Below are 56,005 nucleotides of genomic sequence, written 5' to 3' on the forward strand. Positions count from 1 at the left end.
TTATCCCATGATGAATAGTGGTCATGGGATTACACCAGGATGTGAATTTTTACCGAGTGGGATGAATTCGGTTATCGATCGGATGCTGGTACGTTGGATAATTACCCTACGCGCTGTAACTGGACGTACACTATCGACGTGAGGAGGTATTTTGCTTGTCGTTCGCAAGATAATATCTGAGACCGGTCAGTATGAGTGTACCAGGGACAGGAGATACGTTTAATCAAGCTGAGCTGCAAGTCGTCCACTGATCTCTCGTTGAGTGGCTTAAGCAGCGGCAGGAGATAGCGACTTTATAAAATAACACTAATAACCTAAATGAATTTATTCTGAAGGTCTGGTCAGCGAACTGTCGGTTTTCCACTGTGCGGCACTTATGAAGACAAACGACATTTTATCACCTCTTCATTTCAACTCAGTGATACATCGGCGTATAATATATTTTCACTCTTACGTCAGCGTGACGGGTACCCCACCTCCCGTATCGTATATTGGAATAACGACTGCTCCGGCTCAGGGGCCTGAAAGGGTAACGCGTCGTAAAATTGCTGGGCGGTGTAAAAAATTAATCATCCAGGAACGTGCGCCGATATCGGGGGAATTATCCAGCATTCTGAGACATCACAAGCGTGCTGCCAGCAGAGACATCCCGATGCTATTTTCGAATGTAAACAACGTACCGCCATAAGCCCACTACAGAATGCTTTTATTGAGTAATCAAAATTTTTGATGACACTGTGAACTGATCATTCTGTTAGTTCTCATATCGGTTGCTCCTGGTACGAATGGAGATCCACCATTGCCTTGCATACACCAAAGTGCACTCAGATCACCCTGTTTGCTGAAAATTGCGGATAACAGAAGAACGATAGCCGACAAAAGAGCTGTTTCTTGAGCCTGCCAGCAGTAAATCAGGATGGCAATCATACGTCTAATGAATGGAAAGATAACGTAAAAACAATGGTTGAGACATGGAGTTATCATGATAACATCACTACATAGTCACGCCGTGATTGATGTGTTGCATGGAGAATGAAATGGCATTTAATGAGAATGGTAAACGTGTTGAGGTTCCCGTAGTCACCAAACTTGAAGAACTTCTAAAGAGCAGTGAACGAGAACTTGTGTATTATGTTCATTATTTACAAAAACGAAATAAAACCAGACATTACATCTCAGGCGTGAATTATACTGATTTTAATTTAGTTAAAAAACTCATCCGAAATGCATTGTATAAATCAGATGCCAGAACTGGTGATATTGACAACACAATCAATAGAATGCTTGAAGATTATCATGAGCTTGCTATTTCAGAAGAAAACACCAACTGGTTAAAAGGGGATCGGAGAGCATGTCTCTGGCTTCTTTTTAATATACTCATCAAAGATACTCAATATGAATTCTTAAGAGACATCATTAATAACAAATCATTAAATACACACTCTGACTCAGAGTATTATTCAATTCTTGCGTGGATTGATAAAGAAATGTATTCATGGTGCCATGATGATGTTCCGAAAAAAATCATGAATTACGCAGACGACTGGCGAAAAATAAAAATAAACAAGATGCATCTCTGGTTAGAGCAAAAAAAAGAGCAAAATGAAATAGAGTATTGTTATAGCTACCTTAAAGATAAAGGGATGAATATCATACTTTCCACAATGTCGGAAAGAGAGGTTGCATTAATTATTGAATTTTGTGAAACCTCAGGATTTAGTCACAAAGACATTGTTATGGCTTTTTTTGATTATATTCATGGGTATTCAGCCAATGGTGACATTGTCGCAGAAAGCCTTAAGGGAAAAATGTCGAGCGGATTATCATCCTGGAAAAACAGGAAGAATAAAGAAGAATATTCCGATCTGCATTTTGACATCAAGAAAGAAAATATTCCAAAACTAGAGGAGCTTCAGAAAATCCTCAGGCTTTACTCAAAAAAAGAAGTGGTTAATGAACTAATTGAGAAATTTTACGAGCAGTATAATAAGACTTAATTTTTTAACCTTTTCTCAGTTATATATCACCTTACTGAATTCCCTCCCGTTTAACTCCAACAGGCCATCCCCACCGGATGGCCTTTTTTCATTCAGAGGCCGGTATGAAACATCCCTCGGGCTACGCCCTTATTCGACGCCATCTGCGACGTTACCCACATGCACTACGTCAGCATTTGCTGCAGGAGCTTAACCAGTTGGTCACGTATGAACCTGTGATTGGCATTATGGGGAAAACCGGTGTCGGCAAGTCGTCGCTCTGTAACGCCCTGTTCCGCAGTGAAGTCTGTGCCGTGAACGCTGTGGAAGCCTGTACCCGTCAGCCGCAGCGTGTCCGGTTGCGTTTCGGCAACCACTTCCTGACCCTGGTCGATTTGCCCGGCGTTGGCGAGAGTCAGGCACGTGATGACGAATATCGTGAGCTCTACCGCGAACTGATGCCACAACTTGATATGGTGCTGTGGGTGCTCAAAGCCGATGATCGTGCTTTCTCAGTCGAAGAGCAGTTTTATCAGGACGTATTCGCGCAGTTCTGCGGGCCGCTACCGCCGGTATTGTGGGTGCTCAACCAGGCGGACAAGACCGAACCAGCAGAGCAATGGAACTGGCTTTCCGCGCAGCCATCGGCATTACAGGCTGTACGCATCTCGCAGAAGCAACAGTCAGTGGCCCGACAGTTAGGTATTGCCGAAGCCGATATTCTGCCGGTCTCGGTCCGGGGTCGCTATCGTCTGTCCCGTCTGGTGGAGGCGATGATTACCCGTCTCCCAAAGCAGGCCCGCAGCCCACTGGTGCCACATCTGGAGACCGCGTATCGCACCGAAGCCGTCGTCAGCACCGCCAGCAGCAGTTTTGGCGATGCCGTGGTGGAGGTTATTGATAAGGTCATTGACCTGGCCCCGTTGCCGCTGGTGGCACGGTCGGCATTGCATGCGGTGACCCATACCGTCGCCCGGGCAGCACGTAGTGTCTGGTCGTTCTTTTTCGGTTAATACCATCAACAAGCAATTTTGCTGAATCACGATCGATTTTGTCGATCGAACCGATCGGGTTTATTCATTATCCACTATTAATATCAGGTTATAGAATCTCTCAGGGATTGCTGAGCCTGAAATTTTATTTATTAAAAATCAATGCGATGAATCGCAGGATTGATCATGTCTTAAGGACTCATATGAAAACAACTTATCCCGTCACCGCCGTCATGGCACTACTGGCAACTGTGTCTTTGCCTGCCGGAGCAGCTGAAAATGATGTTATTAAACTCGATGTTCAGAAGAGTGGTTTCGAGCTGCTTGTCACTGTTATCGCCAGGACTGACAACATCCAGATCAAGAACATTGACGTAAACCGGGGCAGGTGCCTGCTGTTGGCAAAAGGAACAGTCACCTATCAGGGCATTACGGTTGAAGGCTGGGTGCCTAAAAAGGGAGAGTTTACCCCCACTACTATGCAGTTTGCCGATGGCCTGACGTGGCATTTCGGCAACCCGCTTCAGCAGAAGGGGATTAACTGCAGCTTCGTTGAAGCCCGCGTGTTTACCAACAAGGGAACCTTCACTATCAGCGAATGAAATAAACGCCTTATCAGCAGTGTTTCCCTTCATCACTCATTTAAAGGACTAAAACTATGATACTTAAATTTTGTATCCCCTTTGCTCTCACTCTTCTTTTATCCGCCCAAGCAATGGCATTTGGTAGCCACGATGCCTGGACAAGCGGCTACGCTCAGGGCACCACTGAATATACCATCCTCGGTAAGGGACAGTCACAGTTATACCTTGCCTGCGAAAGTACTGGTTCACAGGCGGTGACCATTATATTCACTGATGTAAACGGCCACCAGGTCGGCATGGACGGTGGCCAGAAGCTGACCATGAAAATTGATAACGAAGAAGAAGCGAATATCAGCGAAAGCGAATCTCATGTGGGCTCAGACAATGTGATGTGGGCATGGAATAAATTACGTAGCGGCAAGCGCGTTATTGTCTCGGGAACCGGCGCAAAACCAGCCGCATTTACGCTCAACGGTACAGCTGCCGTTATTCCTGAATTTGGCGATAATGGCTGCGTACCGAAATTTGCCCTTCCGTAAGTCTTACCCACAACGCTTAAAACATCAGCAATACACCACCAGCGCCCTGCTCATTCGAGCAGGGCGTTTTCTTTTGTCTCTTTTAAAGGAACTAATCATGAAATTAGCCAGCCGTTTTGGCCGTATCAACCAGATACGCCGTGACCGGCCTCTGACACACGAAGAGCTGATGAGTCATGTCCCCAGTGTGTTCGGGAGTGACAAACATGAATCTCGTTCAGACCGTTATACCTACATCCCGACCATCACCATCCTTGAAAGTCTGCAGCGGGAAGGCTTTGAGCCGTTCTTTGCCTGTCAGACAAAGGTTCGGGACCAGAGCAAGCGGGAGCACACCAAACACATGCTGCGCCTGCGCCGTGCCGGTCAACTGACCGGGCATCAGGTGCCGGAAATCATTCTGCTTAATAGCCATGACGGCTCATCAAGCTACCAGATGTTGCCGGGATTATTTCGTGGTGTTTGTACCAACGGACTGGTCTGCGGTCAGTCATTTGGCGAAGTGCGGGTGCCGCATAAGGGTAATGTTGTCGAGAAGGTGATTGAGGGAGCTTACGAAGTGCTCGGGGTCTTTGATCGGGTGGATGAGAAACGTGATGCAATGCAGTCGCTGGCGCTACCAGCCCCGGCCCGTCACGCGCTGGCAAATGCCGCACTGAAGTATCGATTTGGTGAGGACCACCAGCCGGTCACGGTATCGCAGTTGCTGACCCCACGTCGCCAGGAGGACTACAGCGATGACCTGTGGACCGTCTATCAGCGGGTGCAGGAGAACCTGATGAAAGGTGGTCTGTCAGGGCGAACCGCACAGGGGAAAAACAGCCGCACCCGTGCCGTTATCGGTATTGATGGCGATGTGAAGCTCAATCGCGCCCTGTGGGTGATGGCAGAAAACATGCTTGCGTTTTTCGGTCGTTAAAAAAACAGTTACGGCATAAGGAGATAGTTTAATGGTTATACAACACCTTCAGTTATCTGAGCAGACAGCAATTACTGCCTCGGTGGTCCCTGACGAGTTACGCATCGGCTTCTGGCCACAGCACTTTGGCTCCATCCCACAATGGATAACCCTTGAGCCCCGAATATTTGGCTGGATGGATCGTCTGTACGCTGATTACAGCGGCGGCGTCTGGAGCTTTTACACACTCAGCAACGGCGGCGCATTTATGGCTCCAGAGCCCGATGGTGAGAAATGGACGTTGTTCAACCCGATGAATGGCAACGATGCGGAGATGAGCGGAGAGGCTGCCGGTATAGCGGTCTGCCTGATGGCATACAGCCACCATGCCTGTCGTATCGAATGTGACGCGATGACTGAGCACTATTATCGCTTACGCGGCTACGCGCTGAACCATCCGGAATGCAGCGCTATTATGCATCTTATCGACTGAGGAATGCCGAACATGAATGCTGCATTATCCCCGGTGCCATCGCAGCCTGAACTCTTTCCGCTGACGGTTTTGGCACAACATGGTTATCTGCTCCCTGCGACTTCCGGATTGACACCCTATGCCCAACAGACTATCCGCCGCGCTATCAACCTACTGGATAAATATTTGCGCCAGCCCGGTATAGCCTTTACCTCAAGCACTGCTGCCCGTGACTGGCTTCGGTTACTGCTGGCGGGACAAGAACGGGAAGTGTTCATGGTGCTTTATCTCGATAACCAGCACTGTTTACTGGAGAGCGAAACGCTGTTTGCCGGTTCGGTTAATCAAGTACAGGTTCATCCACGTGAGGTTGTGAAGTCAGCGCTTCGCTTCAATGCTGCAGCTGTCGTACTGGTGCATAACCATCCCTCCGGCGATCCGGAGCCCAGCAATGCCGATCGCCAGATGACTGACAAACTGAAGGAGGTGCTGGGACTGGTCGATGTGAACACGCTCGATCATCTGGTCATCGGCTCAGAGGGCATTGTGTCGTTCGCTGAGCGAGGCTGGATATGAAAATCATCAGTAAACGTCAGGCAATGACCCTGTACCGGCGACATCCTGGCTCCCGACTGTTTCGCTTCCGTACGGGCAAATATAAATGGTCAGGCAGTATCTGCCATTATGCTGGCCGCGAGTTGGAAGATATACGCGGCGTTCTGGCTGTATTTGCTGAACGTCGTCAGGACCGCAATGGTCCCTATGTCATTCTTCGAAGCGTTACTCTTAATTAATCCTTCCCTTTAATCAGGAACAATAATGAACAATCACTCAGAATCCGGTACAAAGCCGGAGAATCCCGCCTGCCAGCAGTGGGGGCTACAGAGTACGATCACACCCTGTTTTGGAGCTCGTCTGGTTCAGGAAGGCAACTGCCTGCATTTTCTCGCTGACCGGGCCGGATTCAACGGTGCTTTCAGCGACGATGAGGCGTTGCACCTGGATCAGGCCTTTCTGTTGATACTCAAACAACTGGAGCTGATGCTTACCAGCGGAGAACTCTCTCCCCGGCATCAGCACTGCGTCACGCTATATCACAATGGACTTACTTGCGAAGCAGACACACTCGGCTCCTGCGGCTATGTCTACATTGCTATCTATCCTGATCAGATTGAGTTCCAGTAACTTAACGCTTATCCCCTGAGCATCACGGAGTAAACATCATGCAAACCTTATCATCACACCTGACACGGGCGGCTAAGAGCTGTCTGTCACCCGTTGAAATCTGGCAGCGGTTACTGACTCATCTGTTGTCGCAGCACTATGGTCTGACGCTGAATGACACACCGTTCAGTAATGAAACCACCATACTGGAACACATTGATGCTGGAGTATCGCTCTGCGATGCGGTGAACTTTCTTGTCGAAAAATATGAACTGGTGAGAATTGACTGTAATGATTGCTCTGTCATGGAGAAGTCACCGTTCATCACCAGTATCGATATTCTACGTGCCCGGAAAGCCTCTGGTCTGATGAAACGCAGCGATCACAAAACTGTTACCAGGGTAACGGCAGGTCATCATCAGGAGCTATAAGCAATGGGAAGTCAATTAATGTTGATATCGACATCATTGATACAATGCTGTCCAATGTAGGGAAGCTACCAGTAAAAAGATAATGAGGAGTTCGCCAAGGCTAAAGCCTGCTCCTCATCTTTATCTGCATCATCTACTCTTAGGGGGATTTTTGTTCACTTGGCTTTGCCCCGATTCGAGTCCCAAATTCAATGAATTTACGTGTTGGTATCTATGTTGGTACACAAACAATGATTTTGTTTTTATTTATTTTAAATCAAGGGGTTAATTTTAATGTGCGAGTCCGGCCTTCGCACCATTTAGCATTAACCGTTCATCTATCCTATTTAGTGCCTAAAAAGCATGAATCCCGAACCTGCTACGCCCTCAAATAATCACGCAAAATAAGCGCATAATCTCCCCGCCCATTCACAGCAAAAACCATCACCGCGCTTTACTCTCCCTCAAAACTCCGCAAGATCCATCAGGCCCACTCTCCGCCACACGGGCATACTCATTCCCCAGAGAGGATGCTATGCCAGTAAACAAAAATGATCACCGCGAGACCTACCGCAAGCGCTTTGACAAGGTGTTCGACTACATCGAACGCCGTCTTGATGAAGCGCTGCTGCTGGAGCAACTGAGTGAAGTGGCGCACTTTTCGCCGTACCACTTTCACCGCCAGTTCAGCGCCTGGTGCGGCATGCCGCCGGGGCGTTACATCCAGCTGATGCGGCTCAAACGGGCGTCGTACCGGCTGGCATTCAATCCGCACGAGAAAATCATTGAGATTGCGCTCGATGCCGGTTTTCAGCATGCCGAATCATTCAGTCGCGCCTTTAAACAGGTATTTGACGTGACGCCGAGTGAATTTCGTCAGCAGCCGGTGTGGATGACCTGGCATCAGCGCATGCCTCAGCCACCCGTCAAACGGAGAGAGAGTATGTCAGTTGAGATTAAAATGTTTCCCACCACGCCGGTGGCGATGCTCACGCATCACGGCGATCCGCAGCGCATCAACGAAACGGCGGCGCAGTTTATTGCCTGGCGCAAAAGCAGCGGAGCATCGCCGGTGCGCAGCAGCCAGACGTTCGGCGTCGCGCCGCACGATCCGGCCAGCACGCCAGCCGGGGATTTTCAGTATCACCTTTGCGGCTCGGTGACTGCACCGATCAACGAAGACAACGCTTTTGGCGTCGTCAACAGCACCATTCCCGGCGGACGCTGCGCGGTGCTGCGTCATCACGGCTCGCACAGCGCGTTGACCGAGCTGGCGCGTTCGCTCTACAGCGAATGGTTGCCAGCCAGCGGTGAAGAGCTGCGCGATTTCCCGCTGTTCTTCCACTATCACAACTTCGTGCATGAGGTGGCGGAACATGAATTGCTGACGGATATCTATCTGCCGCTTAAGTGATAAGGGTCCCGGTAGCAATGGCTATCGGGATTTTTATGCAGGATTGCGATACGTATTCACGGCTGGCATTTTTTTCCTCCTGCCTCGCTGCAAGGCATGGCAAAATGCCCTGCGATCCTATCAGCACAGGCGAAGAGGCGACGATGACAGAGCAACTCGAACAGCGTATCTATGAACTGGTGCGGCGCTATGACGGCGTATATCTGTTCAAGCAGAAAACGCTCACGCCGCAGATTGATATCGACAGCGATCTCAACTTTGAGCGCGACGAAGCCGCCGCGCTGATGGAGGAGTTTTTCAGCGAGTTCGCGGTCGATCGCGCGAATTTCGCTATTGAAACCTACTACCCGGACGAACCGTCGCTGGCGCAAATCCTCAACCCGTTCAACAAGCGTGAAGTGCCGGTGGTACCGGATTTCACGCTGGGCATGCTGATTGCTTCGGCGCAGGCGGGGCGCTGGCTGTTTGAATAATTCGGCAGCGCCCCGCTGCGGTTTGGCGGTCAGCGGCTCAGCGTGCCACGTGAACACCAAATCCGCGCTCACCTTCCGCAAGATCCTCGCGCAGCGTCAGCGCCGGAATCGCATATTCACCGCCGTTCTGGCGACGGAAGGCAATCGGTTGATCCTGCGCTAAGCGATCCAGCCGTTGCGCCAGCGCGGTGCACCAGCCAGCATAGCGTTCCTGCGCCGACTTCTGCACGCGATACAACACCAGCGGTGGCAACACGCTGAAGCCGGGATAGAACAGCATGCCGTGCTGGATCGGGAACAGCAGATCCTCAATCGGGCCGTTGATGCCGCGCGGCGCGTAGTGCGACTCCCAGCCGCCGGTGGTCACCACCAGCATGGCGCGCTTGCCGGCGAGCGTGCCTTCGCCGTAGCGATCGCCCCAGTGGTGATCGTTGTGCTCGCCGACGCCATAGGCAAAACCGTTGGCATACACACGGTCAAACCAGCCTTTCATGATAGCCGGCATCGAAAACCACCACAGCGGAAACTGAAAAATCACCGTGTCGGCCCAGCGCAACTTCTCCTGCTCGGCGGCAATGTCCGCTGCCTGCAACTGGTTGTCGTAGGCGAAACGCGAATCCAGCGTGGCATCAAAATGTGCGCCCACCGGAGGTGCCAGCGTGTCGGCGGCATCCAGCTGTGCTTTCCACTGCATGGCGTACAGGTCTGACACCTGCACCTGATGGCCCGCCTGCTGCAGATGATTCACGGCAAAGTCTTTCAGCGATCCGTTCAGCGAGCGCGGTTCCGGATGGGCATACACAATCAAAACATTCATGGCGGTATCCTGTGAGATGAAAACCGCTGCAGGTTAAGCCAGCTCTGGCTATAGTAGAAATCAATTGCTGATATCTCAGGTATAGATGAAATGAATATGCACTTGCTGGATTTGAATCTGCTGCAAACCTTAGACGTGCTGCTGGTGGAACAGAACGTGACGCGCGCGGCGCAGCGCCTCAATCTGTCGCAGCCGTCGGTAAGTGCTCAGCTGGCGCGCCTGCGGGTGCTATTTGACGATCCGTTGCTGTTGCCCGGTCCGCGCGGCATGCTGCCCACCGCCCGCGCCGAGGCCCTGCGCGAGCCGCTGCGTCTGGCGCTGGAAGCGCTGGAGCGCGCGGTGGCACCGCCGGCAGCGTTCGATCCGGCACGCGCGGAGCTCACCTGGCGTATTGCCGCCACCGATTACATGTCATCGGCGCTGATCCTGCCGGCGCTGAAACTCATTCGTGAAGCGGCACCGCGCAGCCGCATGGCGGTATTCGCGCTCAATCCGCCACAGGTGGCGCAGCAGCTGGAGAAGGGCGAGCTGGATATGGTGTTTCACACCGGCGACAACGCGCCGCCGACGCTGCATCAGCGCCGCTTGTTCAGCGAGCGCTACGTGCTGGCCGGCCGGCAGGATCATCCGCAACTGCAGCAGCCCCTGACGCTGGACCGTTTTTGTCAGCTGGAGTTTGTGATGGTTTCGCCGGATGGCGGCGGCTTTAGTGCCGCCACCGATCGCGCGCTGGCAACGCTCGGCCGCACGCGCCGCGTCGCGCTCTCGGTGCCGCATTTCCTGTTTATGCTCGACACGCTGGCTAACAGTGACCTGGTCGCCGTATTGCCGGAGCGCCTGGTGCGAAACGCGCCGCAGCTCCGCGTGCTTGCACCGCCGCTACAGATTGAAGGGTTTGACATCCTGATGCTGTGGCACGAGCGCCTGCATCGCGATCCCGCCCAGCAGTGGCTGCGCCAGCAGATTGTGGCGGCGCTGTAAACCTGAGCGTGCTTTTAGCGTTCAAGAATAAAGCGGGCGTTGAGTTTTCGCAGAAACTCAAAGGTGGTCATGCAGGGCACATCAAACTGATGACAAATATTGGGGACTTTGACTTTGCGCGTCTGTGCGGGAAGCGGTAATTCATGAGTAATCACAGTCGCACCAATACTTTTACTTTTGGCGATAATCCAGGGATCGGCTTTAGCCAGGAACGCATCACGTGAGCCGGGATTAAAGTCCGCCCGCATGATGCTTTCCACGATTTGCTGGAAAATTATCTGCGTATCATGATCATCATTGGCAATGAAATACTGCGGTCGCGCTTTTACCCAGGCGGATAATTCGTCATTTCCGGCACGTAATTCGCGCGCGATCATGTCAACACTGCCAGCAACATGTAAGGTGAACTGTTTGTCCAGCCATTCCCAGTAGCCGGGGCAAATATCCATCGCGTAATAAAAGTTTTTCGCCGTGATATAAGTGTTCGCGTCCAGCAAATATTTCAAAGCCCCAACTCCTGTGCAAATTTAGACAATCCGGAAGGCTGGATGCCATCCAGCAAATCACTGGCTTCACGAAGCAGCATTTGCCCGCTCAGCGCCTGACTCAGCACCGCCCGGGAGAAGGAGACGCTGATTTGTGCTTTTTTAGTCCTGAAATAGCCGGGGCCACCGTTCTCGTTTTTACTACGCTGCTGGTAGGCCAGCTTTTGCGCCTGAATAAAACGCTGATAGTCTTCGTTTTCAATCAGATGCAGCGTAAGGGCGCGGCGCGCAATTACCCATCCGCTGACATGAAAATGACTCTCCAGTGGCGCAATATTTTGCCGCCAGTCTGGGGCATTGCTGTCCCAAAGCGATAAAAACTCTTCGGCTGGCACCAGAAATTCCGCTGCGACGGCATTACACAATATCTCTTCCTGGCGATGTGCGGTTGTGGCGCCATCGGAGACGCCAGACTGGCCAATCCAGATGTGGCAAAGTTCATGAATTAAGGTAAACAGTCGTGCGCCTGGTGCATCCGCATGGTTGACGAAAATAATGGGTGCGTAATCGTCGGCAATGGCAAATCCGCGGAACTCATCCACGTTAAACGGACGGGTATGGTGATACAGGTAAGGTGAGCGCATGACTAAAATTCCCAGGCTCTCAATACGTTTCACCAGATCGTTGTAATAGTTTTCCCAACTCCCGCGCACGGGATTGACGGCCATGTTAAGCCTGTGACGCATATCCGCCACGATAGATTCTGTGGAACTGGTTGCATTAAAACGGCCAGCAATGGTGAGTGGATGTGCCAGTTGCTGTTGCAGATAGTCGCGATACCACTCCTGACGCATCAACATAATTTTCAACACATCGAGCAGTTCAGCGCTCGGACGTTGCGGACGTTTGCTATCCACCGTGCGCAAATCAGGGATAGGCAGAGACTCCACGGGTGGTGTAGTCAAAAACAGATAACCAAAAGGGACATGTGCCTTTTCGGCAAAATTCATGGCCTGATGAAAGGTCAGCGGCTGTTGCCCCTCTTCCCATGCCTGCAGGCGTTCAGGCGCAATGCCGCACTTTTGTGCAAATTTTTCCATGCTGAAACCGGCCCGTTCACGGGACCAGCGAAGCATGTCTGGGTTAATCGCGGCAGTTGTCATAATCACCTAATCATATCGCTTCTGGCGCAAAGTATGTGTGCAAGCCTGCATCTGTTCAATAGCTGAGCAATTAACGCAAAAAAGCCAGTAAAACCTGAACTCTGTAACGGGTTCAATGCAGGCATGTTGCCTGCGAATCAGTATTCATGCGCTCCAGGCTGTAGCTTCACGATGAAAAATGAATGCGATTAGCGCCACCGCTCCACAGCACGCATCATATCAACACGACGAAACACTCGCGTTTTAACGTGCAGGAGAAAAGACCATGCAGATATTTGTCACCGGGGCCACTGGCTGGGTGGGTTCAGCGGTAGTGGAAGAGTTGATCGCGGCGGGCCATCAGGTTACCGGGTTAGCGCGTTCGGCGGAAAAAGCCGTGGCGCTGGCCGTCACTGGCGCACAGGTTATTCGCGGTTCGCTGGAGGATGCTGACGTGCTGCGTGACGCCGCGCGTTCTGCGGACGCCATCATTCATACCGCCTTTAACCACGATTTCTCGCGCTTCGTGCAGAACTGCGAGCAGGACCGTCAGGTGATCGAGTTGCTCGGCGAGGCGATTGCCGGATCGGATCGCATGCTGCTGGTGACGTCCGGCCTGTCCGGTATGGCGCGCGGGGCGACGGAGCTGGATCAGCCGCAGCCGGTGTCACCGCGTCAGTCGGAAGCGGCGGCGCAGGCGCTGTCGCAGCGCGGCGTGCACGTGGCGACAGTACGGCTGGCGCCGTCGGTGCATGGCCTCGGCGATCACGGTTTCGTGCCGATTCTGGTGCGGCTGGCACGTGAGAGCGGGATTTCCGCCTGGTGCGGCAGCGGTGAGAACTGCTGGTCCGGCGTGCACCGTCGCGATGCGGCGCGCGTCTATCGGCTGGCGCTGGAGCAGGGCGTCACCGAGCGCGTTTATCACGCGGTGGCCGATGAGGCGGTGCCGTTCCGCGCAATCGCGGAGACGATCGGACGCCAGCTCGGATTGCCCAGCGGGGAACGCGACCGGGCACATTTTGGCTGGTTCGCCAATATGGCGGCGGGCAACATGGCGGTCTCCAGCCAGCGCACGCGCACGCTGCTGGACTGGTCTGCAACCCGCCCGGACCTGCTGAGCGAGCTCGATACGCCGGCCTATTACACCCATCTCTGATATCACGCTGCCGCTGCGTGCGGCAGTTTTCTGGATTATATCGATGAAAAATAATGTATTTATCACCTTGCTGCCGGTGACGCTGGCGGTGTTTATCGCTTTTCTCACCATGGGGATGCAGCTGCCGGTGCTGCCGCTGCATCTGCAGCAGAATCTCGGTATGGATACGCTGGCGATCGGCACGGTCATCGGCGCGCAGTTTGTCGCGTCGCTGCTGACGCGTTCGTGGGCGGGCAACTTCGCCGATATGCGCGGCGCAAAACGCGCGGTGCTGACCGGGCTGTTAGTGGTGGCGAGTTCCGGCGTGATCTACCTGATTTCGCTGCTGTTCGTTGATCGGCCTGCCAGCTCGGTGGCCATCCTGCTGCTGGGGCGTGTGGTGCTGGCGCTGGGCGAGAGCCTGCTGGCCACCGGCGCGCTCGGCTGGGGACTCGGGCTGGTGGGACCGGCCAATGCCGGTAAAGTGATGGCGTGGATCGGTATCGCGATTTACGGCGCCTGGGCGCTGGGTGCGCCGCTGGGCGTGGCGATTTATCACGGCTGGCACTTCACCGGCATCGCCATGGCGATCATCGTGGTACCGCTGCTGCCGCTGATGTTTATCACCCAGGTGCGCGCCGTCGCACCGACCTCGACCAAACGCACGCCGTTCTACAAAGTCATGGGCGCGGTATGGCGGCCCGGGCTGGGTCTGGCGCTCGCCAGCGTCGGTTTTGGCATGATCACCGCATTTATCGCGCTGCTGTTTGCGACCAAGGCCTGGGGCAACGCGTCGCTGGCGTTCACCGCGTTTGGCGTGGCGTTTATCGCGGCGCGCCTGTTCTTTGCCCATCTGCCGGATAAGCTGGGCGGCGCGCGCGTCGCGCTGGTATGCGTGCTGATTGAAGCCTGCGGTCAGCTGCTGATTTGGCGCGCTGATGACGCGACTCTGGTTTATTTCGGCGCGGCGCTGACCGGTTTTGGCTATTCGCTGGCCTTTCCGGCGTTCGGCGTGGAAGCGGTACGTCGTGCGCCGCCGCACACCCGCAGCCTGGCGATGGGGGCTTACGTGGCGTTTCTTGATATCGCGCTGGCGATCACCAGTCCGCTGGCGGGCGCGCTGGCCGCCCACCGCGGCGTGGCTTCGGTGTATCTCGCTGGCGCGATTGCCGTGGCGCTGGCGATGCTGGTGGCGCTGAGCCTGATGGCGCGTCAGCCACAACCACAGGCAGCGATGGAATAAGACCCGCCGCAAAAAATTCACTTCTCCCGCGCCGCAAAAATCATCACACTAGCCACCTTTACCATTAGGGAGAGATGGCATGAAAAGCCGATTGCTGCTGGCGCTGACGCTGTTCGCCAGCCTGAGCACGCCGTTGTGGGCCGACGAAGGCGTCTCGTTTAGCCATAAAGACTGGGAGCTGGCTTGTGATAATACGCTGACCTGCCGCGCCGCCGGCTACAGCGCCGAAGAGGGCGCGGGCGGATCGGTGCTGCTGACGCGCGCCGGCGGGCCAGACAGCCTGACGCACGGGCGCGTGGTGCTGGCCGATACCGGCGACGATGATGCGCAGCAGGTAAATGCGCTGGCGCTGTGGATTGACGATCGCGCGCTGGGCGAAGTCAGCAAAGCGGAGAACGATGAGTGGACGCTAAGCGACGCGCAGACCCAGGCGCTGATCGCCGCCATCAAAGGCAGCGCCAGAGTGGAGTTTCGCGGTGCGGCCGAGCCGTTTGAGCTCTCCGGCAACGGGGCTTTTGCCACGCTGTTAAAAATGGATGAGGCGCAGGGACGGCTGAACACGCCGGGCGCGCTGGTGCGTAAAGGCAACCAGCCGGAAGCCAGCGTACCGGCGGCAGTGGCGATGCCGGTGATCCAGCAGGTCCACGTGCTGAAAGCCGCGCCGCGCCCGCTGACGCCAGATGAACTGGCACAGGTCAAGCCAAAGCTGATTGCCTCGCTGACTGACGACGACAGCTGTGACAATCTCGCGCCATCCGACGATCAGCCGGAAGAGGGCGCAGAACCGCCTACGCTGACGCCGGTGGATGCGCAGCACGTGCTGATCGCCGCGCTGTGCTGGCGCGGGGCTTACAACGAAGGCTACGGTTTCTGGCTGCTGGATAACGCGCTGCAGGGCACGCCGCAGCTGATCACCGATTCCGGATCTGATTATCACGACGGCGTGATCAGCGAAGCGCAGAAAGGGCGCGGCATTGGTGACTGCTGGAGCACCGCTGCATGGGTGTGGAATGGCCGCCAGTTCGTGCAGAGCAGCGAGGCCACCACCGGCATGTGTCGTGCCATCCGCGCCGGCGGCGCATGGCAGCTGCCAACGCTGGTCACCGAAGTCAAACCGGCGGGGTAATGCTCAGCGCGCAACGCCGGGCGGCAGGGATGCTTAATCCGTCACGGATTTTGCCGCATCCCAGACGGCCATGACGTGGGCGATGGCGGTATCGATCTGCGCGCCGTTGACGCCGTCGCGCACCAGCACCGACACGCCCAGCAGAAAAGCATCGAGGGCGATGGCGATGGCGGCGGCATCAGTGTTGGCGCGCAGTTCGCCGCTGTCGATGCCGCGCTGCACGCAGGCCGTCATGCCTGCCAGCGTGCGGGCGCGTGAGCGCGCCAGCGGCTGGGTGACATCCGCGTGTTCGGCGGAAGGCGCACTCATCACGCCCAGGCCGACCATACATCCCAGCGGATGACCGGACTCACACTGCATGCTGGCCGAGCGCCGCAGCGCGGTCTCCATTGCGGTACGGGGCGGCAGGCTGTCATCCCACAGCGGCTCCACCACCTGCGCGTAAGTCGACAGATAGCGCTGCACACACTCCTGAAACAGCGCCTGCTTCGAGCCAAAGGCCGCGTAAAAGCTCGGTGCGGAAATACCGCCGGCAATTCCCGCCTTCAGCTGCGTTAACGATGTCGACTCATAGCCGTGCTGCCAGAAAATCTTCATCGCCTGTTCAATGGCCGCATCACGATCGAACGTACGCGGCCGTCCCATAGTGGCCATCTCAGTGCTCCGTTAAGCTCAATGCTTAAATACTAATCGATACATAAGTCGTTGACAACGGTCTCGCGCGTCAACTAATGTATCGATCAGTATATATCTGTGCCGGCGGGCGGCGGATAGCGTATCCGCAGGGTTGTTCCTGAACCGTAACAGGTTATCGCACTTCGCCAATTTATATACTGATCGGTACATATAATTTCAACGAGCGGCGCGCGCCTTACCTGCACGCTGATGACATCGGGAACGCTGATTGTGACGACTTTGAATACCGCCGCGGATAAAACCCGGCCGCTACCGCTGGGCGCGCTGCTGGCGCTGGCCATGACCGGTTTTATCTGCATCATCACCGAAACCTTACCGGCCGGACTGCTGCCGCAGATGGCGGCGGGCCTCGGCGTTTCCACCGCTCTGGCCGGGCAGACCGTAACCGTTTATGCGCTTGGCTCGCTGCTGGCGGCGATTCCGCTGACCATCGCCACTCAGGGCTGGCGTCGCCGTAACGTGCTGTTGCTGGCTATCGTCGGCTTCCTGATTTTTAACTCCATCACCACGTTCTCGACCCACTTCGCACTGACGCTGGTGGCGCGCTTTTTCGCCGGCACAGCGGCGGGGCTCGCCTGGAGCCTGCTGGCCGGCTATGCGCGGCGCATGGTGCCGGTCCATCAGCAGGGCAAAGCGCTCGCCGTGGCGATGGTCGGCACACCGATTGCGCTGGCGCTGGGCGTTCCCGTCGGCACCTGGCTGGGCACGGCGGTGGGCTGGCGCACGGCGTTCGGCATCATGTCAGCGCTGACGCTGCTGCTGATCGGCTGGGTGCTGCTGCGGGTACCTGACTATCCGGGACAAAGCAGCGATCAGCGTCTGCCGCTGCGCACGGTGTTCATGACGCCAGGCGTGCGTCCGGTGCTGGGCGTGGTGCTGGCGTGGATGACGGCGCACAACATTCTCTACACCTACATTGCGCCGTTCGTTAGCCAGGCGGGCCTCGCCGGACAGGTGGACAGCGTGCTGCTGGTGTTTGGCATCGCGGCGCTGGCGGCTATCGGCCTGGCCGGTCGCCTCGTCGATCACCACCTGCGCGTCGCCGTGCTCGGCAGTCTGGCGCTGTTTGCGCTGGTCTCGCTGCTGTTCATCTGGCTGGCGCGCTTGCCGCTGCTGGTTTATGTCGGCGTGGCGTTGTGGGGGCTGACGTTTGGCGGGGCGGCCACGCTGCTGCAAACGGCTCTGGCGGATGCGGCGGGCGAGGGCGCGGATGTGGCGCTGTCGATGAACGTGGTGGTGTGGAACAGCGCGATTGCCGGCGGCGGTCTGGCCGGTGGCGTGTTGCTTACTCACTGGGGCGTGGCGTCTTTCCCGCTGGCGCTGCTGTTGCTGCTGGCGGTTGGCTTCCTCATCGCACTGCAGGCGCGTCAGCACGGTTTCCAGGCCGGCGCGCGGCACCAGCGCGTACAAGGTCACTGACCTGCCGGGCTGACTTAAAAAATTTAACCCACTGGTTTAAATGGCATTATGACAAAATGGAGATCAATCACGTGTTCAAAAAATTACTGTTAACCCTGCTGCTTGCCTCGGCCGCGCTGTTTTCCGCCGCCAGCACCGTCGCGGATGAATTCCCGCTGCCCGCCGGTTTCACCAGTAGCTATCAAACTGTGGATGGCGTGCGCCTGCATTATGTGAAGGGCGGCAGCGGACCGCTGGTGTATCTGGTGCACGGTTTCGGACAGACGTGGTACGAGTGGCACCAGCTGATGCCGGAACTGGCAAAAAACCACACCGTCGTGGCGGTGGATCTGCCGGGGCTGGGGCAGTCTGACGTGCCGCATTCGTATCGCGCCACCGATGTCGCGCCGCTGCTTTATCAGCTGGCACAACAGTTCGCCGGCGGCAAAAAGTTCGATCTGGTGGCGCACGACATTGGCATCTGGAATACCTATCCGCTGCTGGTGAAACATCAGGACAGCATCCGCCGCGCCATCTTTATGGAAGCGCCAATCCCGGATGAAAGTATCTATCAGTTCCCGGCCTTTACGCCCGAAGGCGAATCCCTGGTGTGGCACTTCAGCTTCTTTGCGGCGCAGGGACAGCTGGCTGAACAGCTGATCGCCGGTAAAGAGCGCCTGTTCTTCGAGCATTTCATCAAAGAACATGCCGCCAACAAAGCGGTGTTCACCCCGGCGCTGCTGGATCTTTACAGCAAATCCTATGCAAAACCGCACAGCCTGAACGCCGCCTTTAAATATTACCGGGTGCTGAATCAGGGAGTGGCGGACAATAAAGTGCTCTCCCGCGAGAAAATTGCTGTGCCGATGCTGGCGATTGGCGGTGGCGGTCACGGCGGGCTGGGTGCCTATGAGCAGCAGGTGGTCAGCCGCTACGCCTCGCAGGTCACCGGCAAAGTGTTACCTGGCTGCGGTCACTGGTTACCTGAAGAGTGCCCCGCGCCGCTGAATGCGGCGGTGATAGAATTTCTCGCGTCCGGGAAATAACGCGGTGCGCAGGCCAGCTTTAGCGCTGGCCTGCGTTGACGTGACCGCCTCAGGCTTTATTCAGGCAGCACTGCTTAAACTTTTTGCCGCTGCCGCACGGGCAGGGATCGTTGCGACCGGTTTTTTCACCGGCAAAATGCGGCAGTTGCGGGGCCGGATCGGGCTGCGCCATGCGCTGTTCCTGCCAGTACTCGTGCAGTTCCAGCGCCGCCGGGCGGATCGCCTCGATGCTGGCCTCAAACGCGTCCGGGGTGAAGGCTTCACGCTGCGCCAGCTGCTCTTCACTGCCGTGCAGCGCAATCGCCTGCAGCGCCGGTTGCTGTGCCGCCGGCAACTGCGCCCAGTCCGCATCCAGCGCCACGCCACGCATATAGCCGTAGCACCAGTCTTCCACCACGGTAAACAGCTGGCCTTCCATCTCCTGCTCGCCGAACAGCGGATCGAACTGCTCCGGGTACTCCGCCAGCCGCTCGGCAATGTCGTTAAAGTGCTGGAAAGTCAGCGCCATGAAGCGGTCCATTTCGCGCGCGTTCGCCCACTGAGGAATCTTTTTCTCACCGCCCCAAATCGCCACCAGCCATTCGCTCGGTTCGATGTCGTTCGGGCCGGAGAGCAGGGCGGTCAGCATGCCGTCCAGTTCGGCGGTGTCCACCACGGAGTGTTCGTTGCCATATTTTTCCAGCATGTCATCAAGCCAGTTCAGCTCTTTTTCGGTTAACGGACCCTGATTCATCCGGCGTCTCCTGCGGTGTGCATTGGTGGGCAAAAATTGCTGGGCGCGATTATAGCGGCAGCGCGTCTGATTTACCGCTTTTTGCATATCGATAGCCGAAGTGCGCCTAAAAAGGAATCGCCATAACTTATCGCGCAACAGTATTGGCGGGAAACGGCGGCGAATGTCAGCGTAAACGCAGGATTTACCGATAGCGAGGAGACAACATCATGGCGGATACCCTGCCAGTACTGGATCTGGCCCTGCTGGAACTACCGGACGCAGAGCAGGCAGCTTACCTGGCGCAGCTGCGCGAGACCGCGCGTGACGTCGGTTTCTTCTATCTGGTTAATCACGGCATCAACCCGCAATTGCTGCACAACGTGCAGAGTATCACGCGGGCGTTTTTTGACCTGCCGCAGGCGGAGAAGCAGCGCGTGGCGATGATCCACTCGCCGCATTTTCGCGGCTACAACCATGCCGGCGTGGAATACACCCGCGACCAGCGCGATCAGCGTGAACAGTTTGATATCGGTGCCGAACGCGCGGCGCTGACGCTGCAGCCGGGCGATCCGGCGTGGAAACGGCTGCAGGGGCCTAACTTATGGCCGGAGGCGTTACCGCAATTGCGTCCGGTGATGCACGCCTGGCAGCAGGCGATGACCGCCATCGCGCTGCGCCTGCTGCGGGCCTTTGCCAAAGCGCTGGCGCTGCCGCCGGATGCGTTCGACGCGCTGTATGGCACCCAGCCCAATGAGCACATCAAGCTGATTCGTTATCCCGGTCAGGCGGCAGAAGCCAGCCAGCAGGGCGTCGGCGCGCACAAAGACTCCGGCTTTCTCACCTTTTTGCTGCAGGACGATCAGCCCGGTTTACAGGTGGAAGTGTCACCCGATCACTGGGTGGATGCGCTGCCCAAGCCGGGCGCGTTCGTGGTTAACATCGGCGAACTGCTGGAGATTGCCAGCAATGGGTATCTGCGCGCCACCGTACACCGCGTGGTGTCGCCGCCGGCTAATCGTGAACGCGTGTCGATCGCTTTTTTCCTCGGCGCGCAGCTGGATGCCGAAGTACCGCTGTATCAACTGCCGCCGCAGCTGGCGGCAGAAGCCCACGGTCCGACCAGCGATCCTGACAATCCGCTGCTGCGCGAAGTGGGCTGGAACTACCTCAAAGGGCGTCTGCGTTCCCATCGCGATGTGGCGCAGCGCTATTACGCTGATGCATTAAGCACAGTGAAATCATAAGAAATGTAAGGAAAGCCCATGCAGAAAACGATGATAGCGTCACTGGCCCTGATGGCCTTGTTCAGCAGCGTGGCGTCCGCCGCGGCACTGCGCGTGGCCGCCGATCCGGTGCCGCACAGTGAGATTCTCAACTACATCAAACAAACCGACAAACAGCTCGACCTGAAGGTGATCGAGCTTAACGGCAATTTAAACGCCAACGAGCTGCTGGCGCGTGGCGACGTCGATGCCAACTATTTCCAGCATGTGCCTTATCTGCGCGATCAGGAAAAAGCGCTGGGCGAAAAATTTGCCGTGGTGGCGACCGTACATATTGAGCCACTCGGGATTTACTCGCACAAAGTGAAATCACTGAAAGATCTGCCGGATGGTGCGCAGGTGGCGGTGCCCAACAACGTCACTAACCTGAGCCGCGCGCTCTATCTGCTGCAGGCCAACGGCCTGATTACGCTGAAAAGCCGCAGCGCCAGTACGCTGGTGACCACGGCGGATATCAGTGACAACCCGCACCATCTGAAGATCATTGAAGTTGAAGCGCCGCAGCTGCCGCGCGCGCTGGATGATGCGCAGCTGGCGATTATTAACGGTAACTATGCCCTGCAGGCCGGGCTGGTGCCGTCAAAAGACGCGCTGGCGCTAGAACAGGCAAAGGATAATCCCTATGCCAACGTGCTGGTCACCACGCCAAAGCTGGCCAGCGACCCGCGCATTCTCGCGTTAGCGAAAGATCTCGAATCAAAGCAAACTGCTGAATTTATCAACCAGCACTACAAAGGATCGGTTATCCCGGTTAATCAATAATGCCCGGCGCCACCTGCGGCTGACAGGTGGCGCACCCGCTGTTCTGTGGTATATTTCGCCACCAACACCAGTGGCACCTGCTGCATAACGTAAAAAATAACTTATCAATTGATGGCTACTTCCCGCTTCGTCAGGCTTCAGCGGCTGACGCTTTCTCGCGCATGGTTGCACCTGCGGCTGTCAGCCCTGTGTCTGCTGCTCAGCGGCTGCGGAACGCTGTCGCAAACGTCCGCACCGGTGGGCGATCGCGTCTATCTCTCCCACGCCTCCTTCCATGAAAACGTCGATGACATTGTGCGCCACTACATGCAGCAAAAGCAGGTGACCGGCATCAGCATCGCCATTATTCATCAGCGCGGCGCGCCGCAGTTTTACAGCTATGGCGTCACCGATGCGCGTCAGCGTTATCCCATCACGCCGGATACGCTGTTTGCGCTGGGATCGCTGAGCAAAGGCGTTACCGCGGAGGTCATTATCGGGCTGGTGGATCGCGGCGAGCTGCACTGGAACGACACGCTGGCCACGCTGCTGCCGCGCGGCGTGCCGCTGAGTGAGGATGCAAAACGTATCACGCTGCTGCAGCTGGTCACGCACACCTCAGGGCTGCCGCGTCAGGATATGGATCTGCCGATGTTCCTGAAATTTATGGCTTACCTGCGCAGCGGCGAAAATTTTTACGGCAATCTGGATAGCGATGCCGTGCTGAGTTATCTGGCCGATTTCAGCGCCCCCGCGCACCCGGCGGCGCAGTACTCCAATCTCGGCTATGCGCTGCTGGGCTATATTCTGCAGCATCGCCTGCATCAGGACATTGAAACGCTGGCGCAGCATCAGCTGTTTGGTCCGCTCGGCATGACCAGCAGCAGCTTCCATCCGCAAACCCTGCGCGGCTATCCGTGGCGCGCGCTGGGCCACGCCGGCGATCAGCCGAAACTGATCGCGCGTGGTCAGCTGACGCCGGACTGGGCCTTTCGCGGCAATATGGTGGCGGCCGCCAGCCTGTACAGCAATGCGCGCGATCTGATTCGCTACCTCGATGCGCATCTGCACAGCGATGCGCACGGCGCGCTCGGTCAGGCGCTGGCGCAGGTCAATTATCCTTATGAGCAGCATGGCAACCAGGCGCAGAATATCGCCTGGGTAACCGATACCTATGATCAGCAGCAGATCACTTATCAGGTGGGGTATATTGGCGGTTATGCCAGCTTTATTGGCTACGATCGCGCCCACGGCAATGCCATCGTGGTGCTGCAAAATGCCTTCAACTGGAGCAACTATCTCGGCATTGCGCTGCTGCGTGATTTGGCGCGTAAAGATCGCCGGGTGCTGAACACGGTTGCTTGCAATTTTGCTGCTCAGCAAAGCGCGCCGCCTGAGGTATGCTGTGGAGCGAAATTTGACGCGCAAAGCGCGGCGCGGGAACCTTCCGCACGTGGCGCTTGTCAGTAAATGGGACAGTTAAATAATTAACCAGAGTGGAAATCACCAATGCGCAGGACACACGTCACCCTTCTTTCAGCAGGAATTTTTCTGGGCGCTTTAAGCCTGACGCCAGCAGCACTGGCAGAAGGTGAGCAAACCGATAGCGTACCGATGCCGCCGCAGGTGCAGCAAACCGCACCGGACGCCTCAGCGCCAGCGGCCACCAGCGATGCGCCCGCCAGCAGTGAACCGGCAGAATCCAGTGGCGATGTCGCGCCGATTCGCCCGTCACAAAACGGTCCGGGTGAAGCGCCATCCGCCGCCAATAATTACGATCTGCACACCATCATCATCGATTACAAAGAGTATAAAGTCGGTGACGTCGTGCCGGATGAGTACCGTAAAAAGCAGTACACCATCGTTGAGTGGCAGCCGCGCCACCTGCCTGCACCGCAGGAAGGCACGCACTGGGCTTACATCAACGCTAACTACATCCTGATCACTGACGACAGCGGCAAGATCGTGATGGGCAAATCCGGCGACATTTTCTTCAAGGGTTAATGCCCGGCAGCAGGCGCGCTAACTGCGCCACGCCTGCCATTATCTGACTGGTGCTGGTATTACCGTATCCCAGCACCAGTCCCTGCTGTTTTTGCCCGCCCAGATAAAAGCCGGACAGCGCGCCAGGCGCATAGCCATGGCGAAACAGCTGCGCCGTCAGCGCCACATCATCCACCGTATCCGCCAGCGGCAACACCAGATGCATGCCGCACTCACCGCCCAGCAGCGGCACCTGAGCACCAAATGTCTCCTGTAGCGCAGCCCGCAGCGTGGCCTGTCGCTGACGATACAGGCGGCGCATTTTGCTCAGGTGGCGATTGAAATCCCCGCTGCGTAAAAACAGCGCCAGCGCCTGCTGTTCCGGCCGGTTACCGCCGCGTAACAGCTCATGCAAGGCCGGCCGCAGCCGCGGCAGCAGCGGGGCGGGCAGTACCATGTAGCCGATGCGCAGCGCCGGAAACAGGGTTTTGCTGAAGGAGCCGATGTAAATCACCGGCGTCGGCTGCGCCATGCCCTGCATCGCGGCGATGGGCTCGCCGCTGTAGCGAAAATCGCTGTCGTAATCATCTTCGATAATCCACGCCTGATGCCGCTGTGCCGCCGCCAGCAGCGCCAGCCGGCGCGCGGCGCTCATGATCGCGCCGGTGGGATACTGATGCGTTGGCGTGGTGTAAATCAGCCGTGGCGGGCGCTGCTGCCAGTCCTGCGCTGTCGGTGCCAGTCCCTGCGCATCTACGGCAATCGGTTCGATCTGCAGATCGCCGAGGCGCATCGCCGCTTTGGCGCCGCGATAGCCCGGCTCTTCCACCCAGCCGGTGTCACCACGATTGGTGAGCAGCGCGACGCACAGCGTCAGCGCCTGCTGCGCACCTTCGGTAATCACAATCTGCTGCGGCGCACAGCGCATGCCGCGCGCCAGCGCCAGATGCTGCGCCAGCGCCTCACGCAGCGCCAGCTCACCCAGCGGATCGCCGTAGCCCAGCAGCTGTGCCTGCTGCGCGGTTTGATTGAGCGCGCGACGCCACTGCGCCAGCGGGAAATGCGCCAGCGCCGGCGTGCTCGGGCGCAGCGCCAGCTCCTGGCTGGAGAGGCGATGCAGCGAATGCAACCGGGCAGCGCGCGCGGAAACCGGCCAGTCGGTGCTGTCGTCGGACGCCTGCGCGGACAGCGGCGTGTGCGCCAGCCGGCTGACGCGGCTTCCCTGGCGGTCGCTGAGGATAAATCCTTCCGCCTGCAGCTGTGACCAGACGGCGATCACCGTATTGCGCGACACCTGCAGTTCAGCCGCCAGCTGGCGGGTCGCCGGCAGGCGCGTGCCCGCCGCCAGCTGACCATTCAGTATCGCCTGGCGCAGCCGCTGATACAGCTGCTGTTGCAGTGTCAGGCTGCCGTCGGCCTCTAGCGGTGCCAGCAGCAGCGATTGCCGGTTTAATGCACGCATCGGCGCCTCCGTGGATCTATCGATTTGTCACATTGTGGCGCTTTTTCCTGAACCAGCAAAGTGGCACGCTGCACGCTGTCACTCTCACACAGAAGGAATCGCCGTATGTCATCGCAGACCAATCGTTATGGACAACCCATCGGCCCGGCGCTGGAGGCGTGGCAGCCGCGCCCGTTGCCGCAGGGGCAGATTTTCACCGGCCAGTATTGCCGGCTGGAGCCGCTGGATGCCGCACGTCACGGTCGCGAGCTGTATGCGGCTTATGCGCTGGCGGAAGATGACCGCGACTGGACCTGGCTGCCGGTCGGGCGCTTTGACGATGAAGCGTCTTATCTGGCATTTGCGCAGCAGTGCCAGCAGAGTCCGGATTACCTGCACTTCGCGGTTATTGACCGGCAAAGCGGGCAGGCGGTCGGCTCGCTGGCGCTGATGCGCATTGAACCGCAGCACGGTGTGATGGAGGTCGGCTTTGTGGTGTTCTCACCGCTGCTGAAGCAAACCCGCATGGCCACCGAAGCCCACTATCTGCTGATGCGTTACGCCTTCGAACAACTCGGCTATCGTCGCTACGAGTGGAAATGCGACAGCTGTAACCAGCCGTCGTACAACGCCGCCCTGCGGCTGGGCTTCCGTTATGAAGGCACGTTTCGTCAGGTGGTGGTGTATAAAAATCGCAGCCGGGATACCGCCTGGTTCTCTATCATCGACAGCGAATGGCCGCAGGTGAAGCTGGGCTTTGAGCGCTGGCTGGCGGCAGATAACTTCGACGCCCGTGGGCAGCAACGCGCCAGGCTGGAGACATTACGTCAGGCCTGACGCGCGCGCCGGGCTGGCTGCCCGGCTAACCGGCAAAAATATATTTGGCGGCTGACAACACAAAGGCACTGGCCATCGCCATCATCAGCCGCCGATGCCAGAGATTATCGCGTTTGAGCTCATTGAAACCGAGCTGCATGCGATGGTCGAGATCCAGCAGGCGCTCATCCACTTTTTCAAAGCGTTTATCAATTTGCCTGAATCGCTCATCGATTTGTTCAAAGCGTTGATCGATTTTCCTGAATTGTTCATCGATTTGCTCAAAACGTTGAGCGATTTTCCTGAATTGCTCATCCATCTTTTCAAAGCGTTGATCGATTTTCCTGAATTGCTCATCCATCTTTTCAAAGCGTTGATCAATTTTCCTGAATTGTTCATCGATTTGTTCAAAACGCTGATCGATTGTCCTGAATTGCGCATCCACTTTTTCAAAGCGTTTATCGATTTCTCTGAATTGCGCATCCATTTTTTCGAAGCGTTGATCGATTTGTTCAAAGCGTTGATCAATTTTCCTGAATTGCTCATCGACGTTGTCAAACCGCAGCTCAATGGCTTTAAACGTATGGCGGACCTCATTTTCAAAATGCCTGAGGCTCTGTGCCAGTTTATCGACACGTTGCGAGGTGGCGTGATTTGCCCGCATCACGCCTTCCATGGCCTGCGAAAGGTGCGTTTTGGTCAGGCTGTTTTCCTGCTGCATTTCGGCAAAAATGTCGACCATCACTTCGGCCTGGTGATCGGCCACGCCCGCCTGCTGCAGCGCTTTAAATGCCTTATGGGTGTTCATCATCGTCGGTATCATCCCTGTTGCTCCTGGTCGCCTTTCCTGTTGCCTGCAAGGTTATCCAGGTGGTGATAGTTTCACCATGTGATGATGTGGATTTTGCGCGACGTCTCGAAAAATATCAATTCGTACAAAGAGTAACGCTAAGCGGCAATAAAAAGGGCCTGCACGCTGGCAGGCCCTGGTCTGGCACGCATTTTTATCACTTTTCGGGCTGCGGAATTATTTTTATTTCCGCCATGCCGATACCGAGTTTGCGTGGATCCTGACCGGGAATGTTGCCGAGATTAGACAGCTGTGGTTCTGGCGGCGTGATGATCAGGTTGCGGCTGGCGCCGGGATTGGTGAAATGCAGCGTCTGCGTGGAGAACGCGTCACCCAGATTGAGCTGCTGCACTTGATCGCCGACGCGCACCGGAATCGGTCGATGGGCGTTAGCCCCATAGGCACGTGCAGTGATCACCACGTCAAAACGCGCCGGCAGCGGATCGACATATTCAATGTTCACCTCCGGCGCGAGGTTGGCGTTCGACCAGCGCCCCCAGCTTTCCGGCCGTGAAATACCGCTAAAGCGCTTCACGCTGGCCGGCGCGCCCGGCACGGTCAGCAGGAAGCTGTCCGCCTGGTAGCGAATGGCATTATCCTCGATGCGCATTTGCTGCTCGTTGAGCTGATAGGTCGCCGCATTGACCTTCACCTGCGGGAACTGCGCTTTGCCCTGCCACACCGGCTGGTCGATGCGCGTCACCGTGGGCTGTCCGCCGGTCTGGCCCATCGCCAGACAGAGATCGGTCGACAGCGCCAGCGCCGGCTGCCACAGCCGGCCCATTTTGAAGCAGCGATCGACCCAGACAAACTTATCGCTGGCAGCAAAATCGGCCAGCTGGAAGCGCAGCGGCGCGGCGTATTCGCCTTCCGGCAGCGGCTCTACCTGATGATCGGATACGCGGAACAGGATCGGCAGCCTGAACGTCGCGCCCGAGAAGCTAAAGGTATTTTTGGGCTGGTCGATGGTGAACGTCTTCATCTGGCTGGGGAAATTCCACAGCTGAATGATATCGGCTTTCCACGCCGTGACCTTCTTCGCCATGTCATCGAACTGGCTGGAGAGCGAGGCCGAAGACAGCCCGCTGCGGCCAAGGCCAATCGCGTTATCCCCGCCGAGAATATCCAGCACCGTGGCGCCGTTATCCAGCGTGCTGCGCTTGCCGTCCAGCACCTCGGCCTGCGGCTGATCGCCACGGATCACCATAAACAGATCGCGGCGCGGCTGCTTGATCAGATACTGATGCGCCGTGTTATTCATCGCCAGATGATCGGAACTCACCACAATCACGGTGTTTTTAAACCACGGCGAGGCTTTGATGCGGGCAATCAGGCGCGCCACGTGCTCCTGGGAACAGGCCACCGCGCTAAACGACTGGTTGGGTTTACCATCATAGCTGTAACTTTTGCGCTGACAGCTGCGCGAAATAAAGCCGTCCGGATGGTGGGTGTCCACGGTGAGCGTAAACAGCGCAAAGCGTTTCTGCTGACGCGACAGCTCCTCATACTTTTCAAACACTTCATCCATCACCGTATCGTCGTAAAAGCCCCAGTTGTTACGGTAGCTGGGGTCGGCGACGCGGCTCTTCAGCTCCTGCGAGCCGTACATGTTGGCGGCGTCAAAACCGTGTGACAGCAAAAAAGTGTCTTTACCGGCAAAGCGCAGGTCTGCGCCCTGAATAAACCAGTTCTCATAGCCGGAGTGTTTGAGGATATCGCCGAGGCAGATATTTTGCGGATAGAAGCTGGAAAGCGAAGCCGAGGCGTTGCCGTCGAACGGCGCAAATAGCGGAATACCGCACTGCGACGCCACCATGCCGGCGATGGTGTAATCGGTGCCGGGCAGTTGTTCGGTATTGCTGAAGTCAATGCTGTGATCTTTTTCGCGGCTCAGCTCCGGTGCCAGGCCAGGAAAAGCCTGTTGATCGAAGTAGGTGCGCTCAAGGCTTTCGCCGTAGATATACACCAGGTTGAGCTTCGGCGCGTTAATCTGCTTGTTCGGCGTTTTGTAATAGGTTTCGAAATCCGAGTCAGCCTGGCGCGCGTGGGAGGCGATCAGCTCTTTCACCTGGCGAAACGCCGGCGTGGTTTGCACCGAGCCGGCAGCACAGGCGATCGCCAGCAGGCTCCAGCCGAGATGATGCGGACGTTTATGCCGGCGCAGCACCCAGGAGAGAAAACAGAACAGTAAAAACAGGCCGATGATCAAGCCAAGCGCCGGTACCACATATTTGCTCACGCCCGCGCCGGTCAGGCTGTTGGTCAGGGTATAGAGCACCGCATCGTTGATGCCATCGCCGGTAAAATAGTTGCTGGCATACAGCGTGGCGTTGAGCACGATGAACAGGGTGAGCAGCAGCAAGATCAGAATAAACCAGAATTTATTTCGCCCGGCTTTATACGAATAGACTGCGATCGCAGCCAAAAAGAGCACTATTGAAAGCAACTCCAACGGCAGATCCTCACATTAAGTAAAAAGAACGCGTTACCTGCGTCTGCGGCCCTCTGCGGGGGTTTTGCGTCAATCTATATTGGCTGTCACAGGGCTGCAACACATCCAACCAGATTTGTGCGATGCATTGCGAATCGTTTAAGGCGGGTTTAGGCGGAGTCTGATTTAGCCTGGCAGCAACCGGCGCGCTGCTGCCAGCCAGGGCGGGCGCGGGCGTTACAACTTACCGGTGAGATACTGCGCTTCGCCGTCGGCAAAGCTCCAGTCACCTTTGCTGTTGGTGATAAAACTGATCATCAGATCGTTGCCCTGCACGCCACAATTCTCCCGCAGCTCGCGCGCTAACTCTGCCATGAAGTGCGTTTTCTGTTCTTCACTTCTTGGGCTGGTGTACACGCGCACCATCACCAGATTGTCGCTGCGCGTAAAGCCCAGCCCGGTATCCTGAAAGACCATCTGATAACGCTTGTTTTCATGAACAATCTGGTAACGATCGCGCGCCGGAACCTTAAATGCCGTGAGTACTGCGCGATGCGCGGCGTCGAGTAAGGTACGAATCTCTGCTTCAGAACGGCCCTGAATAACATCAAAAGTCAGTAACGGCATCAATAAATCCTCGTTTTTGCCCACGCGGAAAGAGTAGGATGAAACGCTATGCTGCCGCTTGCTGCCGGAAAGAAAAAGCGCGCTGATTAAAATGATTATTTATTATTTTGAACAATCCTGATGAAAGAAATTAAAACCGATGCACTCTGGGTGCATTTGCACTGGCTGACGGTGCTGGCGGAACAGGGCAGTTTTACCCGCGCGGCTGAACGCCTGGATGTCAGTAAAGCGGCGATGAGCCAGAAAATCAAAGAACTGGAGCAGATGGCGGGCGTGGCGCTGGTGCAGCGCACCACGCGCAGCGTGCGGCTGACGTCGGCCGGTGAAAAGCTGGTGGACGACCTGCGTGAGCCGTTTGCGCGCATTGCGCAGAGCTTCTTTAGCGTGCGTGACGAAGCCGGGCCGGTACGCGGTCTGGTGCGCATCAGCGCGCCGGTGGCGTTTGCCCGGCAGCAGCTGGTGCCGATTATCGGCGACTTTCTGCGCGACTATCCGCAGGTACGGTTGCAGCTCAACGTCAGCGATCGGCTGGTGTCGCTGGGCAGCGAAGGATTCGATCTCGCCATTCGCCACAGCCAGCAGCTGCCGGAAACGCACGTCGCGCTGCCGCTGTGTGAAACGCGCACGCTACTGGTGGCCGCGCCGGACTATCTGACCCGTCACGGTACGCCAGATACGCCACAGGCGCTGCAGCAGCATAACTGCCTCTATTATCCGCGCGGGCTGGAGTCGCCGCAGTGGCGCTTTCGTCTGCACAGCGATGACAGCGAAACGGTGCAGGTGAAGATTCAGGGTAATTTCGCCACTAATAACAGCGAGTCGATTCGTGACGCTGCGCTGCAGGGGCTGGGCATTGCTATGCTGCCGGACTTCAGCGCCAGCGCGGCGCTGGCCAGCGGCACGCTGCAGCAGGTGCTGCCGGAGTGGCAGGCGGTCGATGCCTTTGCCGACCGCCTGTGGGTGGTGCGGCCTTACGCAGCGCAGGTACCGCGTGCCGTCACCACCTTTATCCACTGGCTACGCACGCGCTTTGTTGATGGGTGAGGCCAGCGGCGCGCTGAGCGGGGCGCTGGGCTGCATCATCGCCCCCAGCAGGCTGCGACGGTTGTAGTTACCGAGACGCAGATTGAAGTCGAGATGCAGCTGCTCAATGCCGCTCAGCTTGATCACCGGCGGCGGCGTATGCGGGCGCTGATGGAATAGCACCGTGTGCGCAAAGGCGTCACTTTGCCAGTTGCTCAGCCGCTGATAGTAATACGCGTTGGCCTCGCATTTACGCAGATACAGGTTCACGCGGCGATGTTCGCGCATCGCCGCCTGTTGCGCCAGCGAACCCAGCTGCTGAGCCGGCTCGGCGATTTTCTGCGTCAGCAGGGCAAAATCATCGCGCTTTGCCAGCTCATTAAAATAGTTGTGCGCCCCCAGATGCTTGATCGGCGCGTACTGTTTTTGCCACTCGCGAATAAAAGGATTATTGGGCGCAGCGGCGAGAAACCAGTTTTCAATCACCGGTGCCAGATAGTTGACGGTGGCAATTTCACGGTAATAGCCAATCACATCCATGCGGCGTTCCTGATGCGCACGGTGCACCCAGCTCAGGTCTTCAAATAACAGCGTGCTGCAGTCAATCGCAATGCCGCCGTAGCGTAATAATAATTCGAGGCGAATGACTTCACTTTTTTGCTGCTCGCTTAATTGTGTCGAGGTAAAAATAAAATCCGGCAGGACTTCTTTAAGCGTTAAACGGTTTAATACATACACCTGATGGTCGGGATTATCCTGACGCAGCTGCTGGATATTTAACGCCATCGATTTCGGTAAATATTCATTGTCCCAGTACATCCAGATTTTTTTGGGTATTTCCGGCAGCGCTTTCTCACCCGAAAGCAACACGATATTGTCCTCTTCGCTGGGATCATATTCCGGCGCGCAGAGCGCAGTATGCTGTTTTTTCTGCAGTAATGTCTGGCCGGTGAAGGCGATTCTCTGCCAGTGTTGCCAGAGCGTAAGGGCTGGCTGGAGACGTTTTTTTGTCATGATGCACCTGATTATTGTGATTATGGGGAGCAAAGATTCCCTGATGCTGGCGGCTTGAGCGCGCTTATGTGTCCTGACGGCTGTGTGTAAAAAGACTACCCTTGCTTAATAATCGATCCGCAGCGGCAAGGCTACGAATTTTTTTCGCTTTCAGATTTACCGGAAACGCCGGGATCCGGGATGGCTAAAAAGAGGTATCAATAAAATGATGAGGTACGGCGTTTTTTATTTTTACTTGATTAAGACTATTCCTAATAAAATAACCTCCTGCAGGCGCAGGCCGCGGCGCGGAATAAAAAATGAGCGATCGGCGGTCCGTTAACCGCGCTGTATTTTCCCCTGGCCTAGCCGCCGCTTGCCCAACGCGGAGGCAGGTTAGCTACGCTTAGAGCAGGCAACGAAAAAAAGGAGGCACTATGCAGCCACACAAGCGTGGGTTACTGGCGGTTGATAAGCAGGGCAACCGCGTGCTGTTTCTCAATCCCGACAGCTTCGCCGTTGAGCAGGAGCTGAATGCCTTACCGCCGCGACCGCATGAGCTGCTGATGCTGCCCGCGCTGGAGAAGGCGTATGTGCCGATCTACGGTGATGGCGTCCACGGCGACAATCCGCATCCGGGGCACAAGGTGGCGATTATCGATTTGCGCCGGCGGCAGATTCGCGGCTTTATCGATCTGTCACCGCTCAAGGCGCCGCACAGCGGCCAGCTGGGACGCGATGGCAAAGTGTATCTGTGCTGTGAACACAGTGCCGCGGTGGCGGTGATCGATCCGCACAGCGATACGCTGGAGAAAACCATCCGGCTGCCGTCGCACAACGCGCACCGGCTGACGCTGTCGCCCAGCGGCCGCAAGCTGTTTACTGAAAACGAAGAGGACGCCAGCATCACGGTGGTGGATCTGTGCGAGGCGGAAGGGCGCATTATTGACAACATCCTGCTGCCGGGACCGATTGCCGGCATTGCCGCCTCGCCAAAGCACCCCTATCTGGTGGCCAGCGCGGCAGATGCGCCATTGCTGTACGTGGTGGATCGTCAGAGCCATCGTATCCGCCAGCGCATCACGCTGCCCGGCCATCAGCAGCCGTGCCAGGTGGTGCGCTTCAGCGCCAGCGGTGAGCGGCTGGTGGCGATTGGCGACGGGGAAGGAGTGGTGACGCTGTTTGACGACTTGCTTAATCCGCTGGGTGACGTTGCGGTCGGCAATCAGCCGATGGATGGCTGTTTTAGCGCCGATAACCGCAGCCTGCTGATCGCTAATCAGGGTGACGGTTCGCTTAGCCTGATCGATCTGACGCAGATGAAGGTCATCGCCACGCCGCAGGCTGGCACCGGCTGCGAAGTCCTGAGCTACTTTCAGCTGTCGTCCTGAGTGCGACGGCCGCCATCAAATAAACGGCCGGTGATAAATCGCGCTGCTCCAGTGGCGGCTGCTGGCGTGTTTTTCTGCCTGCCAGCCGCGTTTGCGCAGTTGGCGCGCAATCAGTTTGTTCATAATACCGTGGCCCACCAGCAGCACCGTGCCCTGTTGCGACAGGGCAATCAGTTTGTCTGCCGCCCGCTGCGCGCGCTGCCGGGCATGCTGCACGGATTCCACGCGCCCGGCGTAACCGCACAGCCACAGCAGGCGCAGCAGCGCCAGCCACAGCGTCAGCGGCAGATGCAGGCGCGCAAACGGCAGCTGCGGCATCGCCACTTCACTGAACACCTCATCCACGTCCTGCGCCTGCAGACCGAGCCGCGCCAGCGACGAACGCGCGCGCGGCAACGGGCTGCAGGCAATCACGCTGGCCATGCGCGCAATCGCCATACTGCGCGGCGGCGGCGCATCACAAATCACCGCCTGGTCGTAGCCTTCACACCAGTCCGCCAGCGCCCGCGCCGTAAAGCGCCCGCTTACCGGATGGTCTGGCTTGCCGTGTCGCATGAGGATAATGGTCATAATGCTCCTGAGTGAAGGTCATCCTGTCTACTGCAGGCGCGCAGGATTTCGCGCGGCCCGGGCGGTTTTAAGAATAATGCCCGGGTGTCATCAAAACTTAACTGAAATGTGCGAAAACGGCGCGGTGAAAGTTTGGTCGCCGTTTTTGCCAATGATAAGCAATAGTCGTTAATCACGCAGCGTGCGTGGATTTTTTAATGATGCTGGCTGTAATGTAATGTCATGAATTAACGCCGTTTTTATCTTTTTCTCCTGCACCATTGTGAAGATAAGTTAATTATTTTCCTGTTGATCACTTGATTTATCTACGCGCGTAGATAGACTGTCTTCACAGTGACAACTCACGGTGCCAGAGACGAAGTTGGCCTTGAGATGACCCAGTTACATTTGCCGTGCTAATGCGATCGATGAAAAAAACATCGGCGAAATCAGGCAAATAGATGAATTCCAACACCAGGGAATTCTTTACTGACCTTTCATCCAGGTTTGCCTACTGAACGTCGCCACCGGGGAGTTCCGCTTGTTGCCAGGGAACCGACCCACGGATGGGCGTTTACTGTTTTCACCTCTTTCAGGGAAATGGTTATGACGGTACATCACTCCGTTACGCAACAAGGTTCACCCGCTTCCGCCGCCGATGCGCGGCTGGAAACCACCACCGGGCGCAAAGATTTCTGGCGCGCCACCTTCTCCTGCTGGCTGGGCACCGCGATGGAATACGCGGATTTCGCCCTGTATGGCCTTGCTGCCGGCATCATTTTTGGCGATGTATTCTTCCCCGAAGCCACCCCGGCAATGGCGCTGCTCTCCAGCTTTGCCACCTGGTCGGTCGGCTTTATTGCACGCCCGATCGGGGCGCTGCTGTTTGGCTGGATTGGCGATCGCAAGGGCCGCAAGGTCGTGATGATCAGCACCATCATTCTGATGGGTGCTTCAACCACGCTGATCGGCCTGATTCCTTCCTATGCAACGATTGGCCTGTGGGCGCCGGCCTGCCTGGTGCTGCTGCGTTTCACGCAGGGGCTGGGCGCCGGCGCAGAGCTCTCGGGCGGCACGGTGATGCTGGGTGAATACGCGCCGGTTGAGCGCCGTGGCCTGGTGTCGTCGGTGATTGCGCTTGGTTCCAACAGCGGCACGCTGATTGCATCGCTGGTGTGGCTGGCGGTGATTCAGATGGATAAAGCCACGCTGCTCGACTGGGGCTGGCGTATTCCGTTCCTCAGCAGTGTGTTGATTGCTGCGGTCGCGCTGTGGATTCGCCGTCATCTGCGTGAAACGCCGGTGTTTGAGCGTCAGCAGGCGGAACTGCAGGCGCAACGCCATGAAACGCTGGCGCAAAGCGCGACGCAACCCGACAGCCGTAGCTTCTGGCAGCGCAGCCGCGCCTTCTGGACCATGGTAGGCCTGCGCATCGGTGAGAACGGCCCGTCCTATCTGGCACAGGGCTTTATCGTCGGCTACGTCGCCAAAGTGCTGATGCTGGACAAATCGGTGCCGACCACCGCGGTGTTCATCGCCTCGCTGCTCGGTTTCCTGATCATCCCGTTTGCCGGCTGGCTGTCGGACCGCTTTGGCCGACGCATCACCTATCGCGGCTTCTGCCTGTTACTGATGGTTTACGCCTGGCCCGCCTTTAGCCTGATGGACAGCCGCGAGCCGGCCATCGTGATTCCGGTGATTGTAGTGGGCATGGCGCTGGCGTCGCTGGGCATCTTTGGCGTGCAGGCGGCGTGGGGCGTGGAGATGTTTGGCGTTAAACACCGTTACACCAAAATGGCGGTTGCCAAAGAGCTGGGGTCTATCCTTTCAGGAGGCACCGCACCGCTGGTGGCGGCGGCGCTGCTGTCGTTTACCGGCCACTGGTGGCCGATTGCCGTGTACTTCTCGGCCATGGCGACCATCGGTTTCCTCACCACCTTCGTGGCACCGGAAACGCGCGGACGCGATCTGAATCTGCCGGAGGATGCTATCTGACGCGCAGGATCGTGCAACATTCTTTGATTACGCTGGCCGGTACTCCCGGCCAGCGGCATTAACGCAGAGGCAATATTGGCGAAATCCCCAACCGGAAATGTGACACGCAGTGACGTCGCCAAAGCCGCCGGAACCTCGGTGGCGGTGGTCAGCTATGTGATCAACAACGGACCGCGTCCGGTGGCCGAAGCCACGCGTCAGCGCGTGCTGGCCGCCATCCAGCAAACCGGCTATCGCCCGAATGCGGTGGCGCGCGCGCTGGCCTCCGGCAGTACCAAAACCTTTGGCCTGATCGTGCCGAATATCGCAAACCCGTTTGTCGCCTCAATGGCGCACGTGCTGCTGCAGGAGTCGCTGAACCACGGCCACGTAATGCTGCTGGGCGATGCCGGCGACGATCGCCAGCGCGAGCTGGAGCTGATCCAGGGTTTGCTGAATCGTCAGGTTGATGGCCTGTTTTACACCAGCGTCGATCGCCATCCCTATATTGATGTCATCCAGGCGAGCGGAACGCCGCTGGTGATGCTGGACCGCATCGAACCGCGCCCCGGCGTCAGCATGCTGTGCGTGAACGAACGTGAAGCGGCGCGCCAGGTCACGGCGCATCTGCTCAGCCACGGCTATCAGCAGGTCGGCATGATCAGCGGTCCGCGCGAGATGCTTAACGCGCAGGATCGTATTCAGGGCTGGCGCGACGCCATGGCGCAGCACGGGCTGACGGTAGATGAAGCGCTGATTTTTCCGGCCGGCTATTCACGCCAGGGCGGTTACGACGCCGGGCAACGCATGATTGCCAGCGGCCGGGTGCCGCGCGCGCTGTTTACCAGTAACGAAGGGCAGGCGATTGGCTGTATCCGCGCGCTGTCCGAACACGGTCTGCGCGTGCCGCACGATGTCGCGCTGGTGTGTTTCAACGGTACCGAGCAGTCGGCCTTTCATGTGCCCACGCTCACCACCGTGCGCCAGCCGCTACGCGAAATGGCACGCAGCGCCATCGCCATGCTGAAAAACGGTCATGGCGAGGCGCAGCTGGCCGAATTTCCTCACCATCTGGAGATCGGTGAGTCCTGTGGCTGCCAGCTATCTCAACAAAAATAAATATATAACATTATGAAAAGACTAATTATTGATTGTGATCCGGGGAATGGTATTGCTGGCGCTAACACCGATGACGGGCTGGCACTGGCCTTAGCGCTGGCGTCACGCGCGCTGGCCGTTGAGCTGATCACCACCGTGAGCGGCAACACGCCGAGCGCGGTGGGAGCGCGGGTGGCTAAAGATCTGCTGCAGCGGCTCGGACTGAACATTCCGGTAGTGCAGGGCGCGCTGCAGGCGCTGCGCGAAGATCCGGCGCCGTGGCGCGCGCGGCTGGATAACGTCGCCGACCCGGCGCTGGGCGAACTGTGGCGCGGCGTGCGTCAGCCACAGACGGTGGCAGCGGACGGCAACGATGCGGCGGGCGTGATGGGCCAGCTGATTTGTGACAATCCCGGCGAGTTTACGCTGGTGGCGATCGGCCCGCTGACCAACGTGGCGCAGGCGCTGCAGCGCTATCCGCAGATGGCGGATTCCGTAGCGGAGATCGTCATCATGGGCGGCGTATTCGCGCTGGATGACTACATCAAAGACACCAATTTTGGCCTCGATCCGGAAGCGGCGCATCAGGTGCTGCACAGCGGCGCCACCATCACGCTGGTGCCAATGGATGCCACCACGCAGACGCTGCTGACTCATCAGGATCTCACGCGCCTGACCGCCTGCGATCATCCACTGCCGCAGTTTGTGCGCGAAACGCTGCGACCGTGGATTGATTACTCCATCCGCACCCGCCATCTGCCGGGCTGCTGGATCCACGATGCGCTGGTCATTGCCTGGCTGCTCAACCAGCGCGTGGCGGACGGCGTGGATTATCACGTCGATATTGAGCTGCGTCCCGGTGCCACGCGCGGCAAGACCTGGCGCTATCGCACGCCGCTGCGGTTGGATGTCGGCGTGCCGGCGGACGCGGGCGCACTGGTGCATGTGATGCAGAACGTAAACAATCCGCTGCTGCTGGAAGTGATTGAGCAGACGTTCAACGGATTGAAACGCTGAGATTTTGCCGCGGCGCGCGGTCTCCCGGCCGGAGTACCGTGCGCCGCTTTCCTGCCGACACGCTTCCTTACATCGCGAATCACTCGCTGACAATTCCCCGCCGCGCGGCGCCTTTCTGACATGCTATATACAAATGGTTAACACAATAATAACCAGTGCAACCATTCGCTGGATAACGTTCCAATAAAAATCTGGCCGCGAGCCGGAAGCAATCAGACAGGATACCCTTATGTTTAACTGGACTGCGACCCAGCGCAACGTGGCTTTCGCCAGTTTCGCCAGCTGGACGCTGGATGCGTTCGACTTCTTTATTCTGGTGTTTGTGCTCAGCGATCTTGCGCGCTACTTCAACACCAGCGTCTCCGATGTTTCCATTGCCATTATGCTGACGCTGGCCGTACGGCCGGTAGGCGCATTGATCTTTGGCCGGCTGGCGGAAAAATATGGCCGCCGGCCGATCCTGATGCTCAACATCGTGCTGTTTTCGCTGTTTGAGTTGCTGTCGGCATGGTCACCCAACTTTGCTGCCTTCCTGACCTTCCGCGTAATTTACGGCGTGGCGATGGGCGGCATCTGGGGCGTGGCCTCTTCGCTGGCGATGGAAACCATTCCCGACCGTTCGCGCGGCCTGATGTCCGGCATCTTCCAGGCTGGTTATCCGTGCGGCTATCTGCTGGCGTCGATAGTGTTTGGCCTGTTCTTCGAACAGGTGGGCTGGCGCGGCATGTTCCTGATTGGCGCGTTGCCGATTCTGCTGCTGCCGTTTATCTATTTTAAAGTGCCGGAATCGCCGGTATGGCTGGCGGCACGCGAGCGTAAAGAGAATCACGCGTTGCTGCCCATCATCCGCCAGCACTGGAAAATTTGTATTTACATGGTGCTGCTGATGGCCTGTTTTAACTTCTTCAGCCACGGCACGCAGGATCTCTACCCGACGTTCCTGAAAGTGCAGCACCAGTTTGACGCCCACACGGTGAGCATTATCGCCATCGGCTATAACATCGCGGCGATGCTCGGCGGCATTACGTTCGGCTCGCTGTCCGAGCGTATCGGGCGTAAAAAAGCCATCATGCTGGCGTCGTTTCTGGCGCTGCCGGTGCTGCCGCTGTGGGCGTTCTCCAGCGGTTCCTGGGCGATTGGTATCGGCGCGTTCCTGATGCAGTTTATGGTGCAGGGCGCATGGGGCGTGGTGCCGACCTACCTGACCGAGCTGGTGCCGGCCAATGCGCGTGCGGTACTGCCGGGCTTCGTTTACCAGCTGGGGAATTTAATTGCTTCGGTCAACGCCACGCTGCAGTCCCGCATTGCCGAAGCCCATGGCGGTAACTACGGACTGGGCATGGCGATTGTCGCCGGCACGGTGGCGGTGCTGATTTGCGTGTTCGTGGCGTTTGGCCGCGAGACGCGCGGCATCGAAATATCCGGGGCGGTGGCGAAAGAGACGCGTTAACGCGCCTCGCAGACGTCAATCCATTTCGCCGCCGTGAGTTCAGCCATGCGCTGCGGCGAAATGCGCACCGCGCTGTGAATCGAACCGGCCGCAGGTAACACTTCATCGAAACTGCGCAGCGACACATCGCAATAGACGGTCAGCGGATTTTCCAGCCCGAACGGGCACACGCCGCCGACCGGATGGCCGGTCCAGTTCACCACTTCATCCACGCTCAGCATGCGCGCTTTTGCCCCGAGCGCCGCCTTCAGCTTGCGGTTATCCAGCCGGGCGTCACCGCGCGTGACAATCAGCACCACGCTCTCTTTCACTTTCAGCGACAGGGTTTTGGCGATTTGCCCCGGCGTCACGCCATGTACGCGTGCGGCCAGTTCTACGGTGGCAGTGCTTTCCGGCATCTCGATGATGTCGATATCCGGTGCGTGTTCGGCAAAGAAGTGCCGTACCGACTCCAGGCTCATTTTTTTCTCCGGTAAAAACAGAGCGTAAAAGCTGCCATAAGGCGGGAAAGCTGTAAACGGGAGAAACGGAGAATCTGTAACAGAATACGCCGCGCTTACACGGCATTTAACGTGCAGTTACCGCAGCGTTCGACGTCCGGAATGCGATAGCGCTGGCAGCAGCTGCGCCGCTCCATCGCGCCGTTACGCGGGATCATGGTGCGATACAGCGGATTATCACTGCCGTCGGACAGGGATTTGCTGAAAAACAGCGCCTGTTCGAGTTGATGCCGGGTAGCCGCAGGCAGCTGCTGCTGCAGTTCGCCAAGGAACCAGTAAAACGAGAAGCCTAAGTTATTCCAGATCAGCCGCGCGTTGATGTCACCGTGCTGCGCCATGCCGTTAACGGCGGGGATCAGGCTATGTTGAATCAGGCGTTCGATACGCTGCTGCGGAGTGAGATAGCGCGCATCCTCATCCTCCTGCACATCAATCCAGAAGGCACACGGATGGCCGTTTTCGTGGAACTCAACGTGGATACGCTGCGGCGAGCAGTCGAGCGCACGCGGCTCCTGCAGCAGCGCCAGCATTAATGGCGGCAGCAGCAGGCCAAAATACCACTGGGCCCACAGCGACTGCAGCGGTTTGGCTTCCTGCGGAACATCAGGATGGTGGCGATAGAGATAGTCGCTGTAACGCTGCGTCAGGCGGCGATAGTGAAACGGCGTGGACCATTCGGCCAGCGTCAGGGTGCCTGCGGGGGCCGGCTGGCCCAGCTTCACGTTTTCCCGCATGTAGCTGCGCTGGTCGCACATCAGATCTTCCAGCGCGCTGGCTAAGCTGCGATCGCTCTGCATAAAGATCAGCGGATGCGCGCTAAAGCGATGATCCTGACGCGTGATGATGGCCATGCGGCTCCTGAGTGAAAACGGGAAGCGAAAAACAAATGATAATCGTTCCCGATTCACTGAGCAAGATGCCAGCAGCGCTCACTGCCTGGCCACCGCGCATTTTGCGTGAAATCCCCCGGAGAGGGTGCGGCGTTGTCACCGCACCGCTTACACCAGATCGCTGCTTACCGGCGCCAGCTTCGGTAAATCCTCCCACGCCAGAATGGTGTTACGTCCCTGATTCTTCGCCACGTACAGCGCGCGGTCGGCGTTGGCCACCGCCTGGTCGAAGTCTTCTGCGAAAATCGGCGCGATACCGGCGCTGATGGTCACGTGGGTCGAGACTTTATCATTGAAGCGGTGGGGAATTTCCAGATCGACTACGTACTGACGGATGCGTTCGGCCAGCTTCATCGCAATCGAGGCGTTAACATTGGTCATCAGCACCAGAAACTCTTCGCCGCCGTAGCGCGTCACCACATCGCGCGAGCGCACCGCATCGCGAATCGCAACCGACACCCGCGCCAGCGCCTGATCGCCCATGGCATGACCGTAGTTATCGTTGTAGGCCTTAAAGTGATCAATATCCAGCAGCAGCACAAAGTGGCTGCCGGCATGATTTTCCATGATGGTATCCAGTCGGTTCTTCAGCCCGCGCCGGTTATACAGGCCGGTGAGCGGATCAAGCATGCTCAAATCGCTGAAACTTTGCTTCTCCTCATACAGCTGGCGCACCAGCCGCAGAGTGAAGGTGTCGAAGCGGCGGCGCATCAAGTGGTGCAGCGAGAAGCCGATCAGCGGCAGCGTAATGGTGAACAGAATGGTCATTAAATGCTGACCATCGTCCAGTAACAGTACAGTTAATACCGGTGGCGTAATATGTAAACAGAACGCAAGCAAATAATCACTCAGGGCAATCGCGCTGATAAAAAATACGCTCAGCAGACTGATTATTAAAAAGCTACCGTCAAAATAAAACACCAGATGGTAACGATGATTGATATGCCAGGCCCACAGCGCGCCTAATAGCAATGCGACAGGATTTAATAACGGGAATTTTAGATTTGGCGCGATTAAACATAGCGCCAGCAGCGTGGTGCTAAAGCCCGCCACCAGTGTTACCGGCAGCGAATTGATGGGATTATCCGTGCCGAAAAACGGCAGCAGACAAAAAAGCGAAACGGCGACATTCAAAAACAAAAATAGCATCAGCGACAGCCGATACTTGCTGTGTTTCAACTCATCATAAGATTGTAATTTCATTATTATTACTCGCGACAGCCCTGAAATATCAAAGCGCTACCCGCAGGAAATAATCCCACAACGCGGATAGTGAGCACGTTTTTGCTGTGTTATCAAAATAGTTATCGGCGGCAATCTATCATTTTCCAGTAATTCTGTCATCCGGCGCGGGCAGGGCAAAAAATTCGCTGCAAGATGAGAAATATTGTCATATGATAATGGGAATATTTATCATTTGAAGGGTTGCGCGATGATCATGGCGATGATGGCCGCCTGCGGCTTGTGGGGCGTAAGCTGGGTGATGGGAAAACGTCTGGATAGCGGCTGGGGCGTGTTGCTGCCCTGCGCGGCCATGCCGGTATTTGCACTGTGGGAGCCGAGTTTCAGCCAGTGGCGCTTAGTGATGATTGTCGCGCTGCTGCTCACCGTGGTGATGCTGTACCACCATCGTCTGCGTCATTATCTGCTGCTGCCTTCCTGCCTGGCGCTGGCGGGCGGTCTGGCGGCTATCTCGGTGAATTTTCACGTCATTTAACGGCGAGCAGAAACGACAATATCACGCAAAAGCGTGATAGCAGCGGTAACAATCAATGGGGATGTACTGCAGAAGAAGTGTGACAACGTTGGTGCGAAGAGAGGGACTTGAACCCTCACGTCCGTAAGAACACTAACACCTGAAGCTAGCGCGTCTACCAATTCCGCCACCTTCGCATCGTAGTTGTCTGTTTATATCACCGCATGGTGCGAAGAGAGGGACTTGAACCCTCACGTCCGTAAGAACACTAACACCTGAAGCTAGCGCGTCTACCAATTCCGCCACCTTCGCGCAGTGCACGCGATATAAACTTTGTGATTATTGGTGCGAAGAGAGGGACTTGAACCCTCACGTCCGTAAGGACACTAACACCTGAAGCTAGCGCGTCTACCAATTCCGCCACCTTCGCTTACCTGCAATACATTACAGTATTGCTAACCACGGAGGCGCATTTTAGAGATTTTACTCATTGCGTCAACACATATTTTGCGACGGTGAAACGACTGCTGCAAAAAGCAACGTTTTCCCCGTCGCATCGCGGATTTTACTACGCTTAGCGCGCTTTCGCGCCACGGCCATATACGGCGCGATACACTTTAAAGCGGCCAGTCTGCGCCAGCACTTCATGGTTACCGAAGGTTTCATCCAGCACCTGCGGATAAGGCAGGAAGGCGTTGGCCACGATGCGCAGCTCGCCGCCGCTGTTGAGATGCTTCACCGCACCGCGAATCAGCGTGTGGGCGGCATCAAGGCTGGTTTGCAGACCGTCATGGAACGGCGGGTTAGAGATGATCAGATCAAAACGGCCGCTGACGTCCGAGAACACGTTACTGGCAAACACTTCGCCTTCCAGACCGTTAGCGGCCAGCGTGGCTTTACTCGCCTCGATGGCGGCGGCGTGCACATCGCACAGCCACAGCCGGACTTTCGGCGAATGCTGCGCCAGCGCGGCGGCTAATACGCCACTGCCACAGCCGATATCCAGCACTTTGCCTTTGGTGTGCGGCGTCAGCGTGGAAAGCAGCAGATCGCTGCCGATATCCAGCCCGTCGCGGCTGAACACGCCCGGCAGGGTATGAATGGTGAGATCGTCCAGCTGATAGCGATTGCCGAACGCGCTGGCGTCAAAGCTGGCCTGCTGCGTCAGCTGACCGTGATACAGCCCGCAGCGGCGCGCGCTGTCGATTTTCTCCAGCGTGGCCCAGCTCTCCAGCATGCCTTCGGCGCTGCGCACGCCGCTGCGGTTTTCACCGACGACAAAAATATCGCAGCCCAGCGGCAGCAGCGACAGCAGGTTTTGCAGCTGGAACTGCGCTTCCGGTTTGTTCTTCGGCCAGAAATAGACCAGCGTGTCGCAACCGGCTACGTCGGCCGCACCGGCCACCAGCCCATACACTGCCTGTTCACCGAGGCGACGGCTGAGGTTCTGCCAGTGATGGTACTGCTGAGTGTGCACGCGGCTCGACGCGGTCTCCAGCTGGGCGGGCAGGTCATCCTGCAGGTCGCCGGCGAACAGTACGTGGCGGGCGGTAAATTCATCACTGTGGCGCAGAATCACTTCGCTGGCCGGGGTAAAAGCAGACATGGAACGCTCCTGTTAAATCAGAGCGGCGATTATAGTGCTTTGTTGGCGCATGTTCGATGGGTTTGCTAGCATAGCGTCGCATTCTGGCAGGATTACAGGTAACAGCATGAGCACAAGGCGCGACTGGCTTCTACAGCAAATGGGGATTACGCAGTATCAGCTGCGACGTCCGCGCGTGCTGCAAGGTGAAATTGCCGTCACGCTAACGCCGGACACGCGGCTGGTGCTGGTCGCTGAGCAGGCGCCGGATCTGCAGGAGCCGCTGGTGCGTGACGTACTGCGGACGCTGAGCATTCAGCCGGGGCAGGTAATGACGCTGACGCCAGAACAGCTGCCGATGCTGCCGGAGCAGGTCGACTGTGCTGGCTGGCTGCTGGGTGTGACCAGCGATCATCCTTTTAACGGCATCACGTTCACCAGCGCCGTTTTCAATGAATTAATCAGCAGCGGCGCGGCCAAACGCGCGCTGTGGCAACAGATGTGTAACCATGACAGCTATCTCTTTCATCACCCCTGATATACAGCCGCGGCTGCTGGAGATCGAGCGCCGCGCGCATGCGTTTCCGTGGAGCGAGCAGACCTTTGCCAGCAATCAGGGTGAACGTTACGTCAATCTTTGCCTGCACGCGGACGGCCAGCTGGCCGGCTTCGCCATCACCCAGGTGGTGCTGGATGAAGCGTCGTTGTTCAACATCGCGGTCGATCCCGCGTTCCAGCGCCGCGGCTATGCGCGTCAGCTGCTACAGCAGCTGATTGCCGAACTGGAGCAGCGTGCGGTGATGACGCTGTGGCTGGAGGTACGCGCCTCCAATCAGCCCGCCATTGCGCTGTATCAGCAGCTGGATTTTCATCAGGTCAGCGTGCGGCCAAACTACTATCCCACCGCCAGCGGGCGCGAGGATGCCATCATCATGGCGCTCACGCTCTGACGTTATTCAAAAGGGGCACTATGTTAAACGACTGGGACTGCATCCTGTTCGATGCGGATGACACACTTTTCCACTTCGACGCCTTCGCCGGCCTGCAGCGCATGTTTGCCAGCTACGACGTGCACTTCAGCGATCAGGATTACGCTGATTATCAGGCCGTCAACAAACCGCTGTGGGTCGATTACCAGAACGGCACCATTTCAGCGTTACAGCTTCAGACGCGCCGCTTCACGCTGTGGGGCGAAAAACTGCGCGTGGCGCCGGAAGTGCTTAACAGCGACTTTCTTAATGCGATGGCCGAGATCTGCCTGCCGCTGGATGGCGCAGCCCGCCTGCTGGATACGCTCAAGGGCAAGGTAAAAATCGCCATCATCACCAACGGTTTTACGGCGCTGCAGCAGGCGCGCCTTGAACGCACCGGTTTCCGTGACTACTTTGACGCGCTGGTGATCTCCGAACAGGTGGGCGTACCCAAGCCGGACGCGGCGATTTTTGACCATACGCTGCAGCTGCTGGGCAATCCCGATCGCCGCCGGGTATTAATGGTCGGCGACACGCCGGAATCGGATATTCTTGGTGGTATGAATGCCGGCGTGAAAACCTGCTGGATCGATCACGGCACGCGTCCGCTGCCGGCGCACATCACGCCCACCTGGCAGGTGAAAACCTTGCCTGAGCTGCAATCTATTCTGACTGCTTAACAATCCCGACACCCGCTATTTTAGCGAATTAAACCAGTCTGGTTCGCCTGGCTGGTTTTTTTCACTGTCAGTTTGCCTTTATCACCCCTTTTTTACCGCCTGCCTGGATTTTATCGCGTGCAGACAAAATGCGTGTCGCTCAGCGCCATTTTTTTTATGACAATTTTTAATGATCGCGCGAGCAAAATTTCATCTTTCATTTACAATCTTTCACAGTTTTAATGTATTGCTAAGAATAGTCTTAGGTTTGCGGGCAAAAGTGACGCAAATTTGCATTAAAAATATTTGTTAACCTTTACTGAACTAATTTCCTCTGCTAGCGGCGCGTTGAAATTTTGTCAGGCTTCTGTAAACTTCCGTCAGACATTAACAAATGGATTGTGATTGCATGCTCACGGGCAGGTTTTACCTGGCTCGTGCGGTAGCTATGATGTTTCCAGTCTTTTATATGTTGTTGATATATCTCAATAAATAGCACTACTGCCAGCGAATGCCGTAAGTTGTTGCTGTTATCCTCTTAATCGTTACCGATTAACCAGATTCATTGAACGTGATAGTTTTTAACCCAGGGATGGCATAAGAGAAACCGAGGTTTGGCTGTGGCCAACCCCTTCGCTTAGCAAAAATTGATCATGTTGCTGATCGTTTGTGAAACGATCAGAATTCTTCCGACATCATCCCTGTCACTAATGTTGCATTTTTAATACTTAATTCAGACTGATCAATTTTTGCCTCGCTGGCGCGATGCATTAGCCACACCCATTAAAGGGTCAACTTTTTAACTGGTACTGAATCGACGCCGGCTCCCGCCGTGCGCACGGTTCATTTTGCTCTTAACCGGCCTCTGGCCACTTTTTAGGCGTTAATGGAACTAAACATGAAGAAAATGGTGAATCTCCGTATGGCGTTGGGCCTGATGTTTGTTTTCGCAGTGGCTGGCTGTAAAGCACCGCCAAAGATGACAGACGACACGATTGTCAGCAGCACCGTTGACGGCGTCACGCTGTCGCACCGTTATGCCGTCCAGCCGCCGGCACAGTTCAGTCCGGTGAACGAAGCTTATCGCGCGCTCTATCCGGCTTCGATCATGACCCGCCCCAGCTTCGGCGGCAAAGTGGTGGATACGCTGAAAAGCGGTGAAACCTACACCGTGATTGGCCAGGTTGAAAATAACTGGCTGGCACTTGGCGAGTCGGCGCAGGCCGCAGACGAAGCGCAGCCTGAGACTGCACCGGCCGATGACAAAAAAGCGCAGCAGCCGGCGGCTCAGCCTGCGGTGCAGCTGATCGGTTATGTCCCGTTCCGCGCGGTGGTGAAAAGCGCGCTGTATGAGCAGACCATCAAAGCGGATCAGCCGAAGCGTCGCGCCCGCGCCAGCAGCAAGAAAAAGACCTGCGTCGCGGTGGATGGCGACAGCAAAGCGTGCCAGAACAGCAACAGCGGCACCTGGATCATCAACTAACGCGGTAAGCAGGGAGGGCTGAATGATGACGATGTTTTCTCTCCGCCGCGCCGGATTACTGCTGCTGGCTTGCCTGCTGGCCGCCTGCAGCAGCAACAGTCCGGCGCCGGTTGCGCGCTACAATCTCGACTTTCAGGCGCATCCGCAGATCAACGCGGGTGCGCCGCTCAAAGTCCGGGTGATGTTGCTGACCTCCGATGCGGAATTCATGTCCGCTGATTTCTACTCCCTGCAGAACCAGCCCGCCACCGCGTTGGGCAGCACGCTGCTCAACAATCAGCAGTTCTTCCTGATGTCAGGTCAGCTGAGTAAAACCCTCAGCGCGAAAAGCCTGCCGGAAGCGCGCTTCATCGGCATCATGGCCGAGTATCAGGCGCTGGACGGTAAAGTCTGGCGCCTCGCGCTGCCCTTCCCGGATGGCGACGACAGCGCATTCTGGCAGTTCTGGAAAAATAACGATGGTGAGTTGAATGCCCGCGTCGTGGCGGATATCAACGGCCTGCGCGTGGTTAAGCAGTAAGGATGCCTATGAACCGAGCCGAAAAGGTTGTCTGGACCGAGGGGATGTTCCTGCGCCCTCACCATTTCCAGCAGTCGGAAAATTTTCTACACAGCACCCTGCGCGAGTGGGGGCAGTCGCAGCGCGCCTACACCTGGGGTTTTTTTGATCTCGAATTTGATGAAGCACTGCTGCGCCAGGGAAAACTGGCGCTGAGTGCCGCCAGCGGATGTCTGCCTGACGGCACCTTTTTCTCTTTCAGCCAGCCACAGCACGGTCCGGCCCCGCTGGATCTGCCGGCGAATGTCGATCGCAGCAAAGTGGTACTGGCGATCCCGGCCCGGCGCAACGGGCGTGAAGCGGTGGCGTTTCAGGAGACGCAGGATTCACTGGCGCGCTATCTGGCGTGGGAAGCCGAAGTCGAAGATGACAACGCTCAGGCGGTCGGCGCTGCCACCGTTCAGTTCGGAAAACTGCGCCTGCGCCTGATGCTGGAACAGGATCTCACCGCAGAGTGGACGGCGATGGGCGTGGCGCAGGTGATTGAAAAACGCAGCGATAACCACGTGCGCCTCGACACCGATTACATTCCGCCGATGCTGACGCTCAACGCCAGCCGGCCGCTGCAAAGTATGCTCAATGACCTGCACGGCCTGATTCAGCAACGCAGCCAGCAGCTGAGCCAGCGCACGCCGGGTACCGGCCGTTTTAACAGTGCCGACATGGTCGATTTTATGCTGCTGACCTTGCTCAACCGTCAGCTTGGCCTGCACGCGCACTTACAGCATCTGCCGCTGCTGCACCCGGAAACGCTCTACAGTCACTGGCTGCAGCTGGCCGCTGAATTGAGCAGCTGGATGCCGGCGCGCACCCCGGACGCGCTGCCGCTGTATGACCATGACGATCTGTACAGCTGCTTTACCCGCTTAACGCTGCTGCTGCGCCAGGGACTGTCGCAGGTGATGGAAGAGAGCGCCATCCAGCTGCCGCTGACACAGCGCTCACACGGCCTCAACGTGGCCACGGTGCCGGAAAGCAGCATGGTGCGCGAGTTCGGCTTTGTGCTGGCGGTCAAAGCCAGCGTGCCGGCCGAGGCGCTGAAAACCCACTTCCCGGCGCAGATGAAAGTCGCGCCCGTCACCAAAATCCGCGATCTGGTACAGCTGCAGCTGCCTGGACTGGCGCTGAAAGCCATGCCGGGCGCGCCGCCGCAAATCCCGTGGCATGCCGGCTACAGCTATTTCGAGCTCGATAAGAACAGCGAGCTGTGGCAGGAGATGGAGCGCTCAGGTGCCTTTGCGCTGCATCTGGCCGGTGAGTTTCCGGGCCTGAACATGGAGTTCTGGGCCATTCGTAGTCAGTCAGAATAATCAAAACTGAGCACGCCGCATGATGCAGGAACAACAGAAACCGAACAGTGACGTCACACAGCAGGATGTCAGCCATCAGAATGTGCTGGTCGCCGCGGCGAATCCGCTGATTAACGCGATCCCGCAGATTCGCCACTCCGTCTCGCACGACGATCCGGCGCGGCTGCGCCAGCAGCTGATCGATCAGATCCGTCGCTTTGAGCTCAGCTGCCAGCAGTCGGGGCTGAGTTATGAAGTGATCGTCGGCGCGCGCTACTGCCTGTGCACCGCGCTGGATGAAGCGGCGGCGCTGACGCCGTGGGGCAGCCGCGGCGTGTGGACCAGCAACGGCCTGCTGGTGACGTTTCACAATGAAACCTGGGGCGGTGAGAAGTTCTTTCAGCTGCTGGCCAAGCTGTCGCAAAACCCGCGTCAGCACATCCTGCTGCTGGAGCTGATCTATTTCTGCCTGCTGCTCGGCTTTGAAGGGCGCTACCGCGTGCTGGATAACGGGCGTTCGCAGCTGGAAACCATCAAACAGCGTCTGCTGCAGATGATCAAAAGCGTGCGCGGCAGTTACCCGGCGGCGCTGTCACCGCATCCCACCGATCAGCCGGTGCTGCGCAAGCTGTGGCGGCCGATGATTCCACTGTGGGCCTGTGCGGCGGTGGCCGGCTTTGCTGCCTGCCTGTTCTACATCGTCCTGAACTGGCGTCTCGGCGACTACACCTCGCCGGTGCTGGCCAGCATCTATCAGACCGCGCTGCCGGAAGTCAAAATCAGCAATCCGGCACCGCCGCCGCCCGCCACGCTGAACCTGAAAGCGTTCCTCAAGCCGGAAATTGATGCCGGCCTGGTGGCGGTGCGCGATGAAGCCGACCAGAGCGTGGTCACCCTGAAGGGCGATGGCCTGTTCGCCTCGGCATCCACCGAAGTGCGTGGTCGCTACGATGCGGTGATTCAGCGCATTGCCGCCGCGATGAATAACGTCAGCGGGAAGATTCTGGTGATTGGCTACAGCGACAACGTGCCGATTCGCAGCGCCCGCTTCGCCTCCAACTATGAACTCTCGCTGGCGCGCGCACAGTCGGTGCAAACCCTGCTGCAGCAGCAGCTGGCACAACCGTCGCGGGTTAAAGCCGAAGGGCGTGGCGAAAGCCATCCGCTGGTGCCGAACACCAGCGCGGAGAATCGCGCCCGCAACCGTCGCGTAGAAATTACTCTGCTGGTAGCGCCGGATGCGACGCAAGCGGAACTCAACGGCCTGGCGAGAGGGAACTAATCCATGCTGAATATGCTTTTTGCGGTGCTGACCAGCCGCCTCGCCTGGGGTTTTGTCGGCATTACCGCGCTCTCCTTTATCATCTGGGTGATTGGCCCGGTGTTTTCCATTGTCGACTCGCGGCCGCTGGAGCCAGAGCAGAACCGCATCATCAGTATTGCGCTGCTCTATCTGGTGTGGGGGCTGAGCCAGGCGATTCCGCGCCTGTATAACTTCTGGCTCAACCGCAAACTGATGTCGAGCCTCGAAACCAGCAAAAGCGATGCGCCGGAGCAGGACCGCAAACGCCTGACCAATGAAGAACAGGTGCTGGCGAGCCGTTTCTCCGAAGCCACCGACATGCTGAAAAAAGCGCACTTCCAGCGCGCCAGCAGCAAGGGCGCGCCTTTCTGGGCGCAGCGCTTCAGCCATCAATACCTCTACCAGCTGCCGTGGTACATGATCATTGGCGCACCGGGTGCCGGTAAAACCACCGCGCTGGTCAACTCCGGGCTGCAGTTCCCGCTGGCGGACAAGTTCGGCAAAGCGGCGCTGCGCGGCATCGGCGGCACGCGCAACTGTGACTGGTGGTTCACCAACGAAGCGGTGCTGCTGGATACCGCCGGTCGCTATACCACCCAGGAGAGTCAGCAGGAGCGCGACGCCAGCGAGTGGCATCATTTTCTCGACCTGCTGCGTAAATATCGCGGTCGTCAGCCCGTCAATGGCGTGATTGTCACGCTCAGCGTCTCCGATTTACTGACGCAATCGCCGGAAGCGCAGCGCAATCAGGCGATCGCACTGCGTCAGCGGCTGATGGAGCTGCACGATCGCCTTGGCATTCGCTTCCCGGTTTATGTGCTGGTCACCAAAACCGACCTGCTCAAAGGCTTCCGAAGCTACTTCGCTGCGCTGGATAAAACCCAGCGCGAGCAAATCTGGGGCTTTACCTTCCCATGGGCGCAGGCGTCGACCGCAGAGTTTGAGCTTAACAGTCAGTTTCAGCAGGAGTATTCACTGCTGCAGCAGCGTCTGGATGCCGGCCTGGCCGATACGCTGTTAGCGGAAAGCGATGCGCAGGCGCGGGCGGAAAGCTATCTGTTCCCGCAGGAGTTCGCCGCGCTGCGCCCGCTGCTGGCGGAGGCGCTGGATACGCTGTTTGCCCGATCTGATTTCGAAACTCAGTTCGCGCCGCGTGGTATCTATTTCGCCAGCGGGACGCAGGAAGGGCTGCCGTTTGACCGCGTGATGGGCGAGCTGAGCCGCGCCCTGCATCTGCCGGGACAGCGCAGCGGCGAGTCCGGCAGCTGGGACCAGGTCGACAAAGCGTCACCGATCCCGCCGAACAAAGGCCAGAGCTTCTTCCTGAAAGGCGTGCTGGAAAATGTCATCTTCCAGGAGTCGGGCCTGGCAGGCAGTAACCGCTGGTGGGAGCTGCGCAATCGCGCCGGATTGTGGTCCGGCTATCTGGCGCTGCTGGTGCTGGTACTGATTGCCGGAGCGCTGTGGCTCACCAGCTACAGCAAAAACAAAGCTTATTTACAGGAGATGGCGGGTAAAACGCCGCAGGTGGAACAGCTGGGACAACAGCTGGAACGGCAGGGCAATGGCGATCTGTTTGCGCTGGTGCCGTATCTCAACACGTTACTGCAGCTGCCAAAGAGCGCCGACTTCTCGCTGGAAGATCCCCCGCTGACGCGCCGCATGGGCCTGTATCGCGGTACCGAAGTCAGCGACGCCACGCGCACCCTGTATGACAAAGCGCTGAAACAGCTGCTGCTGCCGCAGGTGGCGCAAAACATCACCCGCTGGCTGCGTAACGACAACGGCAGCGATGCGGATTACAGCTACGAAGCGCTGAAAGCTTACCAGATGCTGTATCAGCCAAAACATTATGACGGCAAATTCCTGCATGCCTGGCTGATGCTGAATATTAGCCGCGAACTGCCACAAAATGTGACGCAGCAAGAAGTGAAACAGCTGGCGTGGCATCTGCAGCAGCTGCTGGAGACACAGATTCAGTCCTCGCCGTACGCGAAGGATGACGCGCTGGTAAAGCGCGAGCAGGCGCTGATTAACCAAATGCCGCTGTCGCAGCGCGTCTACGGACGTCTGAAGCGCCTGCTGCAGCGTGACGGCAGCCTGCAACCGGTCACCCTCGCGGCGCTGGGCGGGCCGCAGAGTGAGCTGGTGTTTTCACGCAAAAGCGGCAAGTCAGTCAATGACGGCGTCGCCGGCCTGTTCACGCCTGACGGTTACTGGCAGCACGTTGATAAACAAATCGCACCGGTCACGCAGGCGCTGTTTCAGGATGATGTCTGGGTGCTGGGCGGCGTTGCCTCGCCGGAGAACAGTCAGCAGACCGATCTCGCGGTGCGCCAGCTCTACGTGCAGGATTACATCCGCCAGTGGGAGCAGTTCCTCAGCGATATCCAGCTCAACAGCAGCGCGGATTTGTCGCAGCGCATCAACACCGCACGTCTGCTGTCGGGCAACCACTCGCCGCTGCGCCAGCTGGTGGTTAACCTCAGTAAGCTGCTGACGCTGAACCGCGCACAGCCGGATGAGCAAAGTACCCAGGCACTGCCGGCGACGGGCAACAGCGCCACGCGCACTTTAGAAGCGCTGTTCAGTTCCTCCAAAGCCAGCGCGGCGCCGGGCCAGGGCGCAACCCAGCAGGCACCGGAGCAGGCGGTGGCGGTGCACTTCGCGCCTGTGCTGGAGCTGGCACAGCCGCTGCAGCAGGGCAGTAAAGTGCTGGCGGTGGATGATTTTCTGCATCAGATCGACGATCTCTACCGCTATCTGACGGCGGTGCAGGACGCCGCCAATAGCGGCATGCCGCCGCCGTCCGGTGATGCCATCAGTCGCCTGCAGGCCAGCGCCGGTCGCTTACCGGGTTCGCTGCAGAATATGGTTTCCAGCATGGCCGTGGGCGCCAGCAGTGATGCACAGCGCCGCGATATGGATAACGTGCGCAAGCGCATCACCATGGAAGTGGGCAGCTTCTGCCGCCAGGCGATTGCCGGCCGTTATCCGCTGGTGCGTAATGCGCGCAGCGAAGTGACGCCGGACGATCTGGCGCGCATGTTCGCGCCGGGCAGCGGGCTGATGGACAGCTTCTTCCGCGACAATCTGGCCAGCAAAGTGGATACCACCAACGCGGCGTGGCGTTTCACGCCAGGCATCGACGGCAAAACGCTGCCGGGCGGTGAGGCGCTGCTGCGTCCGTTCCAGCAGGCGCAGTCGATTCGTGATGCCTTCTTTGCTAACGGGGCGACCACGCCGTCGTTCCGCGTCACGCTGCGTACGGTGAAAATGGATAACGACATCCTCAACCTGACGCTCGACGTCGATGGCCAGATTCTGCGTTACAGCCACGGCCCGCAGGCGGTGCAGATGGTGAGCTGGCCCGGACCGGGCGGCACCAGCCAGGTGCGCATGCAGCTTGGCCTGACCAACGGCACCACCTCAACGCTGGTGACCAGCGGTCCGTGGGCGCTGAACCGCTTCTTCGATCGCGCTCGTGTAACCGCGGCCGGTGGCCTGACCCGCGAGGCCAGTTTTAACGTCGATGGCCATCAGGTCACGTTGTCGTTCACCCCTGGCAGTATTCGTAACCCGTTCCAGCTTCCCGGCTTTAGCTGCCCCTGAAACAGGACCTGATAATGACTCATTACGCAGCACCCGGCTGGTACGGCAAATTGCCCAGCTCGGGTGACTTTGTGAAGCGACGCTTCCCCGATGTGCTGTACCGGCAGTGGTCGAACTGGTTTCAGGTCGGACTGCATCACTGGCAAACCAGTGAAGAGAGTAAAAACACCCCGTCGCGCGCCTTTCTCAAAGCGCCGGTGTGGAATTTTGTCGTGCCGCCGATGCTCGGCAGTCAGCTGATCCAGATGGGCTGCCTGATTGCCGCCCGCGACAGCGTCGGCCGCAACTACCCGCTGTGCGCGCTGCGCCATTTTACCCCCGCCGAGTGGTCACCGGCGCTGCTGGCCCGCTCGGGCGAGTGGTATCAGCAGGTCGGCAATACGCTGCTGCGCGTGGTGCAAAACGGCGGTACGCCAGAGCAGCTCGACCAGGCGCTGCTGAGCATTCCGCAGCCCCAGCAGCCGCAAACTGACGGCGAACAATCGGACATTTTACAGGTGATTGGCGACGGCGAGCCGTCGACGCTCAACTGGAAACTGCCGGGTGACAGCTTCGACCCGCAGTTTTACACCAGCTTCTGGTGGACAAACCAGAGCGACGGCTTCCCGCTTTACACCCAGGTGCACAGCGGCAACTTCACCGCACAGCTGTTCTCACTGCTGTTCGACCCGGCCGGCGGGGCAAAACCCGGACGAAACGGACTTTATCCTCCGATGTTTGAATCCTGAGGCCAACCGCTATGACGATGAATATTGACGCGCTGCTGGCGCCGGTCAGCAGTGATAACCCCTGCGGCGACAACCTGGAGTATCACGCGGATTACCAGGCGATGGAGCAGGCCAGTACCGGTAAAGCTGAACAGCAGTTTGGCGAGACCATTATCCCGGCTGAATCAGCCGACTGGAATAAAGTCGAAAAGCTGGCGATTGACTTGCTCAGCCGCAGCAAAGACCTGCGAGTGATGTTAGCGCTTACTCACGCCTGGACCGAGCTGAAAGGGCTGCCGGGCTATGCGCAGGGGCTGAAGCTGATTGAGCAGGCGCTGCTGCTGTACTGGGAGCCGCTGTGGCCGCGACTGGAAGAGTACGGCGAACAGGATCCGTTTTACCGCATCAACGCGGTGGCGCTGCTGGGCGATAAATCAGCGCTGAGCAGCGCGGTACGCCAGAGCTGGTTGCTGCGCTACGCCTCGGATGGCATCACGCTGCGCGATGCTGCTGCGCTGTGCGACGGCAGCAAAACCGAAGTCGCGGACTATCCTGGCGGTCTGCCGCGCCTGACCGATGAGCTGTCGCGCGGCGAGCAGCCCGGTATTGAAGCGGTGCTACAGATAAGTGAGCGTTTGCAAACTATTACCGAAACCCTGACCGAACAGCTGGGTGAAGCGGCGGTGCCGGAGCTGTCACAGCTGCGCAGGCAGATCGCCATGATCGCCGAACGCTGTCAGGCCACTGACCTCAGCGCGCTGCAGCCGGCCGCGGTAACAGAGCCGCCGCCGGAACCGAGCGTCGCCGCGCCCGCCGCAGCGGTTCGCACGGCTGACTGGCGCAGCGTGCAGCTCAGCTCGCGCGCCGATGCGCAGCTGATGCTGGAGAAGGTGAAGCACTACTTTGCTCAGCACGAACCCAGCCATCCGGCACCGCTGATGATCGACCGCGTACAGCGGCTGATTGAGCTCGATTTTATGGACATCATCCGCGATCTGGCGCCAGACGGCGTGCATCAGCTGGAAAATATCTTTGGACGCCGCGACTAAGCGAGCGTAACAACTCAACGCAGCGAGACCTGCGCGCCTCCTGCGAAACTTTACCCGCGCACCCTTAATGGAGAAAACCATGGCACCAACGAAATCCAGTGGGCAGAAGTTCATTGCCCGCAATCGCGCGCCTCGCGTTCAGATTGAATATGACGTGGAAATTTATGGCGCGGAACGCAAAATTCAGCTGCCGTTTGTGATGGGCGTCATGGCGGACCTGGTCGGTAAACCACTCGAGCCGCAGGCGAGCCTTGATGAGCGTAAATTCCTGGAAATTGATATCGATAACTTCGATGAGCGCATGAAAGCGCTGAAGCCGCGCGCGGCGT

56 protein-coding genes and 3 tRNA genes (1 of these 59 running past the window's edge) are annotated in these 56,005 nt (G+C 57.6%); 41 read left to right on the forward strand and 18 right to left on the reverse strand.

The annotated features are described in order from the left end of the window. The first annotated feature begins 1,037 nt into the window (after positions 1-1,037). From K7H94_RS02935 to K7H94_RS02990, 12 genes are all read left to right on the forward strand, one after another. Positions 1,038-1,997: a hypothetical protein gene (locus tag K7H94_RS02935; protein ID WP_222951616.1), complete on the forward strand. Its 960-nt coding sequence runs from the start codon at positions 1,038-1,040 to the stop codon at positions 1,995-1,997. A 104-nt stretch (positions 1,998-2,101) separates the two neighbouring features. Continuing rightward, positions 2,102-2,989, forward strand: coding sequence for a GTPase family protein (locus K7H94_RS02940; RefSeq protein ID WP_222951617.1), 888 nt, complete (start codon positions 2,102-2,104; stop codon positions 2,987-2,989). A gap of 182 nt (positions 2,990-3,171) precedes the next feature. Continuing rightward, positions 3,172-3,570: a hypothetical protein gene (locus K7H94_RS02945; RefSeq protein WP_045141668.1), complete on the forward strand. Its 399-nt coding sequence runs from the start codon at positions 3,172-3,174 to the stop codon at positions 3,568-3,570. A 56-nt stretch (positions 3,571-3,626) separates the two neighbouring features. Then, on the forward strand, positions 3,627-4,091 hold the full coding sequence (locus K7H94_RS02950) for a hypothetical protein (RefSeq protein ID WP_045141667.1): 465 nt from the start codon (positions 3,627-3,629) through the stop codon (positions 4,089-4,091). A 97-nt stretch (positions 4,092-4,188) separates the two neighbouring features. Continuing rightward, a complete protein-coding gene (locus K7H94_RS02955; protein ID WP_045141666.1) occupies positions 4,189-5,010 on the forward strand; it encodes a DUF932 domain-containing protein in 822 nt (273 codons plus the stop codon). A 31-nt stretch (positions 5,011-5,041) separates the two neighbouring features. Further along, complete coding sequence (locus K7H94_RS02960; RefSeq protein ID WP_045141665.1) at positions 5,042-5,482, forward strand: antirestriction protein; 441 nt, start codon at positions 5,042-5,044, stop codon at positions 5,480-5,482. A gap of 12 nt (positions 5,483-5,494) precedes the next feature. Further along, positions 5,495-6,037 (forward strand): RadC family protein, encoded by a 543-nt coding sequence (gene radC, locus K7H94_RS02965; RefSeq protein WP_045141664.1) that lies wholly within the window; start codon positions 5,495-5,497, stop codon positions 6,035-6,037. Continuing rightward, positions 6,034-6,255, forward strand: a complete 222-nt coding sequence (locus K7H94_RS02970; protein WP_045141663.1) for a DUF987 family protein — start codon at positions 6,034-6,036, stop codon at positions 6,253-6,255. The genes radC and K7H94_RS02970 overlap by 4 nt, the downstream gene beginning before the upstream one ends. A 25-nt stretch (positions 6,256-6,280) precedes the next feature. Further along, positions 6,281-6,646 carry a type IV toxin-antitoxin system YeeU family antitoxin gene (locus K7H94_RS02975; protein ID WP_045141662.1) on the forward strand — a complete coding sequence of 122 codons (366 nt, stop codon included), beginning with the start codon at positions 6,281-6,283 and terminating at the stop codon, positions 6,644-6,646. 38 nt (positions 6,647-6,684) lie between these two features. Beyond that, entirely contained in the window at positions 6,685-7,056 is a 372-nt protein-coding gene (locus K7H94_RS02980; RefSeq protein ID WP_045141661.1) for a TA system toxin CbtA family protein, read from the forward strand. A 514-nt stretch (positions 7,057-7,570) separates the two neighbouring features. Then, positions 7,571-8,449: an AraC family transcriptional regulator gene (locus tag K7H94_RS02985; protein WP_222951618.1), complete on the forward strand. Its 879-nt coding sequence runs from the start codon at positions 7,571-7,573 to the stop codon at positions 8,447-8,449. A 143-nt stretch (positions 8,450-8,592) separates the two neighbouring features. Then, on the forward strand, positions 8,593-8,922 hold the full coding sequence (locus tag K7H94_RS02990) for a DUF1493 family protein (RefSeq protein WP_058757234.1): 330 nt from the start codon (positions 8,593-8,595) through the stop codon (positions 8,920-8,922). Between the two features lie 37 nt (positions 8,923-8,959). Here K7H94_RS02990 and K7H94_RS02995 read toward each other — a convergent pair whose 3' ends face one another. Beyond that, entirely contained in the window at positions 8,960-9,739 is a 780-nt protein-coding gene (locus K7H94_RS02995) for an NAD(P)H-dependent oxidoreductase (RefSeq protein WP_215481540.1), read from the reverse strand. Positions 9,740-9,829: 90 nt separating this feature from the next. Here K7H94_RS02995 and K7H94_RS03000 point away from each other — a divergent pair, with 90 nt between their 5' ends. Next, on the forward strand, positions 9,830-10,720 hold the full coding sequence (locus K7H94_RS03000; protein ID WP_222951619.1) for a LysR family transcriptional regulator: 891 nt from the start codon (positions 9,830-9,832) through the stop codon (positions 10,718-10,720). A 14-nt stretch (positions 10,721-10,734) separates the two neighbouring features. On the opposite strand, the gene K7H94_RS03005 is transcribed toward K7H94_RS03000, so the two are convergent. Continuing rightward, positions 10,735-11,226 (reverse strand): DUF4411 family protein, encoded by a 492-nt coding sequence (locus K7H94_RS03005; RefSeq protein WP_058780921.1) that lies wholly within the window; start codon positions 11,224-11,226, stop codon positions 10,735-10,737. Next, on the reverse strand, positions 11,223-12,305 hold the full coding sequence (locus K7H94_RS03010; protein WP_222951620.1) for an ImmA/IrrE family metallo-endopeptidase: 1,083 nt from the start codon (positions 12,303-12,305) through the stop codon (positions 11,223-11,225). The genes K7H94_RS03005 and K7H94_RS03010 overlap by 4 nt, the downstream gene beginning before the upstream one ends. 328 nt (positions 12,306-12,633) lie before the next feature. Between K7H94_RS03010 and K7H94_RS03015 the strand changes: the two genes are divergently transcribed. The 3 genes from K7H94_RS03015 to K7H94_RS03025 all read left to right on the forward strand — a co-directional run bounded on the left by K7H94_RS03015 (position 12,634) and on the right by K7H94_RS03025 (position 15,851). Then, positions 12,634-13,503, forward strand: coding sequence for an SDR family oxidoreductase (locus K7H94_RS03015; RefSeq protein WP_021506745.1), 870 nt, complete (start codon positions 12,634-12,636; stop codon positions 13,501-13,503). A gap of 43 nt (positions 13,504-13,546) precedes the next feature. Then, entirely contained in the window at positions 13,547-14,725 is a 1,179-nt protein-coding gene (locus K7H94_RS03020; RefSeq protein ID WP_222951621.1) for an arabinose transporter, read from the forward strand. A gap of 79 nt (positions 14,726-14,804) precedes the next feature. Beyond that, positions 14,805-15,851 carry a DUF1176 domain-containing protein gene (locus tag K7H94_RS03025; protein ID WP_222951622.1) on the forward strand — a complete coding sequence of 349 codons (1,047 nt, stop codon included), beginning with the start codon at positions 14,805-14,807 and terminating at the stop codon, positions 15,849-15,851. 33 nt (positions 15,852-15,884) lie between these two features. On the opposite strand, the gene K7H94_RS03030 is transcribed toward K7H94_RS03025, so the two are convergent. Beyond that, positions 15,885-16,505, reverse strand: coding sequence for a TetR/AcrR family transcriptional regulator (locus tag K7H94_RS03030; protein WP_222951623.1), 621 nt, complete (start codon positions 16,503-16,505; stop codon positions 15,885-15,887). A 321-nt stretch (positions 16,506-16,826) separates the two neighbouring features. On the opposite strand from K7H94_RS03030, the gene K7H94_RS03035 reads away from it, so the two are divergent. Further along, positions 16,827-17,966, forward strand: a complete 1,140-nt coding sequence (locus K7H94_RS03035; RefSeq protein ID WP_241492987.1) for an MFS transporter — start codon at positions 16,827-16,829, stop codon at positions 17,964-17,966. Between the two features lie 71 nt (positions 17,967-18,037). After that, the gene (locus K7H94_RS03040) at positions 18,038-18,991 is read left to right on the forward strand and encodes an alpha/beta fold hydrolase (RefSeq protein WP_222951624.1); all 954 of its coding nucleotides are present in this window, start codon (positions 18,038-18,040) and stop codon (positions 18,989-18,991) included. Positions 18,992-19,040: 49 nt separating this feature from the next. Here the strand turns inward: K7H94_RS03040 and K7H94_RS03045 are convergent, their stop codons facing one another. After that, a complete protein-coding gene (locus tag K7H94_RS03045) occupies positions 19,041-19,724 on the reverse strand; it encodes a YecA/YgfB family protein (RefSeq protein ID WP_058771427.1) in 684 nt (227 codons plus the stop codon). A gap of 206 nt (positions 19,725-19,930) precedes the next feature. Here K7H94_RS03045 and K7H94_RS03050 point away from each other — a divergent pair, with 206 nt between their 5' ends. The 4 genes from K7H94_RS03050 (at position 19,931) to K7H94_RS03065 (ending at position 23,734) form a co-directional block, all read left to right on the forward strand. Then, a complete protein-coding gene (locus K7H94_RS03050) occupies positions 19,931-20,950 on the forward strand; it encodes an isopenicillin N synthase family dioxygenase (protein WP_222952014.1) in 1,020 nt (339 codons plus the stop codon). Positions 20,951-20,968: 18 nt separating this feature from the next. Beyond that, on the forward strand, positions 20,969-21,751 hold the full coding sequence (locus K7H94_RS03055; RefSeq protein WP_152390451.1) for a MetQ/NlpA family ABC transporter substrate-binding protein: 783 nt from the start codon (positions 20,969-20,971) through the stop codon (positions 21,749-21,751). 111 nt (positions 21,752-21,862) lie between these two features. Then, entirely contained in the window at positions 21,863-23,200 is a 1,338-nt protein-coding gene (locus K7H94_RS03060) for a serine hydrolase domain-containing protein (RefSeq protein ID WP_245001390.1), read from the forward strand. A gap of 39 nt (positions 23,201-23,239) precedes the next feature. Then, the gene (locus K7H94_RS03065; protein WP_031279558.1) at positions 23,240-23,734 is read left to right on the forward strand and encodes an RcnB family protein; all 495 of its coding nucleotides are present in this window, start codon (positions 23,240-23,242) and stop codon (positions 23,732-23,734) included. Here the strand turns inward: K7H94_RS03065 and pdxR are convergent. Further along, on the reverse strand, positions 23,724-25,175 hold the full coding sequence (pdxR, locus tag K7H94_RS03070) for a MocR-like pyridoxine biosynthesis transcription factor PdxR (RefSeq protein WP_222951625.1): 1,452 nt from the start codon (positions 25,173-25,175) through the stop codon (positions 23,724-23,726). The genes K7H94_RS03065 and pdxR overlap by 11 nt on opposite strands. A 105-nt stretch (positions 25,176-25,280) precedes the next feature. On the opposite strand from pdxR, the gene K7H94_RS03075 reads away from it, so the two are divergent. Continuing rightward, complete coding sequence (locus tag K7H94_RS03075) at positions 25,281-25,991, forward strand: GNAT family N-acetyltransferase (RefSeq protein WP_104093737.1); 711 nt, start codon at positions 25,281-25,283, stop codon at positions 25,989-25,991. A gap of 25 nt (positions 25,992-26,016) precedes the next feature. On the opposite strand, the gene K7H94_RS03080 is transcribed toward K7H94_RS03075, so the two are convergent. From K7H94_RS03080 to K7H94_RS03090, 3 genes are all read right to left on the reverse strand, one after another. Then, positions 26,017-26,781: a hypothetical protein gene (locus tag K7H94_RS03080; protein WP_222951626.1), complete on the reverse strand. Its 765-nt coding sequence runs from the start codon at positions 26,779-26,781 to the stop codon at positions 26,017-26,019. 196 nt (positions 26,782-26,977) lie between these two features. After that, entirely contained in the window at positions 26,978-29,278 is a 2,301-nt protein-coding gene (gene opgB / locus K7H94_RS03085) for a phosphatidylglycerol--membrane-oligosaccharide glycerophosphotransferase (RefSeq protein ID WP_222952016.1), read from the reverse strand. 210 nt (positions 29,279-29,488) lie between these two features. Continuing rightward, positions 29,489-29,878, reverse strand: coding sequence for a tautomerase family protein (locus K7H94_RS03090; protein ID WP_058757180.1), 390 nt, complete (start codon positions 29,876-29,878; stop codon positions 29,489-29,491). Positions 29,879-29,998: 120 nt separating this feature from the next. Here K7H94_RS03090 and K7H94_RS03095 point away from each other — a divergent pair, with 120 nt between their 5' ends. Continuing rightward, entirely contained in the window at positions 29,999-30,922 is a 924-nt protein-coding gene (locus K7H94_RS03095; protein ID WP_021506761.1) for a LysR family transcriptional regulator, read from the forward strand. Here K7H94_RS03095 and K7H94_RS03100 read toward each other — a convergent pair. Then, positions 30,896-31,915: a glycosyltransferase family 32 protein gene (locus tag K7H94_RS03100; protein WP_222951627.1), complete on the reverse strand. Its 1,020-nt coding sequence runs from the start codon at positions 31,913-31,915 to the stop codon at positions 30,896-30,898. The two genes, K7H94_RS03095 and K7H94_RS03100, sit on opposite strands and share 27 nt — an antisense overlap. 416 nt (positions 31,916-32,331) lie before the next feature. Between K7H94_RS03100 and K7H94_RS03105 the strand changes: the two genes are divergently transcribed. After that, positions 32,332-33,285 (forward strand): YncE family protein, encoded by a 954-nt coding sequence (locus K7H94_RS03105; protein WP_021506763.1) that lies wholly within the window; start codon positions 32,332-32,334, stop codon positions 33,283-33,285. A 15-nt stretch (positions 33,286-33,300) separates the two neighbouring features. Here K7H94_RS03105 and K7H94_RS03110 read toward each other — a convergent pair whose 3' ends face one another. Then, entirely contained in the window at positions 33,301-33,855 is a 555-nt protein-coding gene (locus K7H94_RS03110) for a histidine phosphatase family protein (RefSeq protein WP_152390455.1), read from the reverse strand. A 585-nt stretch (positions 33,856-34,440) separates the two neighbouring features. On the opposite strand from K7H94_RS03110, the gene K7H94_RS03115 reads away from it, so the two are divergent. From K7H94_RS03115 to K7H94_RS03130, 4 genes are all read left to right on the forward strand, one after another. After that, positions 34,441-35,829 carry an MFS transporter gene (locus K7H94_RS03115; protein WP_058771437.1) on the forward strand — a complete coding sequence of 463 codons (1,389 nt, stop codon included), beginning with the start codon at positions 34,441-34,443 and terminating at the stop codon, positions 35,827-35,829. Positions 35,830-35,904: 75 nt separating this feature from the next. Continuing rightward, positions 35,905-36,927, forward strand: a complete 1,023-nt coding sequence (locus K7H94_RS03120; RefSeq protein ID WP_058771438.1) for a LacI family DNA-binding transcriptional regulator — start codon at positions 35,905-35,907, stop codon at positions 36,925-36,927. 12 nt (positions 36,928-36,939) lie between these two features. Continuing rightward, entirely contained in the window at positions 36,940-37,923 is a 984-nt protein-coding gene (locus tag K7H94_RS03125) for a nucleoside hydrolase (protein ID WP_021506768.1), read from the forward strand. A 229-nt stretch (positions 37,924-38,152) separates the two neighbouring features. Beyond that, positions 38,153-39,373, forward strand: coding sequence for an MFS transporter (locus K7H94_RS03130; protein ID WP_021506769.1), 1,221 nt, complete (start codon positions 38,153-38,155; stop codon positions 39,371-39,373). Here the strand turns inward: K7H94_RS03130 and K7H94_RS03135 are convergent. The 3 genes from K7H94_RS03135 to K7H94_RS03145 all read right to left on the reverse strand — a co-directional run bounded on the left by K7H94_RS03135 (position 39,370) and on the right by K7H94_RS03145 (position 41,966). Then, complete coding sequence (locus K7H94_RS03135; RefSeq protein WP_058757173.1) at positions 39,370-39,834, reverse strand: YbaK/EbsC family protein; 465 nt, start codon at positions 39,832-39,834, stop codon at positions 39,370-39,372. The genes K7H94_RS03130 and K7H94_RS03135 overlap by 4 nt on opposite strands. A gap of 95 nt (positions 39,835-39,929) precedes the next feature. Beyond that, complete coding sequence (gene fhuF / locus K7H94_RS03140) at positions 39,930-40,724, reverse strand: siderophore-iron reductase FhuF (RefSeq protein ID WP_222951628.1); 795 nt, start codon at positions 40,722-40,724, stop codon at positions 39,930-39,932. Positions 40,725-40,871: 147 nt separating this feature from the next. Then, positions 40,872-41,966: a GGDEF domain-containing protein gene (locus tag K7H94_RS03145; protein ID WP_021506772.1), complete on the reverse strand. Its 1,095-nt coding sequence runs from the start codon at positions 41,964-41,966 to the stop codon at positions 40,872-40,874. A 229-nt stretch (positions 41,967-42,195) separates the two neighbouring features. Between K7H94_RS03145 and K7H94_RS03150 the strand changes: the two genes are divergently transcribed. Continuing rightward, positions 42,196-42,480 carry a DUF1435 domain-containing protein gene (locus tag K7H94_RS03150; protein ID WP_222951629.1) on the forward strand — a complete coding sequence of 95 codons (285 nt, stop codon included), beginning with the start codon at positions 42,196-42,198 and terminating at the stop codon, positions 42,478-42,480. Between the two features lie 89 nt (positions 42,481-42,569). On the opposite strand, the gene K7H94_RS03155 is transcribed toward K7H94_RS03150, so the two are convergent. The 4 genes from K7H94_RS03155 to rsmC form a co-directional block, all read right to left on the reverse strand. Beyond that, positions 42,570-42,656: transfer RNA gene (locus K7H94_RS03155), tRNA-Leu, on the reverse strand. A 28-nt stretch (positions 42,657-42,684) separates the two neighbouring features. Then, a tRNA-Leu gene (locus tag K7H94_RS03160) sits at positions 42,685-42,771 on the reverse strand. Between the two features lie 31 nt (positions 42,772-42,802). Then, a tRNA-Leu gene (locus tag K7H94_RS03165) sits at positions 42,803-42,889 on the reverse strand. A gap of 144 nt (positions 42,890-43,033) precedes the next feature. Then, complete coding sequence (gene rsmC, locus K7H94_RS03170; protein ID WP_222951630.1) at positions 43,034-44,065, reverse strand: 16S rRNA (guanine(1207)-N(2))-methyltransferase RsmC; 1,032 nt, start codon at positions 44,063-44,065, stop codon at positions 43,034-43,036. A 106-nt stretch (positions 44,066-44,171) separates the two neighbouring features. Here rsmC and K7H94_RS03175 point away from each other — a divergent pair, with 106 nt between their 5' ends. The 11 genes from K7H94_RS03175 to tssB form a co-directional block, all read left to right on the forward strand. Continuing rightward, positions 44,172-44,582 carry a DNA polymerase III subunit psi gene (locus tag K7H94_RS03175; RefSeq protein WP_222951631.1) on the forward strand — a complete coding sequence of 137 codons (411 nt, stop codon included), beginning with the start codon at positions 44,172-44,174 and terminating at the stop codon, positions 44,580-44,582. Continuing rightward, a complete protein-coding gene (gene rimI, locus K7H94_RS03180) occupies positions 44,554-44,994 on the forward strand; it encodes a ribosomal protein S18-alanine N-acetyltransferase (protein ID WP_222951632.1) in 441 nt (146 codons plus the stop codon). Before K7H94_RS03175 ends, rimI begins: the two co-directional genes overlap by 29 nt. Before the next feature lie 20 nt (positions 44,995-45,014). After that, positions 45,015-45,695: a pyrimidine 5'-nucleotidase gene (yjjG, locus tag K7H94_RS03185; protein ID WP_021506777.1), complete on the forward strand. Its 681-nt coding sequence runs from the start codon at positions 45,015-45,017 to the stop codon at positions 45,693-45,695. An 865-nt stretch (positions 45,696-46,560) separates the two neighbouring features. Next, positions 46,561-47,157 (forward strand): SH3 domain-containing protein, encoded by a 597-nt coding sequence (locus K7H94_RS03190; RefSeq protein WP_031279568.1) that lies wholly within the window; start codon positions 46,561-46,563, stop codon positions 47,155-47,157. 22 nt (positions 47,158-47,179) lie between these two features. After that, complete coding sequence (gene tssJ / locus K7H94_RS03195) at positions 47,180-47,677, forward strand: type VI secretion system lipoprotein TssJ (RefSeq protein WP_222951633.1); 498 nt, start codon at positions 47,180-47,182, stop codon at positions 47,675-47,677. A gap of 8 nt (positions 47,678-47,685) precedes the next feature. After that, positions 47,686-49,026 carry a type VI secretion system baseplate subunit TssK gene (gene tssK, locus K7H94_RS03200; protein ID WP_058771443.1) on the forward strand — a complete coding sequence of 447 codons (1,341 nt, stop codon included), beginning with the start codon at positions 47,686-47,688 and terminating at the stop codon, positions 49,024-49,026. 19 nt (positions 49,027-49,045) lie between these two features. Then, a complete protein-coding gene (locus K7H94_RS03205; RefSeq protein ID WP_021506782.1) occupies positions 49,046-50,287 on the forward strand; it encodes a DotU family type VI secretion system protein in 1,242 nt (413 codons plus the stop codon). A 3-nt stretch (positions 50,288-50,290) separates the two neighbouring features. Then, the gene (gene tssM / locus K7H94_RS03210; RefSeq protein ID WP_222951634.1) at positions 50,291-53,920 is read left to right on the forward strand and encodes a type VI secretion system membrane subunit TssM; all 3,630 of its coding nucleotides are present in this window, start codon (positions 50,291-50,293) and stop codon (positions 53,918-53,920) included. 14 nt (positions 53,921-53,934) lie between these two features. Further along, positions 53,935-54,648, forward strand: a complete 714-nt coding sequence (gene tagF / locus K7H94_RS03215) for a type VI secretion system-associated protein TagF (RefSeq protein ID WP_222951635.1) — start codon at positions 53,935-53,937, stop codon at positions 54,646-54,648. 17 nt (positions 54,649-54,665) lie between these two features. Next, positions 54,666-55,676: a type VI secretion system protein TssA gene (gene tssA, locus K7H94_RS03220; protein ID WP_222952017.1), complete on the forward strand. Its 1,011-nt coding sequence runs from the start codon at positions 54,666-54,668 to the stop codon at positions 55,674-55,676. 79 nt (positions 55,677-55,755) lie between these two features. Next, on the forward strand, positions 55,756-56,005 hold the 5' portion of the coding sequence (tssB, locus tag K7H94_RS03225; protein ID WP_222951636.1) for a type VI secretion system contractile sheath small subunit. The gene runs 278 nt beyond the window's last position; the window shows 250 of its 528 coding nt (coding positions 1-250); the start codon lies at positions 55,756-55,758; its stop codon lies off the right edge, out of view.

The organism is Pantoea dispersa (assembly GCF_019890955.1).
Classification (GTDB): Bacteria; Pseudomonadota; Gammaproteobacteria; order Enterobacterales; family Enterobacteriaceae; genus Pantoea; species Pantoea dispersa.

Coding starts and splice junctions, on each gene's coding strand:
- K7H94_RS02935 (WP_222951616.1), top strand. CDS start 1,038: ATGGCATTTAATGAGAATGGTAAACGTGTTGAGGTTCCCGTAGTCACC.
- K7H94_RS02940 (WP_222951617.1), top strand. CDS start 2,102: ATGAAACATCCCTCGGGCTACGCCCTTATTCGACGCCATCTGCGACGT.
- K7H94_RS02945 (WP_045141668.1), top strand. CDS start 3,172: ATGAAAACAACTTATCCCGTCACCGCCGTCATGGCACTACTGGCAACT.
- K7H94_RS02950 (WP_045141667.1), top strand. CDS start 3,627: ATGATACTTAAATTTTGTATCCCCTTTGCTCTCACTCTTCTTTTATCC.
- K7H94_RS02955 (WP_045141666.1), top strand. CDS start 4,189: ATGAAATTAGCCAGCCGTTTTGGCCGTATCAACCAGATACGCCGTGAC.
- K7H94_RS02960 (WP_045141665.1), top strand. CDS start 5,042: ATGGTTATACAACACCTTCAGTTATCTGAGCAGACAGCAATTACTGCC.
- radC (WP_045141664.1), top strand. CDS start 5,495: ATGAATGCTGCATTATCCCCGGTGCCATCGCAGCCTGAACTCTTTCCG.
- K7H94_RS02970 (WP_045141663.1), top strand. CDS start 6,034: ATGAAAATCATCAGTAAACGTCAGGCAATGACCCTGTACCGGCGACAT.
- K7H94_RS02975 (WP_045141662.1), top strand. CDS start 6,281: ATGAACAATCACTCAGAATCCGGTACAAAGCCGGAGAATCCCGCCTGC.
- K7H94_RS02980 (WP_045141661.1), top strand. CDS start 6,685: ATGCAAACCTTATCATCACACCTGACACGGGCGGCTAAGAGCTGTCTG.
- K7H94_RS02985 (WP_222951618.1), top strand. CDS start 7,571: ATGCCAGTAAACAAAAATGATCACCGCGAGACCTACCGCAAGCGCTTT.
- K7H94_RS02990 (WP_058757234.1), top strand. CDS start 8,593: ATGACAGAGCAACTCGAACAGCGTATCTATGAACTGGTGCGGCGCTAT.
- K7H94_RS02995 (WP_215481540.1), bottom strand. CDS start 9,739: ATGAATGTTTTGATTGTGTATGCCCATCCGGAACCGCGCTCGCTGAAC.
- K7H94_RS03000 (WP_222951619.1), top strand. CDS start 9,830: ATGAATATGCACTTGCTGGATTTGAATCTGCTGCAAACCTTAGACGTG.
- K7H94_RS03010 (WP_222951620.1), bottom strand. CDS start 12,305: ATGGAAAAATTTGCACAAAAGTGCGGCATTGCGCCTGAACGCCTGCAG.
- K7H94_RS03015 (WP_021506745.1), top strand. CDS start 12,634: ATGCAGATATTTGTCACCGGGGCCACTGGCTGGGTGGGTTCAGCGGTA.
- K7H94_RS03020 (WP_222951621.1), top strand. CDS start 13,547: ATGAAAAATAATGTATTTATCACCTTGCTGCCGGTGACGCTGGCGGTG.
- K7H94_RS03025 (WP_222951622.1), top strand. CDS start 14,805: ATGAAAAGCCGATTGCTGCTGGCGCTGACGCTGTTCGCCAGCCTGAGC.
- K7H94_RS03030 (WP_222951623.1), bottom strand. CDS start 16,505: ATGGCCACTATGGGACGGCCGCGTACGTTCGATCGTGATGCGGCCATT.
- K7H94_RS03035 (WP_241492987.1), top strand. CDS start 16,827: ATGACCGGTTTTATCTGCATCATCACCGAAACCTTACCGGCCGGACTG.
- K7H94_RS03045 (WP_058771427.1), bottom strand. CDS start 19,724: ATGAATCAGGGTCCGTTAACCGAAAAAGAGCTGAACTGGCTTGATGAC.
- K7H94_RS03055 (WP_152390451.1), top strand. CDS start 20,969: ATGCAGAAAACGATGATAGCGTCACTGGCCCTGATGGCCTTGTTCAGC.
- K7H94_RS03060 (WP_245001390.1), top strand. CDS start 21,863: ATGGCTACTTCCCGCTTCGTCAGGCTTCAGCGGCTGACGCTTTCTCGC.
- K7H94_RS03065 (WP_031279558.1), top strand. CDS start 23,240: ATGCGCAGGACACACGTCACCCTTCTTTCAGCAGGAATTTTTCTGGGC.
- pdxR (WP_222951625.1), bottom strand. CDS start 25,175: ATGCGTGCATTAAACCGGCAATCGCTGCTGCTGGCACCGCTAGAGGCC.
- K7H94_RS03075 (WP_104093737.1), top strand. CDS start 25,281: ATGTCATCGCAGACCAATCGTTATGGACAACCCATCGGCCCGGCGCTG.
- K7H94_RS03080 (WP_222951626.1), bottom strand. CDS start 26,781: ATGATGAACACCCATAAGGCATTTAAAGCGCTGCAGCAGGCGGGCGTG.
- K7H94_RS03090 (WP_058757180.1), bottom strand. CDS start 29,878: ATGCCGTTACTGACTTTTGATGTTATTCAGGGCCGTTCTGAAGCAGAG.
- K7H94_RS03095 (WP_021506761.1), top strand. CDS start 29,999: ATGAAAGAAATTAAAACCGATGCACTCTGGGTGCATTTGCACTGGCTG.
- K7H94_RS03100 (WP_222951627.1), bottom strand. CDS start 31,915: ATGACAAAAAAACGTCTCCAGCCAGCCCTTACGCTCTGGCAACACTGG.
- K7H94_RS03105 (WP_021506763.1), top strand. CDS start 32,332: ATGCAGCCACACAAGCGTGGGTTACTGGCGGTTGATAAGCAGGGCAAC.
- K7H94_RS03110 (WP_152390455.1), bottom strand. CDS start 33,855: ATGACCATTATCCTCATGCGACACGGCAAGCCAGACCATCCGGTAAGC.
- K7H94_RS03115 (WP_058771437.1), top strand. CDS start 34,441: ATGACGGTACATCACTCCGTTACGCAACAAGGTTCACCCGCTTCCGCC.
- K7H94_RS03125 (WP_021506768.1), top strand. CDS start 36,940: ATGAAAAGACTAATTATTGATTGTGATCCGGGGAATGGTATTGCTGGC.
- K7H94_RS03130 (WP_021506769.1), top strand. CDS start 38,153: ATGTTTAACTGGACTGCGACCCAGCGCAACGTGGCTTTCGCCAGTTTC.
- K7H94_RS03135 (WP_058757173.1), bottom strand. CDS start 39,834: ATGAGCCTGGAGTCGGTACGGCACTTCTTTGCCGAACACGCACCGGAT.
- fhuF (WP_222951628.1), bottom strand. CDS start 40,724: ATGGCCATCATCACGCGTCAGGATCATCGCTTTAGCGCGCATCCGCTG.
- K7H94_RS03145 (WP_021506772.1), bottom strand. CDS start 41,966: ATGAAATTACAATCTTATGATGAGTTGAAACACAGCAAGTATCGGCTG.
- K7H94_RS03150 (WP_222951629.1), top strand. CDS start 42,196: ATGATCATGGCGATGATGGCCGCCTGCGGCTTGTGGGGCGTAAGCTGG.
- rsmC (WP_222951630.1), bottom strand. CDS start 44,065: ATGTCTGCTTTTACCCCGGCCAGCGAAGTGATTCTGCGCCACAGTGAT.
- K7H94_RS03175 (WP_222951631.1), top strand. CDS start 44,172: ATGAGCACAAGGCGCGACTGGCTTCTACAGCAAATGGGGATTACGCAG.
- rimI (WP_222951632.1), top strand. CDS start 44,554: ATGACAGCTATCTCTTTCATCACCCCTGATATACAGCCGCGGCTGCTG.
- yjjG (WP_021506777.1), top strand. CDS start 45,015: ATGTTAAACGACTGGGACTGCATCCTGTTCGATGCGGATGACACACTT.
- K7H94_RS03190 (WP_031279568.1), top strand. CDS start 46,561: ATGGAACTAAACATGAAGAAAATGGTGAATCTCCGTATGGCGTTGGGC.
- tssJ (WP_222951633.1), top strand. CDS start 47,180: ATGATGACGATGTTTTCTCTCCGCCGCGCCGGATTACTGCTGCTGGCT.
- tssK (WP_058771443.1), top strand. CDS start 47,686: ATGAACCGAGCCGAAAAGGTTGTCTGGACCGAGGGGATGTTCCTGCGC.
- K7H94_RS03205 (WP_021506782.1), top strand. CDS start 49,046: ATGATGCAGGAACAACAGAAACCGAACAGTGACGTCACACAGCAGGAT.
- tssM (WP_222951634.1), top strand. CDS start 50,291: ATGCTGAATATGCTTTTTGCGGTGCTGACCAGCCGCCTCGCCTGGGGT.
- tagF (WP_222951635.1), top strand. CDS start 53,935: ATGACTCATTACGCAGCACCCGGCTGGTACGGCAAATTGCCCAGCTCG.
- tssA (WP_222952017.1), top strand. CDS start 54,666: ATGAATATTGACGCGCTGCTGGCGCCGGTCAGCAGTGATAACCCCTGC.